Annotated in this window: 55 protein-coding genes and 2 tRNA genes (2 of these 57 running past the window's edge); 20 read left to right on the forward strand and 37 right to left on the reverse strand. The window is 58.8% G+C overall.

Features of this window, described 5'->3' with window-relative positions; translation table 11 throughout:
* The 4 genes from KGA83_RS26205 to rimO all read right to left on the reverse strand — a co-directional run.
* Window positions 1-317 carry the 5' portion of a DUF1456 family protein gene (locus KGA83_RS26205; RefSeq protein ID WP_108216691.1) on the reverse strand. 154 nt of this gene lie to the left of the window's left edge, so the window shows 317 of its 471 coding nt (coding positions 1-317); it begins with the start codon at window positions 315-317; its stop codon lies beyond the left edge, outside the window.
* Window positions 318-393: 76 nt separating this feature from the next.
* Window positions 394-1104, reverse strand: coding sequence for an rRNA pseudouridine synthase (locus tag KGA83_RS26210; RefSeq protein WP_007992725.1), 711 nt, complete (start codon window positions 1102-1104; stop codon window positions 394-396).
* Between the two features lie 155 nt (window positions 1105-1259).
* Window positions 1260-1733 (reverse strand): GNAT family N-acetyltransferase, encoded by a 474-nt coding sequence (locus tag KGA83_RS26215; RefSeq protein ID WP_108216692.1) that lies wholly within the window; start codon window positions 1731-1733, stop codon window positions 1260-1262.
* Window positions 1734-1844: 111 nt separating this feature from the next.
* Window positions 1845-3182, reverse strand: a complete 1338-nt coding sequence (gene rimO / locus KGA83_RS26220; protein WP_108216693.1) for a 30S ribosomal protein S12 methylthiotransferase RimO — start codon at window positions 3180-3182, stop codon at window positions 1845-1847.
* A gap of 293 nt (window positions 3183-3475) precedes the next feature.
* Between rimO and KGA83_RS26225 the strand changes: the two genes are divergently transcribed.
* Window positions 3476-5377, forward strand: coding sequence for a potassium transporter Kup (locus tag KGA83_RS26225; RefSeq protein WP_108216694.1), 1902 nt, complete (start codon window positions 3476-3478; stop codon window positions 5375-5377).
* Window positions 5378-5546: 169 nt separating this feature from the next.
* Here the strand turns inward: KGA83_RS26225 and KGA83_RS26235 are convergent, their stop codons facing one another.
* From KGA83_RS26235 to KGA83_RS26250, 4 genes are all read right to left on the reverse strand, one after another.
* Window positions 5547-6842: a virulence factor family protein gene (locus tag KGA83_RS26235; protein ID WP_115947760.1), complete on the reverse strand. Its 1296-nt coding sequence runs from the start codon at window positions 6840-6842 to the stop codon at window positions 5547-5549.
* On the reverse strand, window positions 6842-9484 hold the full coding sequence (gene mprF, locus KGA83_RS26240) for a bifunctional lysylphosphatidylglycerol flippase/synthetase MprF (RefSeq protein WP_108216696.1): 2643 nt from the start codon (window positions 9482-9484) through the stop codon (window positions 6842-6844). The genes KGA83_RS26235 and mprF overlap by 1 nt, the downstream gene beginning before the upstream one ends.
* Window positions 9485-9763: 279 nt before the next feature.
* Window positions 9764-9840 (reverse strand) — tRNA-Met (locus KGA83_RS26245).
* A gap of 232 nt (window positions 9841-10072) precedes the next feature.
* Window positions 10073-10149, reverse strand: a tRNA-Met gene (locus KGA83_RS26250).
* Window positions 10150-10449: 300 nt separating this feature from the next.
* Between KGA83_RS26250 and dinB the strand changes: the two genes are divergently transcribed.
* Window positions 10450-11511 (forward strand): DNA polymerase IV, encoded by a 1062-nt coding sequence (gene dinB / locus KGA83_RS26255; protein ID WP_108216697.1) that lies wholly within the window; start codon window positions 10450-10452, stop codon window positions 11509-11511.
* A 96-nt stretch (window positions 11512-11607) separates the two neighbouring features.
* Here the strand turns inward: dinB and KGA83_RS26260 are convergent, their stop codons facing one another.
* The 4 genes from KGA83_RS26260 to KGA83_RS26275 form a co-directional block, all read right to left on the reverse strand.
* Window positions 11608-12561, reverse strand: coding sequence for a hypothetical protein (locus KGA83_RS26260; protein WP_108216698.1), 954 nt, complete (start codon window positions 12559-12561; stop codon window positions 11608-11610).
* Window positions 12562-12580: 19 nt separating this feature from the next.
* The gene (locus KGA83_RS26265) at window positions 12581-14296 is read right to left on the reverse strand and encodes a proline--tRNA ligase (RefSeq protein ID WP_223531200.1); all 1716 of its coding nucleotides are present in this window, start codon (window positions 14294-14296) and stop codon (window positions 12581-12583) included.
* 143 nt (window positions 14297-14439) lie between these two features.
* Window positions 14440-15999 (reverse strand): AmpG family muropeptide MFS transporter, encoded by a 1560-nt coding sequence (locus KGA83_RS26270; protein WP_108216700.1) that lies wholly within the window; start codon window positions 15997-15999, stop codon window positions 14440-14442.
* Between the two features lie 44 nt (window positions 16000-16043).
* Complete coding sequence (locus KGA83_RS26275; RefSeq protein ID WP_223531201.1) at window positions 16044-16397, reverse strand: MGMT family protein; 354 nt, start codon at window positions 16395-16397, stop codon at window positions 16044-16046.
* A 163-nt stretch (window positions 16398-16560) separates the two neighbouring features.
* Here KGA83_RS26275 and KGA83_RS26280 point away from each other — a divergent pair, with 163 nt between their 5' ends.
* Window positions 16561-17568 carry a DUF481 domain-containing protein gene (locus tag KGA83_RS26280; protein ID WP_108216702.1) on the forward strand — a complete coding sequence of 336 codons (1008 nt, stop codon included), beginning with the start codon at window positions 16561-16563 and terminating at the stop codon, window positions 17566-17568.
* Between the two features lie 160 nt (window positions 17569-17728).
* Here KGA83_RS26280 and KGA83_RS26285 read toward each other — a convergent pair whose 3' ends face one another.
* Complete coding sequence (locus KGA83_RS26285; RefSeq protein WP_002554837.1) at window positions 17729-17938, reverse strand: cold-shock protein; 210 nt, start codon at window positions 17936-17938, stop codon at window positions 17729-17731.
* Between the two features lie 353 nt (window positions 17939-18291).
* Here KGA83_RS26285 and dcd point away from each other — a divergent pair, with 353 nt between their 5' ends.
* Together dcd and KGA83_RS26295 are read left to right on the forward strand one after the other, a co-directional pair.
* The gene (gene dcd, locus KGA83_RS26290; RefSeq protein ID WP_085724551.1) at window positions 18292-18858 is read left to right on the forward strand and encodes a dCTP deaminase; all 567 of its coding nucleotides are present in this window, start codon (window positions 18292-18294) and stop codon (window positions 18856-18858) included.
* Between the two features lie 107 nt (window positions 18859-18965).
* Window positions 18966-19175 (forward strand): hypothetical protein, encoded by a 210-nt coding sequence (locus tag KGA83_RS26295; RefSeq protein WP_108216703.1) that lies wholly within the window; start codon window positions 18966-18968, stop codon window positions 19173-19175.
* A 147-nt stretch (window positions 19176-19322) separates the two neighbouring features.
* On the opposite strand, the gene KGA83_RS26300 is transcribed toward KGA83_RS26295, so the two are convergent.
* The 8 genes from KGA83_RS26300 to KGA83_RS26335 all read right to left on the reverse strand — a co-directional run bounded on the left by KGA83_RS26300 (window position 19323) and on the right by KGA83_RS26335 (window position 29055).
* A complete protein-coding gene (locus tag KGA83_RS26300; RefSeq protein WP_115948235.1) occupies window positions 19323-20087 on the reverse strand; it encodes an ABC transporter ATP-binding protein in 765 nt (254 codons plus the stop codon).
* Window positions 20088-20100: 13 nt separating this feature from the next.
* The gene (locus KGA83_RS26305; RefSeq protein ID WP_108216705.1) at window positions 20101-21219 is read right to left on the reverse strand and encodes a succinylglutamate desuccinylase/aspartoacylase family protein; all 1119 of its coding nucleotides are present in this window, start codon (window positions 21217-21219) and stop codon (window positions 20101-20103) included.
* A gap of 27 nt (window positions 21220-21246) precedes the next feature.
* A complete protein-coding gene (locus KGA83_RS26310) occupies window positions 21247-21957 on the reverse strand; it encodes an ABC transporter permease (RefSeq protein WP_108216706.1) in 711 nt (236 codons plus the stop codon).
* Window positions 21954-22682 (reverse strand): ABC transporter permease, encoded by a 729-nt coding sequence (locus KGA83_RS26315; RefSeq protein WP_108216707.1) that lies wholly within the window; start codon window positions 22680-22682, stop codon window positions 21954-21956. Before KGA83_RS26315 ends, KGA83_RS26310 begins: the two co-directional genes overlap by 4 nt.
* Window positions 22683-22738: 56 nt before the next feature.
* Window positions 22739-23521 (reverse strand): transporter substrate-binding domain-containing protein, encoded by a 783-nt coding sequence (locus KGA83_RS26320; protein WP_007996874.1) that lies wholly within the window; start codon window positions 23519-23521, stop codon window positions 22739-22741.
* Window positions 23522-23746: 225 nt separating this feature from the next.
* A complete protein-coding gene (locus KGA83_RS26325) occupies window positions 23747-25417 on the reverse strand; it encodes an ATP-dependent DNA ligase (protein ID WP_223531202.1) in 1671 nt (556 codons plus the stop codon).
* Window positions 25414-26448, reverse strand: coding sequence for a ligase-associated DNA damage response exonuclease (locus tag KGA83_RS26330; protein ID WP_223531203.1), 1035 nt, complete (start codon window positions 26446-26448; stop codon window positions 25414-25416). Before KGA83_RS26330 ends, KGA83_RS26325 begins: the two co-directional genes overlap by 4 nt.
* Window positions 26449-26604: 156 nt before the next feature.
* Window positions 26605-29055, reverse strand: a complete 2451-nt coding sequence (locus KGA83_RS26335) for a penicillin acylase family protein (RefSeq protein ID WP_108216710.1) — start codon at window positions 29053-29055, stop codon at window positions 26605-26607.
* Window positions 29056-29309: 254 nt separating this feature from the next.
* On the opposite strand from KGA83_RS26335, the gene KGA83_RS26340 reads away from it, so the two are divergent.
* A complete protein-coding gene (locus KGA83_RS26340) occupies window positions 29310-29867 on the forward strand; it encodes a cysteine hydrolase family protein (RefSeq protein ID WP_108216711.1) in 558 nt (185 codons plus the stop codon).
* A 162-nt stretch (window positions 29868-30029) separates the two neighbouring features.
* Here the strand turns inward: KGA83_RS26340 and KGA83_RS26345 are convergent, their stop codons facing one another.
* The 4 genes from KGA83_RS26345 to KGA83_RS26360 all read right to left on the reverse strand — a co-directional run bounded on the left by KGA83_RS26345 (window position 30030) and on the right by KGA83_RS26360 (window position 31594).
* Window positions 30030-30242, reverse strand: coding sequence for an SEC-C metal-binding domain-containing protein (locus KGA83_RS26345; RefSeq protein WP_108216712.1), 213 nt, complete (start codon window positions 30240-30242; stop codon window positions 30030-30032).
* Window positions 30239-30733 carry an LEA type 2 family protein gene (locus KGA83_RS26350; RefSeq protein ID WP_108216713.1) on the reverse strand — a complete coding sequence of 165 codons (495 nt, stop codon included), beginning with the start codon at window positions 30731-30733 and terminating at the stop codon, window positions 30239-30241. Before KGA83_RS26350 ends, KGA83_RS26345 begins: the two co-directional genes overlap by 4 nt.
* A gap of 419 nt (window positions 30734-31152) precedes the next feature.
* The gene (locus KGA83_RS26355) at window positions 31153-31407 is read right to left on the reverse strand and encodes a DUF1652 domain-containing protein (RefSeq protein WP_223531204.1); all 255 of its coding nucleotides are present in this window, start codon (window positions 31405-31407) and stop codon (window positions 31153-31155) included.
* A 37-nt stretch (window positions 31408-31444) separates the two neighbouring features.
* A complete protein-coding gene (locus KGA83_RS26360) occupies window positions 31445-31594 on the reverse strand; it encodes a hypothetical protein (protein ID WP_223531205.1) in 150 nt (49 codons plus the stop codon).
* Window positions 31595-31650: 56 nt separating this feature from the next.
* Between KGA83_RS26360 and KGA83_RS26365 the strand changes: the two genes are divergently transcribed.
* A complete protein-coding gene (locus KGA83_RS26365) occupies window positions 31651-32106 on the forward strand; it encodes a hypothetical protein (RefSeq protein WP_223531206.1) in 456 nt (151 codons plus the stop codon).
* 98 nt (window positions 32107-32204) lie between these two features.
* A complete protein-coding gene (locus KGA83_RS26370; RefSeq protein ID WP_223531207.1) occupies window positions 32205-32744 on the forward strand; it encodes a hypothetical protein in 540 nt (179 codons plus the stop codon).
* 290 nt (window positions 32745-33034) lie between these two features.
* Here the strand turns inward: KGA83_RS26370 and KGA83_RS26375 are convergent, their stop codons facing one another.
* Window positions 33035-33655, reverse strand: a complete 621-nt coding sequence (locus tag KGA83_RS26375) for a recombinase family protein (RefSeq protein WP_223531208.1) — start codon at window positions 33653-33655, stop codon at window positions 33035-33037.
* A 113-nt stretch (window positions 33656-33768) separates the two neighbouring features.
* Complete coding sequence (locus KGA83_RS26380; protein ID WP_223531209.1) at window positions 33769-33996, reverse strand: hypothetical protein; 228 nt, start codon at window positions 33994-33996, stop codon at window positions 33769-33771.
* 379 nt (window positions 33997-34375) lie between these two features.
* Here KGA83_RS26380 and KGA83_RS26385 point away from each other — a divergent pair, with 379 nt between their 5' ends.
* Window positions 34376-34777, forward strand: coding sequence for a hypothetical protein (locus KGA83_RS26385; RefSeq protein ID WP_223531210.1), 402 nt, complete (start codon window positions 34376-34378; stop codon window positions 34775-34777).
* A 91-nt stretch (window positions 34778-34868) separates the two neighbouring features.
* On the opposite strand, the gene KGA83_RS26390 is transcribed toward KGA83_RS26385, so the two are convergent.
* The 6 genes from KGA83_RS26390 to KGA83_RS26415 form a co-directional block, all read right to left on the reverse strand.
* Complete coding sequence (locus KGA83_RS26390; protein ID WP_223531211.1) at window positions 34869-35084, reverse strand: hypothetical protein; 216 nt, start codon at window positions 35082-35084, stop codon at window positions 34869-34871.
* A gap of 923 nt (window positions 35085-36007) precedes the next feature.
* Window positions 36008-36637, reverse strand: a complete 630-nt coding sequence (locus KGA83_RS26395) for a hypothetical protein (protein ID WP_223531212.1) — start codon at window positions 36635-36637, stop codon at window positions 36008-36010.
* Between the two features lie 638 nt (window positions 36638-37275).
* Window positions 37276-37599, reverse strand: a complete 324-nt coding sequence (locus tag KGA83_RS26400) for a hypothetical protein (protein ID WP_223531213.1) — start codon at window positions 37597-37599, stop codon at window positions 37276-37278.
* A 552-nt stretch (window positions 37600-38151) separates the two neighbouring features.
* Window positions 38152-39852: a recombinase family protein gene (locus tag KGA83_RS26405; protein WP_223531214.1), complete on the reverse strand. Its 1701-nt coding sequence runs from the start codon at window positions 39850-39852 to the stop codon at window positions 38152-38154.
* 20 nt (window positions 39853-39872) lie between these two features.
* Window positions 39873-40346, reverse strand: coding sequence for a YchJ family protein (locus KGA83_RS26410; protein WP_223531215.1), 474 nt, complete (start codon window positions 40344-40346; stop codon window positions 39873-39875).
* A 4-nt stretch (window positions 40347-40350) separates the two neighbouring features.
* Window positions 40351-40848 (reverse strand): DUF6231 family protein, encoded by a 498-nt coding sequence (locus tag KGA83_RS26415; RefSeq protein ID WP_108216715.1) that lies wholly within the window; start codon window positions 40846-40848, stop codon window positions 40351-40353.
* Between the two features lie 189 nt (window positions 40849-41037).
* Here KGA83_RS26415 and KGA83_RS26420 point away from each other — a divergent pair, with 189 nt between their 5' ends.
* The 4 genes from KGA83_RS26420 to KGA83_RS26435 all read left to right on the forward strand — a co-directional run bounded on the left by KGA83_RS26420 (window position 41038) and on the right by KGA83_RS26435 (window position 43712).
* On the forward strand, window positions 41038-41733 hold the full coding sequence (locus tag KGA83_RS26420) for an OmpA family protein (RefSeq protein WP_108216716.1): 696 nt from the start codon (window positions 41038-41040) through the stop codon (window positions 41731-41733).
* Between the two features lie 90 nt (window positions 41734-41823).
* On the forward strand, window positions 41824-42534 hold the full coding sequence (locus KGA83_RS26425) for an OmpA family protein (protein ID WP_223531216.1): 711 nt from the start codon (window positions 41824-41826) through the stop codon (window positions 42532-42534).
* 148 nt (window positions 42535-42682) lie between these two features.
* On the forward strand, window positions 42683-42961 hold the full coding sequence (locus KGA83_RS26430) for a DUF1145 domain-containing protein (protein WP_108216718.1): 279 nt from the start codon (window positions 42683-42685) through the stop codon (window positions 42959-42961).
* Window positions 42954-43712, forward strand: a complete 759-nt coding sequence (locus KGA83_RS26435; protein ID WP_223531217.1) for a collagen-like protein — start codon at window positions 42954-42956, stop codon at window positions 43710-43712. The genes KGA83_RS26430 and KGA83_RS26435 overlap by 8 nt, the downstream gene beginning before the upstream one ends.
* Before the next feature lie 220 nt (window positions 43713-43932).
* Here the strand turns inward: KGA83_RS26435 and KGA83_RS26440 are convergent, their stop codons facing one another.
* Window positions 43933-44397, reverse strand: coding sequence for a CopD family protein (locus KGA83_RS26440; RefSeq protein WP_108216720.1), 465 nt, complete (start codon window positions 44395-44397; stop codon window positions 43933-43935).
* A 99-nt stretch (window positions 44398-44496) separates the two neighbouring features.
* Here KGA83_RS26440 and dinG point away from each other — a divergent pair, with 99 nt between their 5' ends.
* From dinG to pdxH, 5 genes are all read left to right on the forward strand, one after another.
* Entirely contained in the window at window positions 44497-46641 is a 2145-nt protein-coding gene (gene dinG / locus KGA83_RS26445; RefSeq protein ID WP_007992389.1) for an ATP-dependent DNA helicase DinG, read from the forward strand.
* Between the two features lie 95 nt (window positions 46642-46736).
* Complete coding sequence (locus KGA83_RS26450) at window positions 46737-49136, forward strand: beta-galactosidase (RefSeq protein WP_108216721.1); 2400 nt, start codon at window positions 46737-46739, stop codon at window positions 49134-49136.
* Between the two features lie 212 nt (window positions 49137-49348).
* Entirely contained in the window at window positions 49349-50494 is a 1146-nt protein-coding gene (locus KGA83_RS26455; RefSeq protein WP_108216722.1) for a serine hydrolase domain-containing protein, read from the forward strand.
* A gap of 113 nt (window positions 50495-50607) precedes the next feature.
* Window positions 50608-51615, forward strand: coding sequence for an OmpA family protein (locus KGA83_RS26460; protein ID WP_223531218.1), 1008 nt, complete (start codon window positions 50608-50610; stop codon window positions 51613-51615).
* A 24-nt stretch (window positions 51616-51639) separates the two neighbouring features.
* Entirely contained in the window at window positions 51640-52287 is a 648-nt protein-coding gene (pdxH, locus tag KGA83_RS26465) for a pyridoxamine 5'-phosphate oxidase (RefSeq protein WP_108216724.1), read from the forward strand.
* Between the two features lie 5 nt (window positions 52288-52292).
* On the opposite strand, the gene KGA83_RS26470 is transcribed toward pdxH, so the two are convergent.
* Window positions 52293-52529 carry a hypothetical protein gene (locus tag KGA83_RS26470; protein ID WP_108216725.1) on the reverse strand — a complete coding sequence of 79 codons (237 nt, stop codon included), beginning with the start codon at window positions 52527-52529 and terminating at the stop codon, window positions 52293-52295.
* A gap of 164 nt (window positions 52530-52693) precedes the next feature.
* Between KGA83_RS26470 and KGA83_RS26475 the strand changes: the two genes are divergently transcribed.
* Window positions 52694-53158: a glycine zipper 2TM domain-containing protein gene (locus KGA83_RS26475; RefSeq protein ID WP_108216726.1), complete on the forward strand. Its 465-nt coding sequence runs from the start codon at window positions 52694-52696 to the stop codon at window positions 53156-53158.
* A gap of 103 nt (window positions 53159-53261) precedes the next feature.
* On the opposite strand, the gene nhaA is transcribed toward KGA83_RS26475, so the two are convergent.
* Complete coding sequence (gene nhaA / locus KGA83_RS26480) at window positions 53262-54449, reverse strand: Na+/H+ antiporter NhaA (RefSeq protein WP_223531219.1); 1188 nt, start codon at window positions 54447-54449, stop codon at window positions 53262-53264.
* A gap of 247 nt (window positions 54450-54696) precedes the next feature.
* On the opposite strand from nhaA, the gene KGA83_RS26485 reads away from it, so the two are divergent.
* On the forward strand, window positions 54697-55794 hold the full coding sequence (locus tag KGA83_RS26485; protein ID WP_177413312.1) for a PLP-dependent cysteine synthase family protein: 1098 nt from the start codon (window positions 54697-54699) through the stop codon (window positions 55792-55794).
* 95 nt (window positions 55795-55889) lie between these two features.
* Here KGA83_RS26485 and KGA83_RS26490 read toward each other — a convergent pair whose 3' ends face one another.
* On the reverse strand, window positions 55890-56215 hold the final stretch of the coding sequence (locus tag KGA83_RS26490) for an NAD(P)/FAD-dependent oxidoreductase (RefSeq protein ID WP_108216729.1). The gene runs 1288 nt beyond the window's last position; 326 of the gene's 1614 nt are visible here — the last part of the coding sequence; the start codon falls outside the window, past its right edge — the gene reads right to left on this strand; its stop codon occupies window positions 55890-55892.

A 56215-nucleotide genomic window follows, 5' to 3' on the forward strand; every position in this document is an offset into this window, starting at 1 on the left:
ATGTCGTCTTCTTTCAGCTCGAACGCGACCCGCAGCTTTTTCAGGATGATGTTGTTGGTCACCGGCACTTCGATCGGCTGCGGCGGACGGCTTTCGTCCTTGCCGCGCTTGAAGATCACCAGGCCGTCGAGGAAGTGCGCCATGACTTCGTCCGGGCAGCGTACGAAACCTTCCTCGTCTTCTTCTTTCTTGTCGAGGTACGTCAGCAGGTCCGGCAGGGTCACGTTCATGCCGCCGAGCTTGATGATCTCGATGACTTTTTTGTCGCTGATGTCGAGCATGTAGCGCACGCTGCGCAGTACGTCGTTATGAATCATGTGTGCAGTCCTGATAATTCGGCTATGGGCGCCGCCGAAAACAGCAGCGCCGAAAGGTGTGGTGGCGCGGGGAGCCTTAGAACTTCTCTTTGCCGGACAGGTAGCGCCATTGCCCCACGGGCACTTTGCCGATGGACACGCCACCGATGCGGATGCGGCGGATGGCGACGACCTTCAGGCCGACGGCTTGGCACAGCTGGGCGATGATGCCCGGTTGCGGGTTCTTCATGGCAAAGCGCAGGCGGTTTTCGTTCTGCCAGCTGGCCTTGACCGCCGGCAGCTCCTTGCCCTTGTAGGTCAGGCCGTGGTTCAGACGGTTGAGGCCGTGAGCCACCATCTCGCCTTCAACCTCGACCACATACTCTTGCTCGATCTTGCTGGAGTCGGCGGTGAGTTTGCGCAGGATTTTCCAGTCCTGGGTGAACACCAGCAGACCGCTGGCGTTGGCCTGCAGGTCAGTGCTGGCGGTCAGGCGCAGGAAGTGCCCGCGCAACGGGCGCTTGCCGTAGCGGTGTTCTTCGCTCAGGGTTTCGGCGCCGAGGGTGGCCATGGCGGTGTCTGCGTCCATGCCGGCGGGCACATTGAGCAGCAGGGTCACCGGTTCCGGAGCGGTGGCCTTGGCCTCTGGATCAAGCTCGACTTTCTGGGTGTCGACCTTGAATTGCGGCTCGTCGATGACCACGCCGTCGACGGTGACCCAGCCGCCCTCGATGAACAGCTCAGCCTCCCGACGGGAACAGCCGACGAGTTCGATGAGGCGTTTGGAGAGACGAATCGGGTCAGTCATGTCAGGGCCGTAACAAAAAGGGGGTGGGCATTGTACCTGCCTGGCGCCGGTTAATCCCGGTTCCATTTGCAGGAGCTGCCGAAGGCTGCGATCTTTTGATCTTAAAAGCAAAGATCGCAGCCTTCGGCAGCTCCTACATCGGTATCGGTGTTGGCTCAGCCATGGCGTGAATATTGTTGATCCTGACGCAAACGCATGTGCAGCAACGGATACGGCTGCCCCATGCCATCGACTTCCGAGCGACCGATCACCTCGAAGCCCTGCTTGAAGTAAAAGCCCAGGGCTTGCGGGTTCTGTTCGTTGACGTCCAGTTCGTCGGCGTTCAGGTGTTCCAGGGCATAGCGCAACAATTTCTTGCCCAGGCCTTGGCCGCGATGGTCGGGGTCGATGAAGAGCATTTCGATCTTGCCGGCCGCGACGCCGGCGAACCCGGTGATGCGTTGGTTCGAATCTTTGGTGCAGATCAGCATCACCGAGTCGAGGTAGCGGGTCAGCACCAGGTTTTTCAGCAGTTTGATGTAGCTGTCCGGTAGAAAGTCGTGGGTAGCGCGTACCGAGGCCTCCCAGACCCGGGTCAGTTCTTCGTAGTCGCCGAGTTTCGGCGTGTGGATGACCGAATGCTGACGCATGCCTGTCTGCCCCTGATGCGTGAGTGATGTGAGTCCGTTCAATCTCAAACGATAGCCGTAAAAAAGCCCCGCATCTCGTCAAGAGTGCGGGGCTTTGTGTATTTTTTGCGTTTAGATCTGTTCAGCCCACAGATCGTATTCGTCGGCGTCGGTCACTTTGCACCAGACCTTGTCGCCCGGCTTGAGGTTGCTGCCGTTGTCGATGAATACGTTGCCGTCGATTTCCGGGGCGTCGAAGAAGCAGCGACCCACCGCACCTTGCTCGTCGACTTCATCGACCAGCACTTCGATCTCGCGGCCAATGCGCATTTGCAGGCGCGCCGAGCTGATGGCCTGCTGGTGCGCCATGAAGCGCTCCCAACGGTCCTGCTTGACGTCGTCCGGGACGACTTCCAGGTCCAGGTCATTGGCCGGTGCGCCTTCTACCGGCGAGTACTGGAAGCAGCCGACACGGTCGAGCTGGGCTTCGGTCAGCCAGTTCAGCAGGTACTGGAAGTCTTCTTCGGTTTCGCCCGGGAAGCCGACGATGAAGGTCGAACGAATGATCAGGTCCGGACAGATTTCGCGCCAGTTCTTGATCCGTGCCAGGGTCTTGTCTTCGAAGGCTGGGCGTTTCATTGACTTGAGCACTTTCGGGCTGGCGTGCTGGAACGGGATGTCCAGGTACGGCAGGATCTTGCCGGCGGCCATCAGCGGGATCAGCTCGTCAACGTGCGGGTACGGGTAAACGTAGTGCAGGCGCACCCAGACACCGAGGGTGCTGAGGGCTTCGCAGAGTTCGGTCATGCGGGTTTTCACCGGCGCGCCGTTCCAGAAACCGGTGCGGTATTTCACGTCGACGCCATAGGCGCTGGTGTCCTGGGAGATCACCAGCAGTTCCTTGACGCCGGACTTGACCAGGCGCTGAGCCTCGTCGAGCACGTCACCGACCGGACGGCTGACCAGCTTGCCGCGCATCGACGGGATGATGCAGAAGCTGCAGCTGTGGTTGCAGCCTTCGGAGATCTTCAGGTAGGCGTAGTGGCGCGGGGTCAGTTTGATGCCTTGCGGCGGCACCAGGTCGATCAGCGGGTTGTGGTCCTGGCGCGGCGGCACGACTTCGTGCACGGCGTTGACCACTTGCTCGTACTGCTGCGGACCGGTCACGGCCAGCACGCTCGGATGTACGTTGCGAATGTTGCCTTCATCGACGCCCATGCAGCCGGTCACGATAACCTTGCCGTTTTCCTTGATGGCTTCGCCAATCACTTCCAGGGACTCGGCCTTGGCCGAATCGATGAAGCCGCAAGTGTTGACTACCACGACGTCGGCGTCCTGGTAGGTGGACACCACGTCATAGCCTTCCATGCGCAGCTGGGTAAGGATGCGCTCGGAGTCGACCAGTGCTTTGGGGCAACCCAGGGATACGAAGCCAACCTTTGGATTGGCCGGCGCAGGAGTGGTGGACATGTCTAACCTCGGTATTTTGTGACGCCGCTTGCCGGGTAGGGCAAAACCGACGGACGGGCGCTTGAACGGCGCCTCTGATCAAAAAGTGCGCAATTCTAGCGATCAGTCGTTCACTTGACCAGCTTTATGCAGGGAAATACGACGAGTGCTGCGCTATGCTTCGCGCCGTTACGCTTTACTGATTTTTTACTGTCAACAAAACGTCTGTAACGTGAAGTAAAACAGCGCATGCTGCACGACAAAGCATAGTGCTTCTTTCAAAGAAGCCCGGGTCTGAGAAGTAGGAGTGGTGGATGGGGCAGGCAAGTAGTCAGGCTGCAGGTGCCGAACATTCGGCGGTGAAGCCGATCGGCATGCTGGTCGCGGCAGTCGGGGTGGTTTATGGCGATATCGGCACCAGTCCGTTGTACACCCTCAAAGAAGTGTTTTCCGGAGGCTATGGTGTGCCGGTCAACCATGACGGGGTGCTGGGGATTCTGGCACTCATTTTCTGGTCGCTGATCTGGGTCGTGTCGATCAAGTACATGATGTTTGTGCTGCGCGCCGACAACCAGGGCGAAGGCGGGATCATGGCCTTGACCGCACTGGCCCGGCGGGCGGCGGCGGGGCACGCGAAATTGCGCATGTTGCTGGTGGTCTGCGGGCTGATCGGCGCGGCGTTGTTTTATGGCGACAGCATGATTACCCCGGCGATCTCCGTGTTGTCGGCGATTGAAGGCCTGGGGCTGGCCTTCGAAGGCATCGACCATTGGGTGGTGCCGCTGTCGCTGGTAGTGCTGGTCGCGCTGTTTCTGATCCAGCGTCACGGTACGGCACGCATCGGCATTCTGTTCGGGCCGATCATGGTCACCTGGTTCCTCGTGCTGGGGGCACTCGGCGTCTATGGCATCAGCCAGCATCCGGAAGTCCTGCAAGCGATGAACCCGGTATGGGGCGTACGTTTCTTCGTGGTCCATCCGGGCATGGGCGTGTCGATTCTCGGTGCCGTGGTGCTCGCACTGACCGGTGCCGAAGCACTGTACGCGGACATGGGCCACTTCGGCCGCAAGCCGATCGCTCGTGCCTGGTTCATCCTCGTGCTGCCGGCGTTGGTACTGAACTATTTTGGTCAGGGTGCCTTGCTGCTAGGCGACCCGGAGGCGGCCCGCAACCCGTTCTACCTGCTGGCACCGAGTTGGGCATTGCTCCCGCTGGTCGGCCTGTCGACACTGGCCACGGTGATTGCCTCACAAGCGGTAATTTCCGGTGCGTTCTCCCTGACCCGTCAGGCGATCCAGCTCGGTTACATTCCGCGCATGCACATCCAGCACACCTCCAGTGCTGAACAGGGCCAGATCTACATCGGCGCGGTGAACTGGGCGCTGATGGTCGGCGTGGTGCTGTTGGTGCTGGGTTTCGAATCCTCCGGTGCCCTGGCCTCGGCCTACGGTGTGGCGGTGACCGGGACCATGCTGATGACCAGCATTCTGGTGTCCGCGGTAATCCTGTTGCTGTGGAAGTGGCCGCCGGTCCTTGTGGTGCCGATCCTGTTGGGTTTCCTGTTGGTAGACGGTGTGTACTTCGCCGCCAACGTGCCGAAAATCGTTCAGGGCGGTGCATTCCCGGTGATCGCCGGTTTCGCGCTGTTTGTGCTGATGACCACCTGGAAGCGCGGCAAGCAGTTGCTGGTCGAGCGTATCGATGAGGGTGGATTGCCGCTGCCGATCTTCATCAGCAGCATTGCCGTACAACCGCCCCATCGGGTTCAGGGCACCGCTGTGTTCCTGACGGCACGGCCGGATGCCGTGCCCCACGCGCTATTGCACAACCTGCTGCACAACCAGGTACTGCACGAGCGAGTGGTGTTGCTGACGGTGGTGTACGAAGACATCCCGCGGGTGCCGCCAACACGACGGTTCGAGGTCGATGCCTATGGCGAAGGTTTCTACCGGGTGATTCTGCACTTCGGTTTTACCGACGAGCCGGACGTACCGAAGGCGTTGAAACTGTGTCATCTCGAAGAACTGGACTTCAGCCCGATGCGCACCACCTACTTCCTCAGCCGCGAAACGGTCATTGCCTCCAAGCTCGAAGGCATGTCGCGCTGGCGTGAGGCGCTGTTTGCGTTCATGTTGCAGAACGCCAACGGCAATTTGCGCTTCTTCAATCTGCCGTTGAACCGGGTGATTGAGTTGGGGACGCAGGTGGAGATGTAGGAGCGAGCTTGCTCGCGATGAACCTGAGATCACCACTGGGTGTCAGGTGTTCAGCGTTATCGTTGAAGACCGTCGCGAGCAGGCTCGCTCCTACAGGGATTTGTGGCGTTGAATGAAAAAGCCCCCGCTATCGTGAGATGGCGGGGGCTTTTCTTCAGCGAGGCTCAGATCACTCTTGAGCTTCTGCTTCTTTGGCTTGCCGCTTCTCGATCACATCCACCAGACGCTGTGCCAGCGCCGGATAGTTCTCGTCGAAGTGATGGCCGCCAGGCAGCTTGATGGCTTCGCCCACCGCCGTCTTGTCGGTGCAGCCGCTTTCGTCGGTTTCTTCCTCACCGTAGATGCACACCACTTTGGCGGCTGGCAGTTTGGCCATTTCCGGACCGGTGGCGGCTTCCTTGCCGGCGTTGCCGAGCCAGCCTTCGACTTCGATCTCGAAGCTGCCGGTACGGGCGAAGGCCAGCAGGATGATCGCGTCGACGCGTTGCTGCTCCGACTCGGCCAGGCGGTTGTAGATCGCTGGCAGAACATCTGCGCCGAACGAGTAACCGGTCAGGATGAAGCGCTTGGTGCCCCATTTCTGTCGGTAGTGTTGCATCAGTTCCGCCAGGTCCAGTGCGCTTTGCTCCGGGCTCTTGTGCTGCCAGTAGTAGCGCAGGGTGTCGATGCCGACTACCGGATAGCCGATCTTGGCCATCTCGCCCGCCACGTCGCGGTCGAGGTCGCGCCAGCCGCCATCACCGGACAGGAACAGGGTGACGGTGTCCCTGGCCTGGCCTGCTGGCACTTCGACCACCGGGATCTGTAGGCCGCCAGCAGCCTTGTCACCACCGACGAGGATCTTGCGCAGCTCGTTGTTCAGCACTTGTGGCAGGTTGATGTCGTAGTCGCTGATGCTGGTTTCGGCGTTCGGTTGATCGCGCACGAAGCCGGCGCTGGTGTCGTCCGGGTTGTCGTTCCATGCCGCCAGCCAGTGGCCGTGGGCCGCGCTTTTCGGCAGCAGGTGCGTGCAGCCAGGTTTTTCCAGGGCCAGGTCGACCGAAACGGCCTGAGCCTTGTCGTTCTTCTGCTCGGACAACCAGCGCCAGGCCAGCACGGCACCCGGGCCGATACCGCTGACCAGGGTCGCAGGGCCTTTGAGCTCTCTCAGGCCCGATTGCAGGGCACGGCTTTGCAGCAGGCAGTCCTTGGGCAGGATCACCTGGACAATCTGCGCCGCGCCGCTACGGCTGAGGGTCATCAATTGCTTGTCGCTGAGTTTCTGGTCTTCGTTGACCGCTACCAGCACCTGGGCGCGTGGCGTGGTGCCGGGGATGACGCGGGTCATCGCCGCACCGTCGGCCGGGGTCAGCAATTGGAGGGTCGGTTCCGGTGCCGGGCGTTTCAGGTACCAGTAACCGCCACCGAGAACCAGGGCCACTATCACCAGTGTGCCCAATACATACCGCAAGGAGCGTTGAATCATCAGCGTTTCACCAATCCGGTCAAGCCGCCCGCGATCAGGGCGGCAGTGTCGGCCAGCGCAACCAGCGGATCGAGTCCGGCGGGCACGGCCATATAACGGGGTTCCCAATCAGGCTGGAACTTGTCTTTGAAACGGCGCAAGCCCTGGAAGTTGTACAGCTGCTCACCACGGCGGAATACCATCGAGCCCAGGCGCTGGGTCAATGGCGCGCCGCGACGGGGTTGCAACCCCGACAACGGCACCATGCCCAGGCTGAAACGCGCGTACCCATGGTTTTTATAATGTTGAATCAGGCCGACCATCATGAACTCCATGGTCAGCTTCGGGGCATCCGGGTGCGCACGCATCAGGTCGAGGCTGGCCAGGTCATGGCCGTAGGTCTCGAGCAGGTTGGCGAACGCTACCGGGCGTCCTTCGAAACGAATCACCGCGATGCGGAAATACTTGAGGTAGTCATCACTGAAGCGGCCGAGAGAGAAGCCTTTCTCGCGCACGTTCTTGCCGGTCAGCCAGGCATCGGATATCACCTTGAGCTCATCCATTGGCGCGTGGCCCGGTTCATGGATTTCCAGGGACAGACCATCGCGGGTGCCTCGGTTCCAGGTGTAGCGCAGGTCCTTCATCTCTTTGCCCTTGGCTTCGAGATCAAAGCGCTTGAGGTCGACCCGGGCTTCTTCGCCGAGCTTGATCGCGGTCAGGCCGATGTCCATGTAGTACGGCAGGTTCTCGGCGCGCACTTGATAGAACACGGGACGGGCGTGGTGGATGTCGCACAGGTCGCGGAACTGCCAGATCATTTCTGCCCGTTGCTGGCCCGGGCCGATCGGGTCATACAACGCTACCAGGCTGCGGCCACGGCGGGCGTACATCAGGAACGCCTCGTCGTTGGGGTGAAACAGCAGCGCCTTGTCACCGGTCAGGGCCAGGCCGCCATCCGGTTGGGCCGATGCCATGAGGATCTTGCTGGCGCGCTCCAGTTCGTCGGGCGTCGGCAGGTGGATCACCGGACGCGCGGTGCGCAGCAGCCAGGTCAGCGACACCACCATCAGCAGCACGGCAGCCCCGAGCAATGAACGCAGGCCGCGAGGGGCATCGGCGTCCAGAGTGAACTGCCACCAGAGCTGGTGGCTGTATGGAACGTCCTGATAGGCGAACAGCAGCAACCAGATCGACGCACCGAGCACGCACAGGCTGGCCACCAGGTACAGCGGCGAGAACGGTACTTCGGTCAGGCGGCTGGGGCGATAGAACGAGCGACGGAATACCCCGAGCAGGCTCGCCGTCAGCACCATCAGGCTGGCTTCCTCCCAGTCAAAGCCTTTGAGCAGTGAGAGCAGGGCGCCGACCAGCAACAGAATGGTGGTCAGCATCCATGCGGCCGACAGCCGGCGACGCAGCCCCTGGGCCAGCAACAGGCAAAGAACGCCGACCAGGCTGGCACCAAAGTGCGAAGCATCGACCAGTCGATGGGGGATCAGAAAACCGATGTGTTCCAGGCGGGTATCGATTTCCGGGGTGGCGCCGGAGAACAGCAGGACAACACCGGACAGGAATACCAGCACCGCCAGTATCGGAGCCGCCAGGCCTGAGGCCGCGCGCAATGTCTGGCGTGTCTGGAACAGGCGCTGACCTTCGTTGATCAGCAACAGCAGGCAGGCCACCAGCAAGGGCAGGACCACGTAGATCAAGCGATAGAGCAGCAGGGCGGCCGCCAGTGGCGCAGCACCGAGGGTATCGGAAAACGCCGCGAGCAAAATCGCCTCGAACACCCCGACACCACCCGGCACATGGCTGAGCACGCCGGCGGCCAGCGCCAGCAGGTAAACCAGCAGGAACGCACCGAAGGGCGGTGTTTCCGGCAGCAGCAGATAGAGCACGGTCGCGGCGGCTGCTACGTCCAGGGCTGTGATGATCAATTGCAGGAACGTCAGGCGACGCCCGGGCAGGCGCAAGGTGCGGCGCCCGACCTTGACCAGCAGGTTGTCCGGGTAAGGCTGTTCCGGCAGCCGCCGACGGTAGATACCGATAGCCAGCACCGAAAACAGTACGAGCACGGCACCTGCCACCACACCCAGCAACGTCTCGGAGAGTCCCAGGGCGGTGGACGCCGCCGGCAGGTCGCTGAGCGTCGCCAGGGCAGCCAGCGGCGGCAGGGCGCAACCCAGCGAGAGGCTGGCGAACAATGTCATGCGGGCGACTTCAGCCGCTCCCAGACCATGACGGGCATAGAGGCGATAGCGCACCGAACCGCCCGACAACATTGAAAGACCGATGGCGTTGCCAATGGCAAAGGCCGTGAAACCACCCAGCGCCAACTCGCGCGGTGCCAGGCTTACCCCGGCATAGCGGCTGGCCGACCATTCGTAGCCGAGCAGAATGATGAAGCCCACCACGGTTGCGCCCAGTGCGCCCAGCAAGGCAGGTTTCGGGACTTCGAGGATCGAATCGTGCAGCGCGTAAAGATCGAGTTCGCTCAACAGGTGGCGACAGGCAATCAGCGCGATCGCGAACAACAGCAGGGTGACCGCCAGGCCAATGGGTTGACGGTATTTGCTCAAACGATCGAGCAGGCGCAGACGCTCAGCCTTGATCGGTTGTGTCGCTGTGACAGTGTCTTGTGAGTCAGACGAGTTGGCGCGCATCAATCACCTCTTGGATTGTGCGCGACAGGATGGGGGTATCCAGCCAAGTTACCAATCCCTGCAGAAAAAAATAATCACAAATATTAACGCCTATCACCGGGCAACGGGGACGGCGCGTCATCAGTCGTGAAGGCTTCAGCCTGCGATAGAGCATAGTCTGAACCCGGCGCATGGGTGCTCCCCAAACGGCTTGCTTCACAGTGACAGGTCATTGTTGCGAAAGGACTTTTTCAACAGATACAAAAAAGGCCACTCTTTCGAGTAGCCTTTTTTGATGTTTGGTTGCGGGAGCCGGATTTGAACCGACGACCTTCGGGTTATGAGCCCGACGAGCTACCAGACTGCTCCATCCCGCGTCTGTGTGGCGGCATTCTATAGAGATACGCCGAGGTGTCAACCGTTAATCCTGAAGCAGGTCAAATAAATGTTGAATCGCGGCAAACGGTCGCAGCGATGGCCTAAGTTTCGGAATCAGAACGATTTCCGGTTTCGGTGTCGTTGAGTGTCCAGGCCTTGTTTCGGTGTTCGATGCTACAAAACGAGCACGCACAAAAAAGGCCACTCTTTCGAGTAGCCTTTTTTGATGTTTGGTTGCGGGAGCCGGATTTGAACCGACGACCTTCGGGTTATGAGCCCGACGAGCTACCAGACTGCTCCATCCCGCGTCTGTGTGGCTCATTCTATAGAGATGCGCTCGGGTGTCAACCTCCAATTCCGATAAAACCTCTTCCTGTTCAATCGGTTAGCGTTCAAAAGGGGAGGTCGACCGGTCTGTGAGGCAGGCAGGACAAGGCCTGCGCGTCTATTGAAAGTAATTTTTCGATTGAAAAAATAAATTCACAATCGACTCTTCCTACGATTGGAAAAGAACATTCAGACTACTGGTGCTATATACAGGTGTCGGTGAGATACTGTTTGTCCGGCACGCCATGACGCCTTTTCTTTGCCATGAACACGGCTTTGCTATGACTCAACGCAAGATCATCCACGTCGATTGTGACTGCTTCTATGCAGCCATCGAAATGCGCGACGACCCACGCCTGGCCGGTAAACCACTGGCGGTAGGTGGGGCGGCGGACCGGCGCGGGGTGATCGCCACCTGCAATTATGAGGCGCGAGCGTACGGGGTGCGTTCGGCGATGTCCTCCGGGCATGCCTTGAAACTGTGCCCGGACCTGACCATCGTCAAGCCACGCATGGACGCCTATAGAGAAGCTTCCAGGGAAATCCACACGATCTTTCGCGATTACACCGAGATCATCGAGCCGCTCTCGCTCGATGAGGCGTACCTCGATGTGTCGGACAGTGCGCATTTCGGTGGTAGCGCAACGCGCATCGCCCAGGACATCCGGCGCCGGGTCTCCAACCAGTTGCATATCACCGTGTCGGCGGGTGTGGCGCCGAACAAGTTTCTGGCCAAGATCGCCAGTGACTGGAAAAAGCCCAATGGCCTGTTCGTCATCACGCCGGACCAGGTCGAGGATTTTGTCAGTGGCTTGCCGGTGAGTAAATTGCACGGGGTCGGAAGAGTCACCGCCGACAAACTCGGCAAGCTGGGGATCACCGATTGCCTGCAATTGCGCGAGTGGGACAAGTTGGCGCTGGTGCGTGAATTCGGCAGCTTTGGCGAGCGACTCTGGAGCCTGGCCCGTGGGATCGATGACCGCGTGGTGCACAACGACAGTCGTCGTCAGTCGATCAGTGTCGAAAACACCTACGACGTCGATCTGCCAGATCTGAAGAGTTGCCTGGATAAATTGCCCGAGCTGCTGGAGACCCTGGCTGGCCGCATGGCGCGAATTGACAGCAGCTATCGTCCGGGCAAGCCATTCGTCAAAGTGAAGTTCCACGACTTCACCCAGACGACATTGGAGCAGGCCGGGGCAGGGCGGGATCTGGGCAGTTATCAGTTGATGCTGACCCAGGCCTTCAATCGCGGCGGTAAACCCGTGCGGTTGTTGGGCGTCGGCGTGCGGCTGGAGGACTTGCGGGGCGGGTTCGAGCAGATGGAGTTGTTTGAGCGGTAAATTCTGAAACACAAAAGATCGCAGCCTGCGGCAGCTCCTACAGAAGAACGCGATCTGTTGTAGGAGCTGCCGCAGGCTGCGATCTTTTTTTGGGGTTTAGTTCAGCCCCGGATTAGCCACCAGTCGCTCGCCATTGCGGGCCAGTGACTTGAGGAATTCGGTCTGCAATTCAGGATCATTGCGCGTCAGTTCGATCAGGCTCTGTTCCAGCTCACTGGCTTCCTCTTCAAGACCCAGCTCCGACAGGCGTTTGACCCGGTGGACCCATTGGCTGACTTCGTCACCTTCGAGGTCGTCATAAATCAACCCGTGGGCCTCATAGAGCTTGCTGCGCAAGTTGCTGCTGATGACCAGGGTGGAATCGTTGTGCACGTTGCCCTGGGCATCCTCAACACGGATCAGCAAGCGGCTCAGATGATTGATGTCATGTTCGGCGAACGGGTTGTCCAACAGATTCAGGCGTAACACGCCGTTTTTGTCGGTGGTCAGCTCGAAGGTTTCCTTGCCGGCCTTGACCTCGACCGGGCGCTCGCTCCAGGGCAGGCTTGAATATTCCGTACGCTTGTCGTGCTGGACTTCATCAATGCCGGCCAGGTTCTGCTGCGCGCGCCCGTGGGACTGCACGTTCATGAACGGGTTGAGCCCGGCGAAACCGTAGCTCAGCCAATCCTTGGTCACGCTGTCCGGCAGATTGCCGAGGGCGAACACATTGACCACGTTGGCACCGACACCCGCCACCACGGCCACCGCGCCCAGCGGGATTTCGTAAATCTCCCGCCAGGGTTGGTACGGCGTATAGCGGTCGTAGTGACGCGTGACTTCGTACTCGGTGACTTCGAAAGTCTTCTGCTCGTGAATTTTCACCCGCCGTTGCGGCAGCTCAAGCACCTTGGGCTCACCGACATCGATCTGCAGGCTGTGATCGAGCAGTTTGCGCTCGACACGTTCCTCTTGCTCGCTGCGTTGTGACATGTGGTTGGCACAGCCGCTGACCAGCAGGGTGCCGCACAAGGCGGCACCACCGAGGCCTAAGGTGTTTCGCTTGAACATGACGCCTCTATGTCTGGTATCAGCGGCGGATGCGGGCCTGAAGGAACGACAGTACGTCGTCGACCGGCAGCGCTTGCGCATCGGCCTCGGTGCGGCTCTTGTATTCCAGGTTGCCTTCGGCCAGGCCGCGGTCGCTGACCACGATCCGGTGTGGAATGCCGATCAGCTCCATGTCCGCGAACTTGATGCCCGGGCTGGTTTTCTTGTCGCGGTCGTCGAGCAGCACTTCGAAGCCGGCAGCGGTGAGTTGCGCGTACAGCTTGTCGGTGGCTTCACGAACCTGTTCGGTTTCGTAGCGCAGCGGCACCAGGGCGATCTGGAAGGGCGCGAGGGTGTCGCTCCAGATGATCCCGTTTTCGTCGTTGTTCTGCTCGATGGCAGCCGCTACCACGCGGGACACGCCGATGCCGTAGCAGCCCATTTCCAGGGTGACCGGCTTGCCGTTTTCGCCCAGCACTTCGCACTTCATCGCTTTGCTGTACTTGTTGCCCAGCTGGAAGATGTGCCCGACTTCGATGCCGCGCTTGATTTCCAGGGTGCCTTTGCCGTCCGGGCTCGGGTCGCCGGCCACAACGTTGCGCAGGTCGGCAACGGTCGGAACAGGCAAGTCGCGCTCCCAGTTCACGCCGAAGTAGTGTTTGTCGTCGATGTTGGCGCCGATGCCGAAGTCGCTCATCAGTTCGACCGAACGGTCGATGATGATCGGCAGCGGCAGGTTCAACGGACCCAGGGAACCGGCACCGGCGCCAATGGCGTCGCGCAGTTCGCTTTCCGAAGCCATGACCAGCGGGCTGGCAACGCCTGGCTGGTTGGCCGCCTTGATTTCGTTCAGCTCATGGTCGCCACGGATGATCAGGGCAATCAGCTTGCCTTTCTCTTCGGCGTGCACCACGAGGGTCTTGATGGTTTTCTCGATCGGCAGGTTGAAGCCTTCGACCAGTTGCGCAATGGTCTTGGCATTCGGCGTGTCGACCAGGCGCAGTTCTTCGCTCGGAGCGGCGCGCGAGGATTCCCGTGGCACAGCCTCGGCTTTCTCGATGTTCGCCGCGTAGTCGGAACCGTTACTGAAGACGATGTCGTCTTCGCCCGATTCGGCCAGAACGTGGAACTCGTGGGAGCCGGCGCCGCCGATGGAGCCGTTGTCGGCTTCAACAGGGCGGAATCTCAGGCCCAGACGGGTGAACACGTTGCAGTAAGCCTGGTGCATGCGGTCGTAGGTGACCTGCAGCGAAGGCTGGTCGGCGTGGAAGGAGTAGGCGTCCTTCATGATGAATTCGCGGCCACGCATCAAGCCGAAGCGTGGGCGGGTTTCGTCACGGAATTTGGTCTGGATCTGGTACAGGTTGATCGGCAGCTGCTTGTAGCTGCTCAATTCGTTGCGCATCAGATCGGTGATGACTTCTTCGTGGGTGGGACCTGCGCAGAAGTCGCGACCGTGGCGATCCTTGAAGCGCAGCAATTCAGGGCCGTACTCTTCCCAGCGCCCGGATTCCTGCCACAGCTCAGCCGGTTGCGTGCTCGGCATCAACACTTCGAGAGAGCCGGCGGCGTTCATTTCTTCACGAACGACAGCTTCGACCTTGCGCATTACCCGCAAGCCCATCGGCAGCCAGGTATACAGGCCCGAGGCGAGTTTGCGGATCATGCCGGCGCGCAGCATCAGCTGGTGGCTGATCACGACCGCGTCGGAAGGCGTTTCTTTTTGTGTGGCGAGCAAAAATTGACTGGTGCGCATGGTTGGCCGTTATCGATTGCTGATGACGAGAAGTGACGGAGCATTGTACGGGCGAGATCCGCTGGCGTACAGGCGCGCGGTCAGTGGTGTGGCAGGAGGGCACGATTCACTCGGCCCTCCGCGATTGTTCCTGAGTAAAGATCCTACGATTCTTCGGTGACCGGGGTCTGCACCGGTTCCGGTGTCGGTGTCGGACCTGCGCGGCGGTTCTCCTGGAACCAGTGCAAGGCGATCAACAGCAGGGTCGGGACGCCCAGCAGGGCGGTGATCAGAAAGAAATTGTGGTAACCGAATTTTTCCACCATGACCCCGGAATAGCCACCGATCAGGCGCGGCAGCAACAGCATGATCGAGCTGAGCAGGGCGTATTGGGTGGCGGAGAACTTGAGGTTGGTCAGGCTCGACAGGTAGGCGACGAACGCCGAGGTGGCCAGGCCTGAACTGAAGTTGTCCAGGGAGATGGTCAGCACCAGCATGTTCAGGTTGGGGCCCATATCGGCGAGTATCAGGAACAGGATGTTGGTCGCCGCGGATGCGACGCCGCCGATAAACAGGATCGGCAAGATGCCGAAACGCACGATCAGCAGGCCGCCCATGCCGGCACCCACCAGGGTCATGATCAGGCCGAAGATTTTGCTGACGCTGGCGATCTGGTCCTTGGTGAAGCCCTGGTCGATGTAGAACACGTTGGCCATCACGCCCATGACCGTATCGGACATCCGATAGGTGGCGATCAGGCCGAGTAGTAGCAACGCTTGCCAGCGGTATCGCAGGATGAAGTCGTTGATCGGAGTCAGCACGGGTGCCAGGCCGCGACGGCCCATGGCCGAGAGGCACAGGGCGGTGAGCGTGATATAGAGGATGGCCCGCAGGAACGCGCGGTCTTCGAGCAGCAGGTCGAGCACGCTCACGCCTTCGAACAGTACGCTGGCGAAGTCGGTGTAGTAGAGCTGGGTGAACATGGCCGGCACGGACACCAGCAAAATGATCAGCACGAACACCGAGGCCAGTTGATGCACGAAGCTGTAGCGACCGGCCTGCAGTTGCGTGCGCAACGGCACGGGTGGTTCGCGCATGAACGTGGAAGTCAGCAGTGCCGGGACCATCAGCACCCCGAACAGAATGTAAGTGCCGGCCCAGGCCGAATGCTTGTAGTTGAAGCCGGTGGAGCCAAAGCCTTCGGCGAAGTACAGCGCGCCTGCAGTCGCCAGCAGCGCGGCGACCCGGTAGCCGGACATGTAGCTGGCGGCCAGGGCGGCCTGACGATTGTCTTCGGCGATTTCCAGGCGATAGGCGTCTACCGCAATATCCTGCGTCGCTGATGCGAAAGCGACGACCACGGCAATGGCGATCAGCCAGGACAAATGCTTTTGCGGATCGCAGAAACCCATCCCGATCAGGCCAAGGATGACCAGTGCCTGGGACAGCACGAGCCAGGATCGTCGTCGACCGAGTTTGCCAAGCAATGGCAGTCGCCATTGGTCGAGCAACGGTGACCAGACCCATTTGAAGGCATATGCCAGGCCAATCAGGCTTGCATAGCCAATGGTTTCACGCGCCACGCCAGCCTCACGCAGCCAGACTGAAAGCGTTGAAAACACCAGCATGTAGGGCAGGCCGGCGGCGAAACCAAGCAGCAACAGCACGAGTGTCGAAGGGCTGGCATAAGCGGCGAGCGCGGCGCGCCAGGTTTTACGGGGCATGGGCTGGAGTCTGCCTCAAGAAATACGGAAACAAAGCGCGCACTCTAACCGCTGTGCTCTACCGGACGCCAGCCATGGCGCTGAATATCAACACGATTATTCAGGACACTGATGCCCTCCATGCGTAATCGTACGCGCTGCTCCTCGCCCGAAGGGCTGCCCGCCGGCAGGCTGATACGCCCGTTTGCACCCAGAACGCGATGCCAGGGTAATTTGCTGTCGCTCGGCAATTGGCTGAGGGTGCGGCCGACCCAGCGGGCGGCGCGACCCAGTCCTGCAAGCTCGGCCAATTGACCGTAGCTGACGACTTTGCCCTCGGGAACTTGCGCCAGTGTCAGATACAGCGCCGTGCGTCGGATTTGCGCCGCACTCTCGGGTTCATCGGTTGGATCGGTCACGTCCGTCATTCCTGAAGAAGTCTGCTTTACCATCTATAGAGTAAATCCTGTACAGGCGGTTGAGAAATGAACTCAACAGAAATAGTCGGGTCAGTCCTTGTCAGGACATTATTCCTACGGATAATGCCGACTTTTCTCGCAAGCCCGAGCCCGTATTTTGCTTATGTTGTCCAGATCCCTGCTGTACCTCGCTGTCCTCAGTGCTTCTACTCCCTTGTTAGCCGATACCGTGTGGTTGAAGAACGGTGACAAGCTGAGCGGCAAGATCACGCTGTTCGATGGCGGCAAGCTGCTGATCCAGACCGAGTACGCCGGTGCGGTGACGATCGACTGGAAACAGGTCAAGACTCTGGACAGCGATCAGCAATTGCTGGTCAAGCAGGATGCCTACAGTGGCGAGAAAGCCAAGTCGCTGAAAGCGGCGGACGCCGGTAAGGTCACGCTGGCCAATGGCGACGCACCGAGGACGGTCGAACTGGCGAGCATTCAGCAGATTCTCAAGCCAAAACCGGTGGTCGAGGATCTGGTGTGGAAAGGCAACGTCGATATCGCGCTGGATTATCAGCGGGCGGAAAACGACACCGATGACTACGACATCGATTTCAAGACCAGTGCGCGCCACGGTCGCTGGCGGCACACCGCCGAGGGTGAATACAACCGCGAGTTCCAGGATGACGTGGTGACCACCGACAACTGGCGGGCCGAGTACTCCATTGACCGATTCCTGACCGAGCAATGGTTCTGGCAGGGGCGTCTGGAGTACAAGCGCGACAAGGTCGAACACCTATCCCGTCAGCGCACCGTCGGTACCGGTCCCGGCTATCAGTTCTGGGATAACGAGCTCGGGGCGTTCTCCCTGGGCTCGCTGGTCAACCGCACGGACTATGAGTTCTCCGATGGCAGCAAGGACAATTTCTACGCACTGGCCATGACGTGGGATTACAACCGCTACCTGATCGGCAAGCATGTCGAGTTCTTCACCAGTGGTGAGGTCGGCAAGCCGCTGTCGGGTGTGGCCGACTACGCACTCGATGCCGAGATGGGGTTACGCTACAAGGTGACTGACTGGGCTTCGCTGAACCTGAAGGCGGAGCGGGACATCATCAGCGGCACCGATGATGCGGATCTGGACAAGACACGCTACACCGCAGGATTTGGCGTGACTTGGTAATACGCTAAAAGATCGCAGCCTGCGGCAGCTCCTACAGGGGGGTTATGTTCACCCTGTAGGAGCTGCCGCAGGCTGCGATCTTTTTTACCTGTGAAAAACACACAGGCACAAAAAAGCCCCGCTGTTGAGGGCGGGGCTTTTTTACTAAAGCAAGTACAAGTTAGATAACTTGAACTTCTTCAGCTTGCATGCCTTTCTGACCGCGGGTAGCGATGAAAGAAACCTGTTGGCCTTCTTTCAGGCTTTTGAAGCCGTCGGATTGGATAGCTTTGAAGTGAACGAACAGGTCGTCACCGGATTGTGGAGTGATGAAGCCGAAGCCTTTTTCATCGTTGAACCACTTAACGGTACCGGTTTGGCGATTAGACATGGTGTAACTCCTTGAACAAAGATAACTGCGACTCAGGAAGAACCCTGGCCGAGACTGAGTGCAAAGAGCAGGAAAAATTCTTGTAGATGGTTGGATCGAAATTCAACATATCGTGTAGAGATTCTCAGTGACACAAGCAGCACAGTGGCGCCACCTTAACCCTTTTTCCGGGACGTGCCAATGCTTCTTGCGAAGGTTTCTCTGATTTAAGGATCGGCGGTGCGACGGTTCGTCGCCAGCACAGGTAATTCCTGCCTGTTCGGCGAGAATTGCACCGCGGACTTTGAACCCGGCGGCGCGCCCGGTAAGATGCCGGACAGAATTTTTCGACCTCGCTATTCAGGACACCCGCCATGAGCATCAAATCGGACAAGTGGATTCGCCGCATGGCGCAGGAACACGGCATGATCGAGCCTTTCGTCGAGCGCCAGATGCGCGGCAGCGACGATAGCCGTGTGATCTCCTATGGCGTGTCGAGCTACGGCTACGATGTGCGTTGCACCAGTCATTTCAAGGTGTTCACCAACATCAATTCGGCCATCGTCGATCCGAAAAACTTCGATGCCGGCAGCTTCGTCGACATCCACAGCGACGTGTGCATCATTCCGCCTAATTCCTTCGCCCTGGCCAGCACCGTCGAATACTTCCGCATTCCGCGTAATGTCTTGACCATTTGCCTGGGTAAAAGCACCTACGCGCGCTGCGGCATCATCGTCAACGTCACGCCGCTCGAGCCTGAGTGGGAAGGTCACGTGACCCTTGAGTTCTCCAATACCACCAATTTGCCGGCGAAAATCTACGCGAACGAAGGCGTGGCGCAGATGCTGTTCCTCGAATCTGACGAAGAATGTGAAGTGTCCTACAAGGACCGTGGCGGCAAGTACCAGGGGCAGCGTGGCGTGACCCTGCCTCGCACCTGAGTCAACCGTCCGACAAGTGCCGGGAATTCCTGAGCGGGCGTACACTCTATGGGGTGTACTGTTCCGATCCGCGCAAGGCGGGTCGGGTCATCGCCCAGGAGTGCCGAATGAAGATCGATCCGCGAATCAGTGCTGAACTGGCAAGGCTGGAACCCAATCAGGTTGGCGTTCTGGCCTGGTCCTTGTTGGCACATCCGCCCGTCAGCATGGCAGGGGGTATCCCCGGCCAGCCTGATCCTGATACCCCGAACGAACAGCCTAACGAACCGGGCGAGCCTACGCTGCCGGATGAGCCGCCGCCTGCGCCTATGGTCTGACAGTTCAGACACTACAGATCAAAAAATGTGGGAGCGACGGTGCGGCGATCCGACCTGCTCGCGAAATCGGTGTGTCAGACAACACAAATGTTGAATGTCAGACCGCATTCGCGAGCAGGCTCGCTCCCACAGTTTTTTTGTCAGGCGTTACTTCAGGTTGCCGCTGAGGAACTGCTTCAACCGCTCGCTTTTCGGATTGCCCAGCACGTCGTCTGGCGCGCCTTCTTCCTCAACCAGGCCCTGGTGCAGAAACAGCACCTGGCTCGACACTTTGCGGGCGAAGCTCATTTCGTGGGTCACCATGATCATGGTCCGGCCTTCCTCGGCCAGGCCCTGGATCACCTTCAGCACTTCACCCACCAGTTCCGGGTCCAGCGCCGAGGTCGGTTCGTCGAACAGCATGACTTCCGGCTCCATGGCCAGTGCGCGGGCAATCGCTACCCGTTGTTGCTGACCGCCGGACAGGAAGGCCGGGTATTGGTCCGCCACACGGGAGGCCAGCCCCACCTTGTCGAGGTAGCGCCGGGCGCGGTCCTCGGCTTCTTTCCGGTCACACCCCAGCACCCGACGCGGGGCCATGGTGATGTTTTCCAGCACCGTCATGTGGCTCCACAGGTTGAAGTGCTGGAACACCATGGCCAGGCGGGTGCGAATGCGCTGCAGTTCATTGGCATCGGCCACGTGTATGCCGTGACGGTCCTTGATCATGCGGATGTTCTGCCCGTCGAGGCTCATGGCGCCGTCGTTGGGTTGTTCCAGGAAGTTGATGCAACGCAGAAAGGTGCTTTTGCCCGAGCCGCTGGCGCCGATCAGGCTGATGACGTCGCCGGTCCTGGCCTTGAGTGAAACACCTTTGAGGACTTCATGATCGCCATAACTCTTATGCAGGCCTTCGATGGTCAATTTGTACATGGGGCGTGCATCCTCAAGGCGAAAGTAGATAGCCGCTGCGATAGGCTTCGGTGCCTGCGACGTGGGCAATCACCATGCCGGCAGTGGCCATGCGGCGCAGCGAGCGGGCGTACATCAACCCGGCTGTGGCGCAATGAACGGGAGTGACCAGATCGTTGACGGGATCAATGATCTCGGCGATCAGTTGCCCGGCCTCAAGGTATTCCCCCGGCAATGCGGTGAACACCAGCAGCCCGCCCACCGGTGTGGCCACCGGCTCTACACCGGCCAGCGGTGTCGCCGGATAGGGCAGGTCGGGCAGGGGCGCGGGTTCGCCGGCGATCGCGCCGAAATGGATCAGATAGTCGATCAACGCCTGACAGTCGAGGCTCGCCAGCGGGTGATTGACATCGCCCTGGCCGCGCAATTCGACGGTCACCGAAAAACTGCCTGGTGGAATGTCGAAGTGTTCGCCGAAGCGTTCCTTCAACTGCCACCAGAGCAGGGTGAAGCATTCGTCGAACGACTGGCCCCCGGAATCGGTCGCCAACAGGCTGGCCTCGGCACCGATGTAGCGGGCCAGTGGCTCGACCTGTGGCCAAGCCTCCGGCGTGGTGTACAGGTGTGCGACCGCTTCGAAATCACAATGCAGGTCGAGCACCATGTCGGCATCGCAGGCCAGCCGTTGCAGGGTCAGGCGCTGGGATTGCAGCTGGGTGCTGGCGGTTTGCCGGGCCAGCGCATTGCGCAGGCTGTTACGAATCAATTCGAGGTTGTGCTGCGGGTCGTTGCCGAGTTGGCCTTCGATCTCGTTGCCGACTTCTTCACTCAGGTCGACGAACCAGCGATTGAAGTTCTGCCCGGTTTCCAGCTCGAAGCGGCCCAGCGGCACGTCCATCAGTACTTGTTCCAGGCCAATCGGGTTGGCGACCGGGACCAGGACGATTTCGCTGCGCAAACGGCCAGCGGCTTCCAGCTCCGCCAGGCGTTGCTTGAGGTGCCAGGCCACCAGCATGCCGGGCATTTCGTCGGCGTGCAGGGAGGCCTGGATGTAGATCTTGCCGTTGGCGGGTTGTGGGCCGAAGTGAAAACTGTGGATCTGTCGTGCAGTCCCCGGTAGCGGGGCCAGCAGGTCATGAGTCTGGTGGCGCATGGATTTTTGTTTCCTGAAAACGGAGTCCTAGTGGGTCGGCCCGAGGAAGGCCAGCCATCGGCGTTCGGCAAGGCGGAACAGGCCGACCAGCGCAAAAGTGACGGTCAGGTAGATCAGCGCGGCGATACCGAACGACTGGAAGGTCAGGAAGGTCGCCGAGTTGGCGTCCCGCGCGACTTTCAGGATGTCCGGGATAGTCGCGGTGAAGGCCACGGTGGTCGAATGCAGCATCAGGATCACTTCGTTGCTGTAATACGGCAACGAACGACGCAGGGCCGACGGCATGATCACGTAGGCGTACAGCTTCCAGCCGGTCAGTCCGTAAGCCTTGGCCGCTTCCACTTCACCGTGGGCCATGCTGCGGATTGCCCCGGCGAAAATCTCGGTGGTGTAGGCGCAGGTGTTCAGGGCAAAGGCCAGGATGGTGCAGTTCATCGCATCGCGGAAGAAGCTGTCGAGCAGCGGTTGTGCGCGCACGGCGGCCAGGCTGTAGATCCCGGTGTAGCAGATCAGAAGCTGGATATACAGCGGCGTGCCACGGAACAGGTAGGTGTAGAACTGCACCGGCCAGCGAATGTAGAGGCGCGGTGAAACCCGGGCGATAGACAGCGGAATCGAGACGATGAAACCGAAGAATATCGATGCGCTGAGCAACCACATGGTCATGGCCAGACCGGTGATGTTGTTGCCGTCGCTGTAAAGGAAGGGTTTCCAGTATTCCTGCAGGAGTTCGATCATCGTACGGCCTCCCGGGTACCGGCGGAGTAACGACGTTCGAGCCAGCGCAGAATGAAGTTGGACGCGCTGGTGATCACCAGATAGATCAGCGCGGCAAGTACCAGGAAGTAAAACAGCTGATAGCTGCTTTTGCCGGCGTCCTGGGCAGCCTTGACCAGATCGGCCAGGCCGATGATCGACACCAGGGCGGTGGCCTTGAGCATTACCATCCAGTTGTTACCGATACCTGGCAGGGCATAACGCATCATCTGTGGGAACACCACGATCCAGAAACGCTGGCCGCGTTTGAGGCCATAAGCAGTAGCCGCTTCGACCTGGCCCCGCGGAACCGCGAGAATCGCGCCACGGAAGGTTTCGGTGAAATACGCACCGTAGATGAAGCCCAGGGTAATGACCCCGGCGCTGAACGGGTTGATTTCGATGTATTCCCATTCCATGAAATCGGTAAACGAGGTCAGCCAGGTTTGCAGGCTGTAGAAAATCAGCAGCATCAGGACCAGGTCCGGAACGCCGCGAATAAGTGTGGTGTAAAGCTGGGCAGGCACGCGCATCAGTTTGACTTTTGACAACTTGGCACTGGCGCCAAGCAGCCCGAGCAACACGGCTACCAACAGCGATAACGCCGACAATTTGATCGTCATCCAGGTGCCTTGCATCAGCAGCGGACCGAAGCCCTTGAGGCTGAAGGCAGAGAGCCCCAGATTTTCCAGTAGGTTTTCAAACATAAATCAGCAGCCTGATCGGATGAAAAAAGCGCCCATCCAGAGATGGGCGCCGGGCATTATTTGCCGCTGTACAGATTCAGATCGCCAAAGTGTTTCTTCTGAATGGTGGCGTAGGTGCCATCATCGTGTAACGCTTTGATACCTTTATCCAAAAGTGCTTTCAGCTCGGTGTTACCTTTCTTAATACCGACCGCTGTTTTGGCCGGCAGCAGTTCATTGTCGACCGGCTTGCTGACTTCGTAGTCGGCACCCTGTGGCGACTTCAGGAAGCCCAGTTCGGCTTGCAGCATGTCCTGGATCCCTGCATCGAGACGACCGGAAGTCAAGTCAGCGTAGACCTGATCCTGGTTGGCGTAGGCCTGGGTTTTTACGCCGGCCTTGTCCAGAATGGCTTTGGCATAGGCTTCCTGAATGGTGCCTTGTTCGTAGCCGACGGTTTTGCCCTTGAGGGACGCGACGTCTGCGGTCACGCCGGAACCTTTCTTGGACACGTAAGCGGTTGGGCCGGAAAACAGCTCGCTGGAGAAGTCGATGACTTTTTCACGGGCCGGGGTTACGGTCATCGACGAGATCACACCGTCGAATTTATTGGCTTTGAGACCGGGAATCATGCCATCGAAGTCACTTTCGACCCACTTGCACTTGACCTTCAGTTCGGCGCAGATCGCGTTCCCCAGATCGATGTCGAAGCCTACCAGGCTGCCGTCGGCCGCTTTTGACTCGAACGGTGCGTAAGAAGGGTCAACGCCGAAACGCAGTTCTTTGTACTCCTTCGCCATGGCGGAGCCAGCGGCCATGCACAACGCCAGTGCAGAAAGGGTCAGCAATGCTTTTTTCATTATTCAATCCCTAAAACCAATATGAGCGCTTGTGGCGCAGAATTATTGTTACTGGAAAGCGTAAGACCTGTTGAAAGTAGCAATTTCCGAACCAGAGTGCCGAACAAGCGTTTTAAAAGGTGTCTGGAAATAGCCGGAGACAGATTTATGCACGAAAACGGGCGCAGGGAAATGGCCGCACCCGTTCGACTCAAAAAGAAAAAATCTTGAGGATAAAAAGAAGGCTCAGCCGAGCAGATTTTGCAGGGTCGTCAAACTGTCGGCTTCGTCGACCGACTTGTCCTTGCGCCAGCGCAAGATGCGCGGAAAACGCACGGCAATGCCACTTTCGTGACGGTGGGAGAGGGCGATCCCCTCGAAACCCAATTCAAACACCAGGCTCGGCTGGACGCTGCTCACTGGGCCGATTTTTTCCACCGTGGTCTTGCGCACGATGCTGTCGACCTGGCGGATTTCGTCATCGCTCAACCCTGAATGCGCTTTGGCGAACGGCACCAGGGAACGTTCGCTGGCGTCTGGCGGGCCGTCCCACACGGCGAACGTGTAATCGCTGTAGAGGCTGGCCCGGCGTCCTTGCCCCCGTTGCGCGTGGATCAGCACGGCGTCAACGCTGAAAGGGTCGACTTTCCATTTCCACCACGCACCCACGCCCTTGGTCCGGCCGACGCCGTACAGGGCATCGCGTGGCTTGAGCATCAGGCCTTCGACACCGAGGGCGCGGGATGTCTCGCGCTGGCGGGCGAGGTCGAGCCACGTGTCGCCGGTCACCAATGGCGAGAGGCGCAACCGCGGATTGGCACAGTCACTGGTCACCCGTTCCAGTTGCGCGCGTCGCTCGGCCTGACGCCGGTTGCGCCAGTCTTCACCCTGCCATTCGAGCAAATCGAAGGCGATTAACACGACTGGCACTTCTTCGAGGATTTTCCGGTCCAGGGTTTTGCGAACGATGCGTTGTTGCAGGAGGGCGAAAGGTTGCGCCGCGGGTTGAAACACCTTGTCGATGGCGGTTGCTGCAGATTTCCAGGCGACGATCTCGCCGTCGATCACCGTTCCGTCGGGAAGGCTCAGAAATAAGCTGTCCAGTTCAGGGAAGCGTTCGGTCACCAGCCCTTCACCCCGCGACCAGATCCACAGTCGCCCTTCGCGCTTGATCACCTGGGCGCGGATACCATCCCATTTCCATTCCGCTTGCCAGTGCTGGGCAGGGCCGAGCAGGGCTTCGAATTGCTCCACGGGTGGCGACAAGACGTGGGCGAGGAAAAACGGGTAGGGCTGGCCACCACGCTGGGCGCGTTCATCCCGGGATTCGGCGGCGATCAATTTTAAGTAGCGGGTGGCACTGGGGCGATGGGTCTGGTCGGTGTAACCCACCATGCGCTGGGCCACACGTTTGCAGTCCAGGTGAGCCATGGCTGCCAGGGCACGGGTCACCAATAACCTGGACACCACGACGCGCAAGCTGCCGGTGATCAGTTTGATGCAGACCATCAGGCTCGGACCGTCCAGTTGCGTCCACAGCGCCGGTAATCGTCGAGCGAGGGACTGCTCTGTTTCGCCGCGCAGTGGCAGCAATTTGTCCTCGATCCACGCGGCCAGCCCGTCGGTCGAATGATGCGACGCTTGCGGTACAACCAGCGAAATGGTTTCCGCGAGATCACCGACTGCCTGGTAACTCTCTTCGAACAGCCATTGCGGCAAACCGGAAAACGCCACGGCCAATTCGCGCAGGACCCGTACCGGCACCAATTGCCGGGGGCGTCCCCCTGACAGAAAGTACAACGCCCAGGCAGCATCTTCCGGCCTGGCCTGGGCGAAGTAGTTTTGCAATGCCGCCAGTCTGGCGTTGTTCGAGGTGCACGTGTCCAGTTCGGTATACAGTTCGGCGAACGCCTTCATGGCAGCATCTCGGCAGGCTCGGCTTCGGCGATGACCACATCCTCTTCGTGATCACCGTATTGGGTATTGAACGCCATGGCCTCGAGCCCCTGCTCGCGCAGATGGCGTACCAGTGCGCCGGCCGATCCATCGGTCACCATGATCCGCTCAGCGCCAGTCTGTTCGATGGCCCAGAGCAGGCCGGGCCAGTCGGCGTGGTCGGACAGCACGAAGCCACGGTCCACACCGCGCTGCCGACGCATGCCACGCAAGCGCATCCAGCCACTGGCGAAGCCATCGCTGTAATCGCCGAAGCGACGCATCCAGCTGCTGTTCGCCGTTGAAGGGGGGGCGAGCACCAGCGCCTTGCGCATCAGCGGGTCGCTCTTTTTTACGTCGGCGGCATGAGTCGTGGGCGGCAGATAAACCCCCGCTTCGCGGTAGATCTCGTTGATGGATTCGACGGCGCCATGCACCAGAATGGGACCGAGTCGTGCGTCGATGCCATGGAGAATGCGCTGGGCCTTGCCGAGGGAATAACAGAACAGCACGCTGGCTTTTTCGACAGCCGCATTGGCCTGCCACCATTGATCGATCTCGGCAAACACCTGTGCCTGGGGTTGCCAGCGGTAGATCGGCAGGCCAAAGGTCGACCCGGTGATGAAGGTGTCGCAGCGTACCGGTTCAAACGGCGCGCAAGTGCCGTCGGGCTCGATCTTGTAGTCCCCGGATGCGACCCAGACTTGTGCGCCGTATTCCAGGCGTACTTGCGCCGAGCCGAGCACATGGCCGGCGGGATGAAAACTGAGGCGCACGCCTCGATGCAGCAGGCGCTCGCCATAGCGCAGGGTCTGCAGGTTGATGTTCTGGCCCAGTCGCGTGCGCAGGATGGCCTCGCCGGGCGCTGCCGCCAGGTAATGCTGATTGCCGGCGCGGGCATGATCGTCGTGGGCGTGGGTGATCACGGCGCGTTCGACCGGCCGCCACGGGTCGATGTAGAAGTCGCCGGCGGGGCAGTACAAACCTTCGGGGCGCGAGATAACAAGGTCCATTTCGTTACCGGAGTGGAGGGGCTTGTCAGCTATGAGGTTGGCGTGTGGCGAGAAGTTCTATTTGTTTTTGGGGGGATTAATAACATCCCCTGTGGGAGAATCTATGGTTGAGGGAAAGCCCTCAACCATAGATTCTCCCACAGATAGGGGGCGTGGTTATTTGCCGGGCGTCAGCGTCAACCGTGCCTTGCCATAGGCGTTGTCGAAGTTCTGCGGCTGCATCGGCAGGCTCATGTACTGGCCCTTGAGCCACGGTTCGATGCCGTTGAGGTAGTTAGGGCTGACCGGGTTGCCGGATTGGCCGGTGCCGTTTTGCGCCATCAGCGGTTCGGACTGGCCGAAGTCGACGATAAACCGCATGGCTGGCGCCAGTGTAGTGTTGAAGTCCTGGCCCCAGGCGAAGGCGGCGGTGTTGAGCGTAGTGTGATCGCCACCGGCCGGCAGCGGTCCGCGTACGGTCTGGCCGCTGCTGTTCTTCCATTCATAGCGGTGCAGTTTGCCCCACTGCCAGGCTTTGTGATCACTGCCCAATTGGCTGTCGCCTGCGCTGATCGCCGCGGCGAGGCTGCGAGCGAGGATCACCGGTTTGTCTTCTTTCTGCGCGGTGCGCACGTCATCCCAGAACGGGCTGTCTTCACGCCCGAGCAAGTGATCGGCCTGGGCCGCGTAGGAAAGCTTGCCGTTGGCGACAAAGGCCTTCCATGCCGGGCTGCTTTCCGGGCCCAGTTCATCGAGGAAGATCTGCCGGGTGCTTTCCTGCAGGAACAGTTCGTAGATTGCCGCATCGGTGGAGGTCGGGCCGAGCTTGCCGTCGAACGCCATCAGGCGGCTGTAGGCCTCGTGTGCCTTGGCACGATCTGCCGCCGGCAAGGCGTCCATGGCTTGTTTGAGCGGCTGGGTCATGCCCGGCGCTTCAAACATTTTCTTCAGCTTGGCAGCGAAGGTAGTGGTCTGGTCGTATTGCATGGCGATCAGGCTGCGGCTGTCGTGTTTGCCTGCGCCGGCCAGTTCGGCCAGGCGCTCGCCGCGCTCCGGAGCGGCCCAGGAATTTGACAGCTGCATGCCGTAGCCATGGGGAATGACCCGCTGGTTGGCGGTGCCGAGCCAGCCCTGGGCAGGGTCCTGATCGTACGGGTGCAGCATCGGGTCGGCGTAACCGTCCCAATCGTATCGACCTTCCCAGCCCGGCGAGGGCAACAGGCCTTCGCCTTCGCGGCGGTTCGGGTAACGACCGGTGACTTGCCAGCCGATGTGGCTTGCGTCGGCAAACACCAGGTTCAGCGCGATGGCGCGGATTTCTCGGCTGGCATCCGAGGCTTTCTCGACGCTCTGGGCGCGGGACAGGTCAAAGAACGCGTCCAGGGTCTTGTCATCGGTGAAGTTCGGTGCCTGCAAGGCCAGGCCGAAACCATTGGCCAGCGTGGTGCCCTGGGCGCTATTGAGCAGCGGGCCATGGCGGGTTTCGTACACCGCTTCGCGAATCGACCGCTGGCCTTTGACGAAATAGGTTTCATTGCGCACGATCGCCGGCTGCCACTTCCCGGCGTTTTCGTAGGTGAGCCCGTTGCCCTGGCGTTTGATCTTCTCCAGGAACAGGTCCTGGTTGTCACCCGTCACGGACGTCACGCTCCACGCTACCTTGCCGTTGAAACCACCGAGCACCATTGGCAGACCGGCGATGGTCACGCCGGATGCCTGATATTTCGGCGCGCGAATCTGCACGTAACTGAACAGCGAAGGCACGCCCAGCGGGCCGTGACTGTCACTGGCCAGCAGGCTCTTGCCGCTGCGGCTGCGTTGCGGGGCGATGGCCCAGTTGTTCGACGAGGTGGCGCCGAGCAGGTTCAGGTCCGACAGTTGCCCGGTGGCCTTGCCGAGTTCGGCCAGCCCCGGCACTTGCCCGTTGAGTTTGATGCCTTGCAGTTTTTCGCTTTCGCCGACCGGCAGTTTTTCGTCGGGAGCTGACGGCGTCAGCCACGCCAGTTTGTCGGTGGTGACGGTCTGGGCCAGTACCAGTGTGGAAATTTCTTCCGGCAGGTTGGTCGACTGGCTGAAGTTCAACAGGCAGAAAATCAGCGCCGAATCTTCCGGTTGCCAGTATTCAGGCTGGTACCCGGAGGCCGCGAGGTCCGCCGGCAGTTTGTCGCGGTAGCGGAAAAGGTAGGCGTTGACGCCGCGCGCATAGACCTCGAAGAAGCGCTTGAGACGCGGCGAAGAGGCCTTGTACAACTCGCCAGCACTTTTCTTCAGGTTGACCGCCCGCATGTAACGGTCGGCATCCAGCAGGTCGGCGCCGTGCATCTCGGCCAAACGGCCCTGGGCCAGCAGGCGCAGGGTGACCATCTGCGTGATGCGGTCGCTGGCATGCACGTAGCCGAGGGTGAAGAGCGCGTCGTGGAAGCTGTTGCTTTCGATCAGCGGCATGCCCATGGCATTGCGGCGCACCGAAACGTTCTGCGCCAGGCCCTTGAGCGGTTGCACGCCGGAGGTCGGCGGGAGGGTGTCCTGGGCGTTGAAGTTCTGACAACCGGTCAGGCTCAAGGCACCGGCCACTGCTGCGGCAACGCCGAACCGGGGTAGAAAATGAGTAAGGGCTGGCGAGGCCATGGCAAAGCTCCTGCGGGGGTGGTGGCGCAATAAAGGCGCTACGTTAGTGAGCAGGTGATGGCCGCGCAAGCGGGGTAAGAGGTTATTTCAGGATTTGTCAAAGATCGCAGCCTTCGGCAGCTCCTGTAGAGATACGCCGATCTCGCGCAGGAGCTGCCGAAGGCTGCGATCTTTTGACACTCAACAGTGGCTTGCCAGCCGTAACTGGTGGTATTGAAGTGCGACACGCTCGACAATCCTGGAGAAAAGCCGGCATGGAGCTCAAGACAAACGCGGCACTGATCATCATTGATCAACAAAAAGGCATCCTGCATCCCAGACTCGGCCGCCGGAATAATCCTCAGGCTGAAGCGCGCATGCTGGAATTGCTCGACCATTGGCGGCGCACGGTTCGGCCGGTGATCCATGTGCAGCACCTGTCCCGCTCGGAGGACTCAGTGTTCTGGCCGCAGCAGTCGGGGGTGGAGTTTCAGGAGCGGTTTCAGCCCATGGCCGGTGAACGCTTGATCCAGAAACAGGTGCCTGATGCGTTTTGTTCGACGGGGCTGGAGACTGAGTTGCGCGAGGCGGGGATCGGGCAATTGATCATCGTGGGTGTCGCGACCCACAACTCGGTGGAATCCACGGCGCGTAGCGCAGGCAACCTGGGTTTTGATACCTGGGTGGCCGAGGATGCGTGCTTTACCTTCGACAAGGCTGACTTTTTCGGCCATGTCCATAGCGCCGAAGAGGTGCATGCGATGTCGCTGGGGAATTTGCAGGGGGAGTATGCGACGGTGGTCAGCACCGCATGTGTATTAAAGGCGGACTGAAAAACCTGTAGGAGCAGCCGGTCGACGCTCGATTGCTCGCGATGGTGTGTCAGCTACACAGATGTCGACTGACAGTCCATCGCGTGCAAGGGAACTGCATCCACAGCACAGGTCTGCTCGCGAAGGCGATTCAACAGGCGAAGCAAGCCTTCGCCCGAAGCATCAAGCGCCGTGGCACTTCTTGAATTTCTTGCCGTTGCCGCATGGGCACGGATCGTTGCGGCCGACGTCTTTCAGGGCATTGCGCGCCGGTTCCTGGTGAGCGTGGCCGCAGTTCGGACCGTGGACATGGCCGTGGTCGTGATCATGGTGGTGATGGTCATGATCATGATCGTGGTTGCAGTCAGGGCCGTGGACGTGGGGTTGCTGGGTCATCGGTGTTGCTCCGGAATTAAATCGGCGGCGATTATCACGCCATTGCGCGCCAGGTGCACGTAGTGGGCGATGAATATACCGGTTTCCAGTTCACCATCCAGACGATAGGGAATGGGTTGATCGGATTTTTTCAGCAGTTTGGCCAGATCACGGACCTTGGACCACAGGTTGGTGCGGATTGGCACCTTGAAGTAAGCGCTGTGCCTGGGGCCGATGGTGAACCAGTGTTCGTACTCGCCGTCGGCCAGCAGTATGTCACCCAGGTGAACGCGATACTCCAGACTGCGCACCGTCAGGTCGCTGTCGTTGGGGTTGTCGATGCGAAAGTGCAGGAGGAATTTCTGTTCCAGCAGTTTGGCGCTGACCACCTCGATCTTCACCAGATGGACCTCGGGGTCCGGCAAGTCGTCGTCGAACCACGATGTACAGCCGCCGAGTCCGAGTGTCAGGAACAACATCAGCAGATAGAGTGCGCCGTGGCGGATGATCATCGTGGTGTTTCTCCCTTGAGCCCCGGTCCAGACCCAAAAGATCGCAGCCTTCGGCAGCTCCTGCGGGGGTGAACAGACATTCCATGTCCTAACTGCTGAAATAGCCTGCGCAACACTTCTTCATTTGCTGCTACAAAAAACTACCATGTTGTTTCAGGCGTCTTCGATCACATCATAGCTGGCTGTTGCACAGACTGAGTTCGAAGCTACGCCAATCACACAGCACCTTCGCTGGAATGGCGAAGAATTCGTTGAGGATGATCACGATCCTGCACACTGAAAATGGCTGTAGCCCTTATGGAATAAGGCTTGCAGGCGGATCGGTGGGAGTAGAACCTCTCCTAAGAGCAGGGTTGGCGGCTGAATCGCACTCACGTTGGTTTTTGAAGATGCGATCATCCGAGGAGATACAACCTTTGCTATATCGCTAACACCACCGTGCCCGTCGCTTGGTGCGCTACCATTTCAGAGCGAAGCGCCCCAATCAAATTTTCAATGGATCGGCTGGACGTCAGTTGGCTTGTCGTGACTGCGGTGGCCAGGAGATCGACTCGGCCAGAGGTAGGATCGAACACCTTGATCGTCAGTGATCCATCCGGATTGACTGAGCAGGTGCACGAGAGCGGCTGAAATCCACATTCAATAATGTGGCGAAGCTCAAGCGTAGAGATCATGGCTCACGTCCAAAGGGACAGGAGAATGGAATCTAACCTAGTAATAATAGCTAATGATATTCAAAGTGGGGGGGGGGCGTGCGTCATCGCTCACTGGCGGCTTCATGCCCGCGTTCTGAATCAGGCCGTCAGCGTTCGCTGTGGTGAGAGTCAGGGCCAGGGCGAGCCCTGCAATCAGTTTTTTCATAAAATTACTCCTTGTGTGTAACATCGTGCCACCACGCACACACCAAGGAATTGATCATGAAGGCATGGATTGGAGCGGTTGCACTGTTGGCTCTGGCGGGGTGTGCCAATCACCCGATGGACTGTGCAACAGGGTTCATTGCGTGGGACGACTGCCTGCCCGGCACCAAGGGTTATGCCATCCGGCAGGAAAGCCTGAAGAACCTTGCCGTAGCTGAAGGGCATCAGGCGAACAACGATGATGCTGAATGCCAGTCATTCGGTGCTCAGCCGGGTACGGATGCATACGTGAACTGCCGTATCCAGTTGAAGAAGATTGCCGCTGACCAGCAAACGCAAAGCGCGGATCAGAAGCAGCGTGCGGCTCAAGCGTTCTTTCTGAACCTGCAAAACCAGCAGAGTCAACAACAGAAGGCGTATGTGATGCCAGTTCAGCAGCCGGCCACACTACCAAAGCAAACGCACTGCACTTCGACCGCTTATGGTCAGACAGTTGATACCAACTGTTACTGAGAGGACGTACACCAAGGAATTCATCATGAAGACAAGGATAGCGGCAGTGGTTGCACTATTGGCTCTGGCAGGATGTGCGAACCACAGCGGGGGGCGTTATGAGGCGAACTGAAGGTAATTGGGAAGAGACGGTCGCGAATGCAGTCAATTCGATGGCGGAAGAGATCAACGAGATCAAGAAGTTTCAGCAGGACTGCGAGCGCGACAAAGACATTGCAATGATGATGCAGATGGCTGAAAAGCAGATGATGCATGCCACCAACTACACAAACCTGATCATGGTGGCTGGTTACGCAGGATACTTTGCGTTCTGGTCCACACTGGTAACCAAGCTCCCAAACTGGTTGTACGCTCTCTGCGGCCTGCTTGCTCTCCTGTCCCTACTGCTTTTCATCTCTTGGGAAGTGATCAAAATGACGTGGGGCACAGTGCACCTCAACCGCATCAACAAAATGATTCTCAAGACAGTGCGTGGGCCGAATGTCTTGAAGATCATTGATGCCGCTTCATCCTCACACAATGTCAGGATCAACAAGCTGTGGTTGTGGTTCTTAGTGCCGACTCTCACATTTGGGATAGGTGCCGGACTGCTGCTTTTGGGGTACTTTGCTGTCGAGGTTTGGAAGACCGTTTTCTGATTCGAATCCCATCCCGCGCCAAATTTTTCAGCCTCATGTTTATGAAGCTGGAAAACCAAGCCAGAAAAGTAATAGGGACGGGGCATCTGGAAAGTAGGGTTTTCACCTGCATCACTTAACCCTGTGCAACCGGCCAAGCCAGAAAGCTGAGCTTTTCAAAAGTAACATTCCGAGTTGTTAAAGAGCGGTGTGGCAACGGTGTTGTGTGAACATCTTTCTTTCCCCGTGGATTGTTCGCACTGCGTTAACGGAATGTGTTTGTTGATTGCGTCCTTCTGACTGCTGACGCTCTAGGCTTTAGCTTGACCAAGAACGTATGTCCCTGTGGGTTTGCTCACCACCATCACTCTGTTCCAGTGACGCTTCACTGTGGCAATGCCAATGCCTAGCTTCTCTGCTGCCTCAGACTGACTGCACCCTTGCTCCTTGAGTTCGAGAACATCACGAGTGGTTGACTGAGCTTCCGGCCTACCAAGCTTCTTACCTTCCTTCTTGGCACGCTCCAGACCTGCTTGTGTACGCTCGATCAAAAGATCACGTTCGAACTCAGCCACAGCCCCAAGCACTTGCATGGTCATCTTCCCAGCTGCACTGGTGAGGTCTACACCACCAAGAGCCAGGCAGTGAACACGGATGCCATTCGAGGCCAGATGCTCAACCGTCTGACGCACATCCATGGCGTTACGACCCAATCGGTCAAGTTTGGTGACAATCAGCACATCTCCGCTCTCCATACGATCTAGCAGTTTCTGGAAGCCGGGGCGTTCCGTTGCTGAGATGCTGCCTGAAATCGTCTCCTCGACGACCCTGCTCGCCTGCACATCGAAACCAGCACTCTTCACTTCCTGCACTTGGTTCTCGGTGAACTGGCTGGCGGTGGAGCAACGTGCGTAAAGGAAAGTGCGGGACATGGTGGGCGGCTCCTTGCTGGTATCGGTTAAGGTGGGATCACGATACAGAGGGATCACCTTCATGTCAAGGCTAGTTTAATGATACCAATTCGAGGCGCTTTTGCTGGCATCGTTTAACGGTCGTTTGATGAGCCTTCTCCACGAAGCACCCGGATGGCACTGGCGATCCCTTCGGCATTGGAGTCGAGCACCTGCAATGCGGTCACGGCGTTGTCTGCAACATCCACAGAGCCCCGCTCAGCCACCCACTTGGCGAGTTCTTCAATGGCAGCACCAATGCCGTTCTGGCTGATCACCAGCAGCTCTAGGGCGTTGGCTATGGCTTCGTTCTGGTCTGACATGGCAATCATCCTTGATGGAGAGATTCACAGCCTAGCCCAGCTCAGAGCGTCTGCATGAATCTGGTGGGTCACATCAGATCGGAGAGAAGAACTGCCAACACACCGCATGAAATTGAGAGCTACGGACGAAACACGCCAATTTCGTGCAGAAAACTCAAATTGGAAGCAACATACGCATCTTGCTTGGCAATCCTTGACCACCAGCTCTTACGGAATGCGGTTTCAGCGGTGGCGGACCTTGTCGCTCCAGGTCAACCGGGTGATGGGCGTAGGGTTTCGGTAGGGTTTTACATACGTTTCCGCAAGGTTTCCACTAGCACTGTCTGGATTGGGTGCCATCATGGACAGTGGCTTGAACTACATGGACAAGGAGAACGGGATGAATGGTTGGCAACGGGTATGGGTACTTGCGTGTGTTGGACTGGGAATCGCAGTGTTTGTGATGACAATGGATGCTTGGCCCACTACCGCTAGGGATGAAGAGTCGCACAGGCTCAGTGTCAGATCGAATGAACTGCAATTACAGATAATGCAGACCGCCACCGACTACCCTGATTATTCTCCGGGCGTTATCAATGAGAACAATACGCTTGATAAAGCGATACTCGCCATCGCACAAGAAGATGAAGACTACAGACTGAAGCCTTCCACGCTTTTCTCAAGACAACTGGCACTAGGGCTAACCTCAACTTGCCTCTGGCTTCTTGCATGCGGGATGCTTTATGCAATCGGGTTGGTTTGCAGATGGGTAGGTCGGGGCTTCAGCCCCAAGACGATGTAACGCCTTAACGTCGCCATAGTTGTGAACTGCCGTTCACGGCCCCGGAACAGCCTTTGATTGTCAGTCATCGGCTGTACCCTGTTTGGGATGGTTAGGCGTGGGCGATCAAGTATTGACGACCAGCCTCAGTGATACGAACTTCGATGTACTCACCGATTTCATTATCATCGGCCCCAGCATCCGTACCTTCTGCCAATCCGAACAAGATCAACTGTTTTAGATCGATCACATCCTGATCCATTAGGCAGGTTTCACCACAGTTGATGCGAGCCAGCAGCGACCTATAAACAACATTCACGTCATACATGAAGTATTTCCTCAGAGACAAACAGAGTCGTGTAAACATTCAGTGAATCCGACTATTCGAATTCGGAAATAGTTTACCACACTGTAGGAACTCGCCTTTATGGTGGGATTAACACGAGTGCTTCGCCCTTGGAACTCCGCTCCCTCGCCCTTGTACTACTTCACGTAAAAGCTGACTCTCTTCAGATGGGCGGATAATTGATTATCATCAATCCGCCAGTTCCAAGAAAGGGACACCGTTGTGAACGTCGTTCACAGGAATACTGTTGTGAGCCTGGCTCACGGGAATATGCATACAGCTCCGCTGTGAGGGTAATCAACGCTCCTGCACCGTTGGTCCTCCCAGTAGCACCGGTAAGCGGAGCTTACGTCATGTCCACTTCGAGCGTCGCTCGCCGTTATTGCACAACCAAGCGTCAGCTTGAAATTCAATCATCCCAGTTAGTTGGCGGATATATTGATATATATCAATCCGCCCACACCCATGAACTGCCGTTCATTGCCGGGAACGCCATAGACCTTCCGGTCTTGCACATACACAACAAATCATAACCACAATCCAGCTTCGCTGTTGCTTTTGATCTCCTTTACTGTGCAAGACGAATGCGTGAGCATTCAGTGTAATTCCCTGTCAGCGACGCTGACGATAGTACCATTCAAGCGACAGCTTACATTTTCACTTGCTGGGGATACATACGTATCAATATTCCCAGCTACACCTTCAGGCTATCGTCTCTCTACAAGGTATACAGTCGTAAAGTCCCTTCACTGGAGTCCACTTGTAAGCTGTCGCTTACCGTGCAATTCCTTCGACGGTAGTCGCCGAAGAAACTCCTTTATATAATAGGAATTTCTCGACCCCCTTGTATTTCGGTGCTTCCAGACGAATTCTTGCGTAACTTTTTATAAAAACTTACGGGAGAACTACGCGACTATAGCGAAGTTGCCCGCTACACCAACTGGGCTAACCGCTTCAAGGTGCAGACTGCCAACTGGGCGATACCACTCTCGGATGTACCCTTCCCGCGTGTTGTCACTGCCTCTGAAGATCAACCGAGGGTTCACAACCAGCTTGATCTCGCCCTTACGGATGCTACCGTCTCGCGACGTGTAGACACTTAGCATGTTGGCATCCACCAAGACCCGCAACTTTTTCATCAGGTTCGATTCAACCGTTCCCAGCTTCGCCGCCAAGTCAGCCAGAAGCAAGATGATGACGTTTCGATAGAGAACAAGCCCATGCAGTTGCTCAAGCAGGCGTTGCTGAGGCACTGTGATCCGACAGTCAACGCCAGTACGACGCCATTCTCCAAGAGCACGGTCCACTTCGTCACGCAGTGGATGCAGGGTATGTGCAGGTAATTTGCGTCGATCAACAAACTTCAAGTGGCGTTCAAAGTCGTCCACGCTTCGGCAGTCGCGAAGATTCGGTTGATAGTCAGCTGGGGTGGAAAAGACCGATGGTTTAACAATTTCTCCCGTGAGCTTGTCTACTACAAAGCCATCAACGGTGATCAGGTTTTTCGAGGGGGTAGCGGGGGGCGTGTTACTCATAATGATTCTCCTGTTCAAATTCATTTCATTGGCGTTACCTCGGTATTGCCGACTCATTCATTTCAATATTTTTTGAGGGTGTGCTTTGCCTGATTTCGGCCATTACACCCCCGTATCCACTGGCTGAAACCCATGTAAAAACACCCAACCCATAGGGTAGGTAGGGGTAGGCTCTTTTACATGGATTTGCGTCAGTAAACAGTATCGTTAGCTACGAACCTGTAAGAGTTCCAAAAACGCAGGGCTCACGTTCGCTAACTCTCCGGCGTCTACCAGTGTGCCGTTTCTGGACTTCAACCTGGCCCGCTTATAGTACTTAGCCAAAATGGCTTCGGACACTCGTACCATTCGATACTTTGCAGTTTCTCTCAGCTTGATGCATGAGGTGATCACCTTGACGATCAGATTTGATTCTTTATCTATAACGATGTAGTTCGACACTTTGATATTTCTCCTGTGTTGTTTTGGGTTGGCGTTTACCTCTGGATATTGGTTTTGCCTTTGGCGTTATTGCCTGGGTGCGACGAATCACGCCCAGCGGAGTACTCGCTAGGCTGATCAGCGTTATAATGCTTTATTACTTCAAGCGTGCCTGTACGACTCGACAACTAAAGTCGATAGGCTTTTTCTGGGAATTGCTAGCGGTCAGCCAGTTGTTCCAAGGCATCGTATGCCAGAGCATAAAGAGCTCGAATAACAGCATCTGAGCGTTCTGACGTGACCATCTCGGGATGAGTCTTTAACGCGATCATATGCTGGCGAATGAATGCCAGCTCGTTTTCCATTTCGAAGACGGAGGGGCGCTCATCTGAGTGGTGATAACTTTGATCAGAGCAGAGCTCCAATGAGCCACTTTGAATGAGGAGATTATCGGCGATATCGTGATCGCCATTAGCACGGAAATGGTCGATCAGTTCAGCGGTGGTATTCACTTCAGGTGTAGCGACATTAAATACTTGCATGTTATTTCTCCTTGTTCAGTTCATTAAAAGGGCGTCCTCTCGGGTTGTGCCTGATTTGTTTGGTAAATCGCAGACATAAAAAATACCCAGTGCCAGTTCTCCATATTATTGCGGAGGGCAATGAGTGCTTACTGTCAGACTATCGCGGTCTTGATCATCAGCCCACCCGGGGCTAGACGTGTGGGATATCCCCCACCGGATGTTCTTGAGTTGCTTGCTCAAGAGAGTCGGCAATATACGGACTTATGGGTGCCGAGTCAACTAGTATTTCTGTCATCCTTTATTGACAAAACCAGTTTCGAGCGGGAGAGAAAGCGTCTTGCTTAGTCAAGACAGCTATGTAAGCCCGTAAACACTGGGCTGGACGGAAGTGGGTACTTGGAGTCTGACGAAATTGGTGCAGGTTTTACCGACGTTTTTGGGGCATTTGATGAGTTTTGAACACTGGTTAAACGATTGAGAAGTTCCCTATCCAGTTGCACGGTTAGCGTACGAGCTGACAACGAACTTCTTCATTTTTCATCCGATGAACGTGGTTTTTTGTCATAGCGATCATTCCTTCACACCATGACGCGCTTTCAATGCTGCAAGGATTTCTGAAGGCAGTTCATCCCAAGAGTCAGTTTTAGCAAGGATGGCACCTACCTCGGTTAGTTCACCTTGGACCACCTGAAGGTCAACATACTCGTCATACATCGCCTCAAAGCGGATGCTGGCGCCCTTGTGCATCAGGTAGAACAGGAGGTTTTCCGCTTCGTCACTGAATGGGGTGGGGATGGCGTTGCTCTTGCTAACCCAATACGTCTCATCCGTCCTGCCGTGCTTGCTAACAAAGATGTGCAAGCCCAGTCTCTTGATGAGGTTGTTCGCTGCTACACGACCTTCGAACGAAACGAGGTCAAGCTTCTCAAAGAAATTCTCCTTGCTCATCACCTTGTCCGCTGTCAGTTGCTCGGTCAGGGTTGTGCGTTCAGCCTCAAGCGTGGCAATGCTGCCTTCCAATTCGTGGAGAAGTTTTGCACTGATACGAGATGGATGCTCAATGTGCGAGGCTTCTGCTTCGTCCTGCTTGCTCTTGAGTTCTGCAATCCGACCTTCAAGAATCTGAAGCGATTTCTGCAAACTGCCTGAGCTGTCTTGCACCAACGACAGGCTATCGACCTTGGTTAAAATCTCTTTGAATACTGCTTCAGTGCGTGGGGCACTGATGATCCCTGCGCCACACATACCCTTCATTGACTTAGAGCATTTGTAGTATTTCCGCCCACGCTGCCCTTGAAGGTGCATGAGTGCCCCGCATTCGTAACAGTTGAGGATGCCAGCCAGCACGTTGAAGTTGGTGGTGGTCTTGGTGATGCTGTGGGTCTTACGGGACGATCTGGCAGCATGGGCCAGGTAGTATTCATCCTCGGTCACCACGGCGGGGAAGTAGTCCTTGATCGGCTCACCGTCTGGAGTTCTCTTGCCGTCGATGAAAATGTGGGGTTGATACTCGCCCAAAACTGCGCGGCTACCGAGGATGTGACGCACGGTGCTAAAGCCCCACAGGCCGCTGAAGTTCTTCCTGCCAGCACTGAACGAGGGGATGCCTTCTTGATTCAATGTTGCGGCAATGACACGAGAGCCGTGGCCCTTGGTGGACAGTTCGAAGATGCGGCGGACGATTGCAACGTTGGTGGGGTTCAGTACGTATTCCTTGCCGTCTTCTGTGAGGTCGAGCCATAACGGGCGAAGCTTCCCTAGGGGCTTGCCAGTGGTGCGGGCATCCTTCTGTTTATTGCGCCACGCTGAAGATACCCGACCGCCCTTGAGTGCCGATTCTTCATGAGCACGGGACATCGAGATAATCGAGATGATCAGATCAATCTCGTTGTAGTCCTTGGTGTACAGGCGCTTGTCCACACTGGTGTAGACGTTGATCCCCTTCGCCAGAAGATCAAGGAAGCGGGGAAGGGCGTCCCTCACCTTTTCACGTGAAAGGCGGTCCAGCGATTCGACGACAAGATAGCTGCCCGGTGGGATGGTCCCGTCTTCAACGAAGCTCAGGAACCGGGCCAACTCGCCAGTATCGTCAAGGTGCTTACCTTTGAATGCCGAACGGCCTGCATCAAAGAAAAGGTATTCACGAGGATCAGCTAACTCAAGGTTGTTTTCATCGCAAAACTTCTTAGCAGCTTTCACCTGCCTTGCGTAACTGTCGCCTGCTGACTGGCGTTCGCTGCTGAAGCGGATGTAGCTGAAGACCTTACCCATGATGCGACCTACCCGAAACTCTATGGTAGGTAATTATGGCAGCATTTCTTGAACTTCTGCCCACTCGCGCATGGGCAGGTGTCATTGCGTCCGGGCTTGAGCGGCACGGTGGGGTCGATGAAATACCAGCGCCCGGTGTTTTGCACAAATGACGAACGCTCGCGGTGGCTGTGCTCGCCATTACTGTCGTGCCAGCGTGCAGTGAAGGTCACGAAAGCGTGTTCAGGCTGGCCGCCCAGCACTTCGGAGCTTTCCACCTCAAGGCCCAGCCACGTACTTTGCGCGCTCCAGTCGCTGATCGATTGACGGTCCAGGCCGGCCTGTTGGGCGGGCAGGGTGGTGGCCACCAGATAGTCGACCAACCCCAGCACGTAGGCGCTGTAGCGCGAGCGCATCAAGGCTTCGGCGCACGGCGCCGGGTGCCCGGCATGGTAGTGACCGCAGCAGGCGTCGAGCAGGGTGCCGCTGCCGCAAGGGCAAATGGGTGTACTCATTGCATTACCACCAGTATTTCCCGAAGTTTTCCGGATTGGCCCAGAAGCGCGAATTGAGCCAGTCAGGGACTTGTTTGTATTCAAGCAGATCGTAGGTGAACAGGGTCAAGACCTGTTCGTCCCGTTGAAAGCGTTCGCTGGCTTGCAGGGCCAGGGAGAAAAAGTCGGTTTCCTGCCAACCACACGCTGACAGATCCGCCAACACGGCGATGCGGCTGGCGTTGAGGTTGCGAATGCCGCCCAGCAGATTCAGGCCGTTGCGCTTGGGCAAATGCTCCAGGCAATCGACCACCAGGGCCAGGTCGAATCGGCGGGCCGCCAACTCGTCGGGCAACGGCCCGGGGGCAGCGAAAGCGACGCTGCTGTCCGGGTGAGCGAGCTTGAAAGCCTCCAGCGCCGGGAACTCGCTGGCGCCGATCAACAACAGGCGCGCGGGGGCATATCGGTCAAGCAAAGCGGCCAGTGCCTGCTGCGGCGTGCGTGAAGAAATACCTGCAATCATCGAAGATCCTCAATCAGATCTGCCAAGACTAGCCTGACCGAACGTTCGGGCCTAGAGCGGCCGGGCGACAAAAGCATCAACCTGTCGTTAATACACGAATAAACAGCATGGCCTATTGCTGGCGGAGATTAAAACTCGGGTCTTTACTACCTGAATCGGTTTTAAGCCGATCCCTCAGGAGAAAACTAGATGAGCATAGTACGGACAGCATTACCCTTGGTTCTGCTAACCAGTGTCTTGACTGGTTGCGCAGGTTTGCAGAAAACCGACTGGCCGACCTGTGCGGCGGTCGGTGGTGTCGTGGGTGCGGGCCTCGGTGCGACCGAAAGCTCGGCATGGGCAGGGTATGGTGCTCTGCTCGTCGGCGGTACGGCGGCGGCTTATTGCTGGGTTCATGGTGATGGCGACGAAGACGGCGATGGTGTGCCAGACAGTCGCGACAAGTGCCCAGGCACGCCAAAAGGCGTTAAGGTCGATGCCAACGGTTGCCCACCACCTGCACCTGCACCTGTGGTCGAAGAAGTGGCTGTAGTCCAGGAAGAAACCATCGTCATCCGCGATGTTCACTTCCAGTTTAATAAAGCCACGCTTACCTCGTCCGATAAACAGGTACTCGACAAGATTGCCACTCGCTTGAAAGCCGAGGCCCCTACTGCTCAACTGACCGTAACCGGCCATACCGACAGCGTGGGCAGTGACACCTATAACCAGAAACTGTCGGATAAACGCGCCCACTCGGTGGTTGAATACCTCATCGGGCAAGGCGTACCTCGCAGCAACTTCGTGTCGGTTGTCGGTGCCGGTGAAAGCCAGCCAGTTGCGGACAACAAAACCGCTGACGGCCGTGCACAGAACCGTCGTACCGAAATCAAAATCCAGCGTTAAGCCCCCCCGGGTCCGCGCCTTGTGCAGTCGCGGATGCGGGTCTTTACTCCTGTGTGACCGGTATTGGCCGGTGACACAGGAGCTTTCAACATGATCGTTCTCACAAGGACCGTCTTGCCGGTTCTGCTACTTGGCAGCCTCTTGACCGGTTGCGCCACCCACAGCGATGGCAGTGCCCCCCTCAATCAACGCACCTGGCCAATTTGCAGCGTGATCGGTGGCCTGGTCGGTGGTGGCCTGGGCGCAATCGAGAGTGGCGCTTGGGCCGCGGGTGGGGCGGCGCTGGGTATCTTGTCTGGCGGCTTGATCTGCTATGCCCAGGATGGCGACGAAGACGGCGACGGCGTTTTCGACCGACGTGACCGTTGCGCTGATACTCCCGCCAATACCCCGGTCGACCATCGCGGTTGCCCGGCGCCGCAGTACCCGGACAGCGTCCAGGCCGAGCCTGCGCAATCCGAAGTCATCACCCTGAGCGATGACGTACTGTTTGCCTTCAATCAATCCGACCTGACCCCGACGGCGAAGAGTCAACTGGACGCGTTGATGAGCAAGTTCGAGGATGCCGATGTGGTCAGCATCAAAGTGGTCGGCCATACCGACAGCGTCGGTTCGGATGCCTATAACCAGACCTTGTCGGAGCGACGTGCCAGCAGCGTGGCGGAATACTTGTTAAGCCAGGGTGTGGCGCCGAACAAAGTCACCAGCGAAGGCAACGGCGCGAGCCAACCGATTGCCGACAACGAAACAGAAGAAGGCCGTGCGAAAAACCGTCGCGTGGATCTGCATATAAACCGCTGAGCCATGAGATAGAGCCGTCGGGCGACATTTGTGAGCGGTGCGACGGCCGTTCGGCGGCCTGCATGAAGATTTTTCCGTTGCCCTCTGGCTTATCCCGCGTGGAAGCCGTTACTGTTCGCGCAAACAATAATTCTCATTGGGGGCGCGTATGAAAGTCTTATGGGGACTGGGGCGGTTACTGACCTTACTGTTCTGGTCAGTAGTGCTGGTCAATCTGCTCACACCGTTCGTCTTTCCGCTGCACCCGTTGGTCAATCTGGCCGGCGGCCTGTTGGGGTTCATCCATCTTCTGGAAGCGTTGCTGTGCTATCGCAGCCTCCGGGGTCGCGCCCATCCCTGGCTTGACCGTCTGAAGATCGTCATTTTCGGCGTATTCCATCTGCAAACCATTCCAGCCCCCACCGCTTCGAAGGCTTCCCATGCGTAAACTCTGTCTGCTCGCCGCACTCATCAGCCCATTGGCCAGCGCACAGGTGGTGAGTGTCGAACCCAACTCGCTGATGCGCTTGCCCAACACCGCCAGCACTCTGCAACTGGAACGCCTGGAAGTGGCCGATTACGGCACCTTGCTGATTCCCTCGAACGTGACCGAAGTCACCGTGGGTGAATTGCATCTGGGGCGTGAAGCGCGCATTGCCATCGTGCCGGGGGAGCAGGCGCTGGCCCTGAAGGTCCGTCGCGCTGATTTGTCCGAAGGCAGTCAGATCACCGCCCGTGGCGCACCCGGAACCTATCAGAAGGCCGCCCGATCCGGACGCAATCTTGATTTGCAGATCAAGGCCCTGAACGCACCGCAATTGATCGTTGATGCTCGTGGTGGTGCGGGCGCACCGGGGTTTATTGGTCTCGATGGGGCCAACGGCCAGGAACCGGGCTGCACCTGGGGTCAAGCCGGTCGCGGTGCCGATGGCAGTGACGGCAGCAACGGCCAGCCAGGGGCTCCGGGGGCTCTGGTTAAACTGGCAGTGCCGCACGACTACCCGACAGACCGGATCAAGGTTCAGGTGGCCGGCGGTGCCGGTGGCCTGGCCGGCCCGGGCGGCAAGCCGGGCGCGGGTGGCAAGGCCAAGGGCTGCCTGATTTACAAGGCCGATGGCGGCAAGAGCGGTAAACCTGGCACCGATGGACAGCCGGGAGCTGAAGGTGCGGCGGGTTCGGTGACGGTGCAGCGGTTGTAAATCTCGCCAGGAAGTATGTGGCAATTGATTTCCAGTGGCGAGGGAGCTTGTCGGGTCGCCGCACCGTCCCGTTCGACTGCGAAGCAGTCGTAAAAACGGTCACCACTTATTTTCTGAAAAAACGTGGTCGCCAGTTTTAGGGTCGCTTCGCAACCCAGCGGGACGATGCGGCGCTCCGACAAGCTCCCTCGCCACAACCACCTCTCAGGCCAGAGTTACTTCAAAACATCGGCCGAGCCGCCGCTATCGCCACCACCGCCAACCCCACTAACAAATTGATACCCACCAAGCGGCGAATCCGTCCAAGTACACTGGCCCCCGCGGGCCAGTCCTGCCCGGTCACGGCGGTGCGCAGTTCCGGCAGCATCAGCGCCTGAATGCGGATAAACAACGCCGTCATCACCACATACAAACCCATCATCACCTGTACATAGCGCGGTGCGGTTTCAAAACCGTTGAAGTGCAAATTCAGCATGCCCACGCCGCTGACCGGCAACAGCACCACCGCCACCCAGACCCAGCGGAAAAAACCTTGAAACACTTCTACCCACAGCTTCAGCCGGGCAGGGCCCTCCAGCGCCGTGATCGCCGCGGGGCGCAGGACCATCCAGGCGAAAAACATGCCGCCGACCCAGACCAGGGCCGCCAGTACATGCAGGCTATAGATGAGGCTAAAAGGTGTCATTGGGTTACTCCGTTCTGCGCGGTATTCATTAGCGGGGTATGATAGCGACCAAACCGAACCACTGAAAATTTATCCAGCGTTTTTTGCGCCCGACAATCCATGATCAGCACCGAACTCAAAACCACGATCCAGGGCGCCTACTCGCGTTTTCTCGAAGCCAAGAGCCTCAAGCCGCGTTATGGCCAACGCCTGATGATCGCCGAAGTCGCCAAGGTCCTGGGTGACATCGACACCGACGACGAAGGCCGGCGCAGTGGCGACCCCGCGATTGTCGCGGTGGAAGCCGGCACCGGTACCGGCAAGACCGTGGCCTACAGCCTGGCGGCGATTCCCACGGCGAAGGCCGCCGGCAAGCGCCTGGTGATCGCCACGGCCACCGTGGCCCTGCAAGAGCAGATCGTCTACAAGGACTTGCCCGACCTGATGCGCAACAGCGGGCTGAACTTCAGCTTCGCCCTGGCCAAGGGGCGCGGGCGCTACATGTGCCTGTCCAAGCTCGACATGTTGCTTCAGGAAGGCCACGCGCAGACCGCCACGGCGCAGTTGTTCGAAGAAGAAGGTTTCAAGATCGAGGTCGACGAGGCCAGCCAGAAGCTGTTCACCAGCATGATCGAGAAGCTCGCCGGCAATAAATGGGACGGTGACCGCGACAGTTGGTCAACCGCCCTGGAAGACGCCGACTGGGCGCGCTTGACCACCGACCACAGCCAGTGCACCAACCGTCATTGCCCGAACTTCGGCCAGTGCGCCTTCTACAAGGCCCGCGAAGGCATGGGCAAGGTTGACGTGATCGTCACCAACCACGACATGGTTCTGGCCGACCTGGCCCTGGGCGGCGGCGCGGTGCTGCCTGACCCGCGCGACACCATCTACGTGTTCGACGAAGGCCATCACCTGCCGGACAAGGCCATCGGCCACTTCGCCCATTACACGCGCCTGCGCTCCACCGCCGACTGGCTGGAAACCACCGCCAAGAACCTCACCAAACTGTTGGCCCAGCACCCGTTGCCGGGCGACTTGGGCAAGTTGATCGAGCAGGTGCCGGAGCTGGCGCGGGAGATCAAGACCCAGCAGCAGTTCATGTTCACCGCCTGCGAGCAGATTGCCGATTTCAAACCCGGCGAAGACGTTGAAGGCCGCGAGCGCCCGCGTCACCGATTCGTCGGCGGTGTGATTCCCGAGCACATGCGCGAGATGGGCATTGAACTGAAGAAAGGCTTCGCGCGCCTGACGGACCTGTTCACCCGCCTGACCGAACTGCTCAAGGAAGGCATGGACGGCGAGGTCAACATTGGCATCGCCAGCAACCAGGCCGAAGAGTGGTATCCGCTGTTCGGCAGCCTGCTGTCGCGTTCTTCCGGCAACTGGGAGCTGTGGACCGCCTTCACCGTCGAAGACCCGGAAGACAACCCGCCCATGGCGCGCTGGCTGACTCTGGCCGAGAGCGGTTCGCTGTTCGATATCGAGGTCAACGCAAGTCCCATCCTCGCGGCGGAAATGCTCCGGCGCAATTTGTGGAATGTGGCGTATGGCTGTCTGGTCACCTCGGCGACCTTGACCGCACTCGGCACCTTCGACCGCTTCCGCATGCGCGCCGGCCTGCCGAAAAAAGCCGTGACGGCGGTGGTGCCAAGCCCGTTCCATCATGCCGACGCCGGTGTGTTGCGGGTGCCGAACCTGAACGCCGACCCCCGTGATGCAGCAGCGCATACCGCCGCGATCATTCGTGATCTGCCTGAATTGGTCGAAGGCTCGCGGGGCACGCTGGTGCTGTTTTCCTCGCGTAAACAGATGCAGGACGTGTTCGATGGCCTGGACCGCGACTGGCGCAAGCAAGTGTTCATCCAGGGCAACCTGTCGAAACAGGAAACCCTCAACAAGCACAAGGCGCGAGTCGATGGCGGCGACTCCAGCGTGCTGTTCGGCCTGGCGAGCTTCGCCGAAGGGGTCGACTTGCCCGGTGCCTATTGCGAGCACGTGGTCATTGCCAAGATTCCTTTCTCGGTACCCGATGATCCGGTCGAAGCGGCGCTGGCCGAGTGGATCGAAGCCCGGGGCGGCAATCCGTTCATGGAAATCTCCGTGCCGGACGCCTCGCTAAAACTGGTCCAGGCCTGTGGTCGCTTGCTGCGCACCGAAGAAGACCGCGGCACCATCACCTTGCTCGACCGGCGCCTGGTGACCCAGCGCTATGGCAAAGCCATCCTCAACGCGTTGCCGCCGTTCCGTCGAGAAATTTCCTGAAACACCGGTGGGCGGTTTTGCCCACCGCGTTGTCTATCTCTCTGCCATCGCTTTTCCACTGGCCCATCCGGGTCGTTAGGGAGATTTTCGTTCTCATGATTTGCCGTTCGCTGCGCCGTTCGTTACCTGCCGTTTTTGCCCTGCTGTTCGCAACACCTCTGCTGGCCGCTCCCGCCAGCCCGCAGACGCTGTTCAACTTTGTACGCCCCGCCGACGTGGTCCAGGTGGCGACTCAGGACGCCAGCCTGCCGCAATCCAACGGCGAGCAAACCCCCGAGGGCGAAGTGCTGCGCCGGGTGACGTTCAACCCGGCCGCCCGGCCGACATTGCGCCTGACCCCGCAAACCGGCGCTTGGGACTGGTCGCAGTCGGGCGTCATGAGTCTGCGGATCCAGAGCGCGATGAACTGGGCCCTGACCCTGTACGTGACCATCCAGAGCAACGACGGCAAGACGCTGGTCAGCCGCGTCGATTTGCCGGCGGGGCCTGCGCAAACCCTGTTGGTGCCTTTGCAAGCGACTTCACCACTGAGCCAGGGCATGAAGGCTGGCCCACCGATGCCTGTGACTGTCGAGGGTCAGCGTGTGTTGCTGGCCAGTAGCGCCGGTGACCTGGATCGCAGCCAAGTGGTGTCGGTGAGCTTGTCGATGGACCAGCCGAAGGTCGCGCAAAGCATCCTGCTGGAACGCTTTGGTGTGCAGGACGGCGAGTCGGTCACCCAAGCCGTGTATGGCGGATTGGTGGATGCATACGGCCAGTCGACCCGGGCTAAATGGCCGGAAAAAATCAGCAGCGACGAACAACTCAAGGGCGCTGCCGGCAAAGAGCAGCAGCAACTGAAAACCTGGCTGGCCGAGCGCGAAAAGTCCTCCCTGGACAAATTCGGTGGTTTGACCAAAGGCCCGTCCTTCAAGGCCAGCGGTTTTTTCCGCACAGAGAAGCATGACGGTCGCTGGTATCTGGTGACGCCTGAAGGCCACCCGTTCTATTCCCTCGGGGTCAATACCGTGGCTCCGGATGTCAACCAGACCTATGTTGCCGGTCGCGAGTGGATGTTCGAATCCCTGCCCAAGACCGACGAGGCGCTGGCCAACCACTATGGCGATGGCGACAACCGTAGCGGCAACGGGTCCGATCAAGGACGCGGCTATAATGCCGGACGCTGGTACGACTTCTACGCTGCCAACCTGCAGCGTCTGTATGGTGATCCTTGCGCGTTGGGCAGCGAAACCAAGGCCGGCGTCGCCGAAGCGAGGGTAGCGAAAGTGGCAGAGCCGAAATCTGTCGAACCGTGCAAGGCGCTGTTCGACGAGCAACGCTGGGCCAGTCACACTCTTGATCGCTTGCAGGCCTGGGGCTTCAACACCATTGGCAACTGGAGTGCTCCGGTACTGGGCAACGCTGATCGCGTGCCGTACACCTTACCGCTGTCGATCGTCGGCGACTACGCCAGCATCAGCACCGGTACCGACTGGTGGGGCGGCATGCCCGACCCGTTCGACCCGCGTTTCGCCATGGCCACCGAACGTGCCGTGGCCATCGCCGCCCGCGACCATCGTGACGATCCGTGGCTGATCGGTTACTACGCGGACAATGAACTGGCCTGGGCCGGTCCCGGCGATGACCCGAAAGCCCGTTATGCCCTGGCGTACGGCACCTTGAAAATGACCACCGACGTGCCGGCCAAGCGCGCGTTCCTCAAGCAACTGCGCGACAAGTACCGTAATCAGGCTGGCTTGTCGAAGGCCTGGGGCATTGATCTGCCGGCCTGGGAGCTGATGGAAGACCCGGGGTTCGTACCGCCACTGCCAAGCGCCGAGCACCCGGAAATCGAAGCTGACTTCAAATACTTCCAGAAGGTCCTTGCCGACACTTATTTCAAGACCCTCTCCGACTCCCTCAAGTGGCACGCGCCGAACCAGCTGCTGCTCGGCGGCCGTTTCGCCATCAGCACGCCGGAGGCCGTGGAGTCCTGCGCCCAGTATTGCGACGTGTTGAGTTTCAACATGTATACCTTGCAACCTCAGGATGGTTACGACTTCGCCAAACTGCGCAGTCTCGACAAACCCGTGCTGATCACCGAGTTCAATTTTGGCTCGACCGATCGTGGCCCGTTCTGGGGCGGCGTCACGCCGTTGGCGAAGGAGGAGGACCGCGGCGCGGCGTATGCCAACTTCCTCAAGCAGGCCTTGAGCGAGCCGTCGATTGTTGGTGTGCATTGGTTTCAGTACCTCGATCAACCGGTCACCGGGCGCCTGCTTGACGGTGAAAACGGTCACTTCGGGTTGGTGGGCATTACTGATCTGCCGTTCCAGGGCTTTGTCGACAGCGTGCGCAAGAGCAACCTGACGACGGTCGAGCAATTGGGCAAGGAGGCCGAGAAGTCTGCGGCCGCCGCCGACAAAGCCAGTCACGACGCCGAGGGCGGCCGCAAGGCCGAGGCCGGCAAGGGGCCGGGGAAGGGCGCTGGCGGGCATTCCGGCAAAGGTCACTAAGACCCGAAACCCTGTGGCGAGGGGGCTTGCCCCTGTTGGGTTGCGTAGCAACCCTAAAATCTCGGCAACGGCTGAATAATTTGGGAGCGCTGCGCGCTCCAACGGGGGCAAGCCCCCTCGCCACAACCATCCAGCCCAACCCTGTTCCCAAAACCCTCAAGGGCTGGAACAATGCCGACCACTTTGTAGAGCGTTAATCCGGGGAGTTGCGGGTGCAGATTCAGGGTCATTACGAGCTTAAGTTCGAAGCGGTGCGAGAGGCGTTCGCGGCGCTGTTCGACGATCCTCAGGAGCGTGGCGCAGCGTTGTGCATCCAGGTCGGTGGCGAAACCGTCCTCGATCTGTGGGCCGGCACTGCGGACAAGGACGGGGCCGAGGCTTGGCACAGCGACACCATCGCCAACCTGTTCTCCTGCACCAAGACCTTTACCGCCGTCACCGCGCTGCAATTGGTGGCCGAAGGCAAGCTGCAACTGGATGCCCCGGTTGCGCGCTACTGGCCCGAATTTGCCGCTGCCGGCAAAGAGTCCGTTACCCTGCGTCAACTGCTTTGCCATCAGGCCGGCCTGCCGGCATTGCGCGAGTTACTGGCCCCCGAAGCCCTTTACGACTGGCAAACCATGGTCGACGCCCTGGCCGCCGAAGCGCCGTGGTGGACGCCGGGCGAGGGTCACGGTTACGCGGCGATCACCTATGGCTGGCTGGTCGGTGAATTGCTGCGCCGTGCCGACGGTCGTGGACCGGGGGAATCCATCGTCGCGCGGGTCGCCAAACCGTTGGGCCTGGACTTTCATGTCGGCCTGGCCGACGAAGAGTTCTATCGTGTGGCCCACATTGCGCGGGGCAAGGGCAATGTCGGCGATGCCGCCGCCCAGCGCCTGCTGCAAGTGACCATGCGTGAGCCAACGGCCATGACGACCCGGGCGTTCACCAACCCGCCGTCGATCATGACCAGCACCAACAAATCCGAGTGGCGACGCATGCAGCAACCGGCCGCCAATGGCCACGGCAATGCCCGCAGCCTGGCCGGCTTCTATGCAGGCCTACTCGACGGCAGCCTGCTGGAAAGCGAAATGCTCGATGAACTGACCCGCGAGCACAGTCTCGGCGAGGACAAGACTTTACTGACCCGGACCCGTTTCGGCCTGGGTTGCATGCTCGATCAACCGGATGTTGCCAACGCCACCTTCGGCCTTGGTCCGCGGGCGTTTGGTCATCCCGGCGCCGGCGGTTCCGTTGGCTTTGCTGACCCGGAGCACGATGTGGCCTTCGGATTTGTGACAAATACCCTGGGGCCGTACGTCTTGATGGATCCGCGCGCGCAAAAGCTGGTGCGGGTTCTGGCCACTTGTCTGTAAAAGCGGTCATCGGGTTCCAGTGCTGGAACCCGATTGCCTTTCCAGTTTCAAAGCGTCTGTTTATACGGGCCGATGTGGCCTGATTTTTTTGACTTCATTTTTGTGGATATCCAATGTCATCCAATAAAACCCTCGCCTTGGCCCTGTGCTTCGCTATTACCGGTTGCGCACAGACTCCACAGAAAGACGCGGCGGCCCCCGTTGCCAAGACTGAAAGCAGCAGCCACTGGTACTGGCCATTCGGTTCGGACGACAGCGCCGACAAGCCCGCGGTCAAGCCGCAGGTAAAACCTGAAGTCAAACCCGTTGCGGTGGCCAAGGCCGAAACCGCTAGCGGCAGCAAGTGGTACTGGCCGTTCGGCGGCAGCGAGCAGAGCACCGCCAAGGCTGTGCCGATGCCCGACCCGAAAGTCACCCAGGCCTGGCTTGACGACTACGAACCGCGCCTGCGCGAGGCGGTCAAGGGCAGCAACATGCAACTCGAACGCCGCGAAAACGTGCTGGTGGTGACTGCGCCGGTCGAAGGCTCGTTCAATCCTGATCGTCCGGCCATGCTGCTGCCGGTCACACTCGGTCCGTTTACCCGGGTTGCGAAAATCCTTGAAGCCGATCCAAAGACCTCTGTCTTGATCCTCGGCCACAGCGATACGTCCGGCGCTGCGCCTTCCAACGTCAAACTGAGCCAGGAGCGCGCCCAGTCCGTTGCGGCGATTTTCCGTCTCAGTGGTTTGCAGCGTGATCGCTTGATGCTGCGTGGCCTGGGCGGTGATGCGCCGCGTGCCGCCAACGACAGCGTGCAAGGGCGTGCGTTGAACCGCCGCGTGGAATTGCTGGTGACTCCGCAAAACACCATGGTCGCGCTGCTGAGCAAGTACAACATGCCGGCGCCAGCCCCGGTGACCATGGTCGCTGCCGCTGACGTCAAACCGGTTGCCAAGCCTGTGACACCGGCCCCAGCGACTAAAAAGGCTGCTGTTCCAGCGACGAAAAAAGCCCCGGCGAAAAAAGCGTCGGCCAAGAAAACACCTGCGAAAACCGCAACGCCGGCAAAAAAGACCACGCCAGCCAAAGCCTCGACGGCTGACAAGAAAGTCGCCACCACCGATACTGCAAAGCAGTGATAGGTTAACCAAAAGGAATGCGCCATGACCCAGGGCCTGGCTGATATGCGTCGTGACTACACCCGTGATGGCCTGACCGAGGCACAAGCCCCGGCCGAGCCGTTTGCGCTGTTCCACCAGTGGTTCGCCGACGCGGTGAAAACCGAACAGGCGCCGGTGGAAGCCAATGCCATGACCCTGGCCACCGTCGACCAGGACGGTCGACCGCACTGTCGCATACTGTTGCTCAAGGGCCTGGACGAGCAGGGCTTCACCTTTTTCACCAACTACGAAAGCGCCAAGGGCCAACACCTGGCCACGAATCCGTTCGCGGCCATGACGTTTTTCTGGCCGGCGCTGGAGCGCCAGGTGCGCATCGAAGGGCGGGTGGTGAAGGTCACGCCTGAAGAGTCCGATGCCTATTATCAGGTCCGTCCACTGGGCAGTCGCCTGGGGGCCTGGGCATCGCCGCAGAGCCGCGTGATCGCCGGTCGTGGCGAGTTGGAAGCGCTGCTCAAGGACACCGAGCAACGTTTCAGCGACACCCAGCCGCATTGCCCGGAACACTGGGGTGGTTATCGCCTGCTGCCGGAGCGCATCGAATTCTGGCAGGGCCGCCCAAGCCGCCTGCACGACCGCCTCAATTACCGCCAGCAGGGCGCCGACTGGATTCTTGAACGTCTGGCCCCCTGAGCAGTTTACCCACCGGGATAGTCTGCCGCAGCGGCCTCCAGCCACTTCGGCAGGTCTCGACGCTTGATCTTCTGCGCCTGAGCACTCGCCAACCGTTCGAGCATGAAGGCTTTTTTCTGCTCATCCTTGCCCGCCAGCGCTAGTGCCAGGTCGCGGTCCATCCAGCGTTTGATCCGCACGTACAGCCACCAATGGAAGTACAAACCGGCAACAGTCGTGACGACGATGATAAAATAGTCCATGAGAGTCCTTGGCCAGTGGGCAGTTTTCCGATTTTGCCGCTACTGTGTGAGTTCGCGGAGGCGCCTTAACGGAGCCTGAATCAAACCAATTTTATCCGGGCGGTGCCGTGACAGGCGTCAAGCTGCGGAGTTTAATGAATATCTGTTTCTTTGGAGTTGATGCTATGCGTAAGTCTGTTCTACTGGTTGCTTCCTTTTCCACGATGGCAATGTTGCTCACTGGTTGCCAATCGAGCCTGACCGGTGACTCCTACTCCCGTGACGAAGCACGTCGCGTGCAGACCGTTCGCATGGGCACCATCGAAGCATTGCGTCCGGTGAAAATCGAAGGCACCAAAACCCCGATCGGCGGCGCTGCAGGCGCAGTGGTCGGCGGCGTTGGTGGCAGCTCGATCGGTGGTGGTAAAGGTAGTGTTGTTGCTGCGGTCATCGGCGCAGTCGCTGGCGGCCTGATCGGCTCGGCCGCTGAAGAAGGCTTGACCCGCACCCAGGGCGTGGAAATCACCGTGCGCGAAGATGATGGCAGCATGCGCGCCTACGTTCAGGAAGTTCAGCCAAACGAAGTGTTCCGTGTTGGTGAGCGTGTGCGTATCGCCAGTGTGGGTGGCACCAGCCGCGTTTCGCACTAAGCGTAAACACCGGATAAACAAAAAACCCGATCAGGTGACTGATCGGGTTTTTTGTTTTTGGCTGAGGCGAGTCTTGATTGGCACCAGGCGTTATCGCGGTTTATCAGGATGCCAGGCTGGAACCCTTGCGACTCGCCATGGCCGTCACCCCATAACCGATCAGCGCGGCCAGAATCGAACCGGTCAGGATTCCCATGCGATCCATCCCGGCGAAATCACTCACCCCCGGCTCAAAGGCCAGCGAACCGACAAACAGGCTCATCGTAAAACCTATGCCGCAGAGAATCGCCACACCTAGTATCTGGCCCCAATTGGCGCCTTGGGGCAGGGCGGCGATACCGGTTTTCACGGCCAGCCAGGTCAGGCCGAAGACACCGACGGTCTTGCCCAGCAACAACCCGATGGCGATGCCCATGGGGACGTGGTGAGTGAAGCTTTCGACGGTGACACCGCTCAGGGACAGGCCGGCATTGGCAAACGCGAACAGCGGCAGAATGCCGTAGGCGACCCACGGGTGCAGGGCGTGTTCCAGGGTCAGCAATGGCGAGGGCTCGGCATTTTTCGTGCGCAGCGGAATGCAGAAAGCCAGGGTCACACCGGCCAGCGTGGCGTGGACACCGCTCTTGAGCACGCAAACCCAGAGTATCAAGCCAATGATCATGTAGGGCCCGAGCTTGACCACGCCGAGCCGGTTCATCCCGATCAGCGCTGCAATACAGGCCGCGGCCAGCGCCAGGGACAGGGTCGACAGGGCGCCGGAATAGAAGATTGCGATAATGATGATCGCGCCGAGGTCGTCGATGATCGCCAGGGTCATCAGGAACAGTTTCAGCGAGACTGGAACGCGTTTGCCCAGCAGCGCCAGCACGCCAAGGGCGAAGGCGATGTCGGTAGCGGTCGGGATTGCCCAGCCGTTGAGGGCCGGTGGCGTGTCGCGATTGAGGTACCAGTAGATCAGCGCCGGCACCACCATGCCACCAATCGCCGCCGCGCCAGGCAGGACGATTTGCGACGGTTTGGACAACTGGCCGTCGAGGACTTCGCGCTTCACTTCCAGGCCGATCAGCAGGAAAAACAGCGCCATCAGGCCGTCGTTGATCCACAGCAGCAACGGCTTGGCGATTTTAAGCGCGCCGATCTGCGCCACCACGGGGGTGTCCAGCAGGCCGTTGTACAACCACGCCAGCGGCGAGTTGTTGATGATTAGAGCCAGAACGGCAGCGGCGATCAGTAACAGACCGCTGGCAGCTTCCAACTGAAAGAAACGCGTGAAAGTGCTACGCAGAGGCAAGGTCGCTCTCCATCCGTGAGTTCAAAAGGTGTTACACCCTAACAAGTACTGTTAGTTGTTAAAACAAAAGTTATATTCTTTTTTGTTATATGCCGTTACAGAGTGAGCCGCTAGTACCAAGCTGAGCCTAGCAGTTGTCGGGCGTATTGGACCTCAGCTGTATCTGTGCTGGATGTAGGTTTTTTCCTAAGCTTGTTGGATGAGCCTTGATAAAAGGCCGACTCCTGCCCGATTCAACGAGAAATCCATCATGAGCGACAACCGACAGTGGTCCCGCGAAGCGATCCGGATCATCGAAGCCGATTTCCAGCGCAGCGCCGACACCCACCTGATCCCCTTGCCGCTGCCGGGTTTTCCAGGCATCGAGTTGTACTTCAAGGATGAATCCAGCCACCCCACGGGCAGTCTCAAGCACCGACTGGCCCGTTCGCTGTTCCTGTACGCGCTGTGTAATGGCTGGCTCAAGCCAGGGGCGCCGGTCATTGAGGCTTCCAGCGGTTCCACGGCGATTTCCGAAGCGTACTTCGCGCGTATGCTGGGCTTGCCATTCATTGCGGTGATGCCGGCGACTACCTCGAAAGAAAAGATCGCGCAAATCGCCTTCTATGGCGGCCAAAGCCACCTGGTGGACGATCCGACCCAGATCTATGCAGAGTCCGAGCGCCTGGCCCGCGAGCACGACGGGCACTTCATTGACCAGTTCACCTACGCCGAGCGCGCCACCGACTGGCGGGCGAACAACAACATTGCCGAGTCGATCTTTCATCAGATGCGTTTCGAGCAGCACCCCGAGCCGAGCTGGCTGATTTCCAGCCCCGGTACCGGGGGCACCACGGCCACCCTGGGCCGATACGTGCGTTATCGCCAGCATTGCACCCGCGTGCTGTGTGCCGATGCCGAGCGTTCGGTGTTCTTCGATTACTACCAGACCGGCGATGCCAGCCTGCGACTGGACCACGGCTCGCGGATCGAAGGTATCGGTCGGCCGCGTGTGGAGGCGTCGTTTTTGCCCAAGGTGATCGACGCGATGGTCAAGGTGCCGGATGCCCTGTCACTGGCGGCCATGCACTACCTGGCGGAGCGTTTGGGACGCCATGTGGGCGGGTCGAGCGGGACCAACCTGATCGGCGCACTGATGGCCGCTCAACACATGAAGGCGCAGGGGGAGACGGGGTCGATGGTGGCGATTCTGTGCGACAGTGGCGAGCGCTACGCCACGACCTATTACGATCAGGACTGGCTCAAGGCTCAGGGGTATGAATTGAGTGGTTTGATGGCTGCAGTGGCAGCGACGGTGGAGCGGGGTGAGGCACTGCCGGCTAGCGTGTTGCGCGCCAATATCTGACACAAATGAAAAGATCGCAGCCTTCGGTAGCTCCTACAGGGAATGGTGTAAATCCTGTAGGAGCTGCCGAAGGCTGCGATCTTTTGCTTTAAGGCTTAAGCCTCGAGGCCGAGGATATCCCGAGCCACAGCCTCGGCAATGCGAATCCCGTCAACACCCGCCGACAGAATCCCGCCTGCATAACCGGCACCCTCACCGGCCGGGAACAGACCTTTCACGTTCAGGCTCTGCAACGACTCGTTGCGGGTAATGCGCAGCGGTGAGGAGGTACGGGTCTCGATGCCGGTCAACACCGCATCGTGCAGCGAGTAACCACGAATCTGCTTTTCGAACGCCGGCAAGGCTTCGCGAATCGCTTCGATGGCGAACGCCGGCAGTGCCAACGCCAGATCACCCAGGGCAATACCCGGCTTGTAGGACG

Origin of the sequence: Pseudomonas sp. GL-R-19 (assembly GCF_019956375.1) — a bacterium.
GTDB lineage: Bacteria > Pseudomonadota > Gammaproteobacteria > Pseudomonadales > Pseudomonadaceae > Aquipseudomonas.

Excerpts from the sequence above, each read along its gene's own strand:
- KGA83_RS26315 (WP_108216707.1), bottom strand. The coding sequence starts at position 22,682 with ATGTTTGAAAACCTACTGGAAAATCTGGGGCTCTCTGCCTTCAGCCTC.
- KGA83_RS26295 (WP_108216703.1), top strand. The coding sequence starts at position 18,966 with ATGAAGATCGATCCGCGAATCAGTGCTGAACTGGCAAGGCTGGAACCC.
- KGA83_RS26440 (WP_108216720.1), bottom strand. The coding sequence starts at position 44,397 with ATGACACCTTTTAGCCTCATCTATAGCCTGCATGTACTGGCGGCCCTG.
- mprF (WP_108216696.1), bottom strand. The coding sequence starts at position 9,484 with ATGCGCGCCAACTCGTCTGACTCACAAGACACTGTCACAGCGACACAA.
- KGA83_RS26225 (WP_108216694.1), top strand. The coding sequence starts at position 3,476 with ATGGGGCAGGCAAGTAGTCAGGCTGCAGGTGCCGAACATTCGGCGGTG.
- pdxH (WP_108216724.1), top strand. The coding sequence starts at position 51,640 with ATGACCCAGGGCCTGGCTGATATGCGTCGTGACTACACCCGTGATGGC.
- KGA83_RS26335 (WP_108216710.1), bottom strand. The coding sequence starts at position 29,055 with ATGGCCTCGCCAGCCCTTACTCATTTTCTACCCCGGTTCGGCGTTGCC.
- KGA83_RS26370 (WP_223531207.1), top strand. The coding sequence starts at position 32,205 with ATGAGGCGAACTGAAGGTAATTGGGAAGAGACGGTCGCGAATGCAGTC.
- KGA83_RS26460 (WP_223531218.1), top strand. The coding sequence starts at position 50,608 with ATGTCATCCAATAAAACCCTCGCCTTGGCCCTGTGCTTCGCTATTACC.
- dinB (WP_108216697.1), top strand. The coding sequence starts at position 10,450 with ATGACTCAACGCAAGATCATCCACGTCGATTGTGACTGCTTCTATGCA.
- KGA83_RS26375 (WP_223531208.1), bottom strand. The coding sequence starts at position 33,655 with ATGTCCCGCACTTTCCTTTACGCACGTTGCTCCACCGCCAGCCAGTTC.
- KGA83_RS26265 (WP_223531200.1), bottom strand. The coding sequence starts at position 14,296 with ATGCGCACCAGTCAATTTTTGCTCGCCACACAAAAAGAAACGCCTTCC.
- KGA83_RS26350 (WP_108216713.1), bottom strand. The coding sequence starts at position 30,733 with ATGATCATCCGCCACGGCGCACTCTATCTGCTGATGTTGTTCCTGACA.
- KGA83_RS26395 (WP_223531212.1), bottom strand. The coding sequence starts at position 36,637 with ATGAGTAACACGCCCCCCGCTACCCCCTCGAAAAACCTGATCACCGTT.
- KGA83_RS26385 (WP_223531210.1), top strand. The coding sequence starts at position 34,376 with ATGAATGGTTGGCAACGGGTATGGGTACTTGCGTGTGTTGGACTGGGA.
- KGA83_RS26450 (WP_108216721.1), top strand. The coding sequence starts at position 46,737 with ATGATTTGCCGTTCGCTGCGCCGTTCGTTACCTGCCGTTTTTGCCCTG.
- KGA83_RS26260 (WP_108216698.1), bottom strand. The coding sequence starts at position 12,561 with ATGTTCAAGCGAAACACCTTAGGCCTCGGTGGTGCCGCCTTGTGCGGC.
- KGA83_RS26365 (WP_223531206.1), top strand. The coding sequence starts at position 31,651 with ATGAAGGCATGGATTGGAGCGGTTGCACTGTTGGCTCTGGCGGGGTGT.
- KGA83_RS26340 (WP_108216711.1), top strand. The coding sequence starts at position 29,310 with ATGGAGCTCAAGACAAACGCGGCACTGATCATCATTGATCAACAAAAA.
- KGA83_RS26475 (WP_108216726.1), top strand. The coding sequence starts at position 52,694 with ATGCGTAAGTCTGTTCTACTGGTTGCTTCCTTTTCCACGATGGCAATG.
- KGA83_RS26325 (WP_223531202.1), bottom strand. The coding sequence starts at position 25,417 with ATGAAGGCGTTCGCCGAACTGTATACCGAACTGGACACGTGCACCTCG.
- KGA83_RS26215 (WP_108216692.1), bottom strand. The coding sequence starts at position 1,733 with ATGCGTCAGCATTCGGTCATCCACACGCCGAAACTCGGCGACTACGAA.
- KGA83_RS26415 (WP_108216715.1), bottom strand. The coding sequence starts at position 40,848 with ATGATTGCAGGTATTTCTTCACGCACGCCGCAGCAGGCACTGGCCGCT.
- KGA83_RS26270 (WP_108216700.1), bottom strand. The coding sequence starts at position 15,999 with ATGCCCCGTAAAACCTGGCGCGCCGCGCTCGCCGCTTATGCCAGCCCT.
- KGA83_RS26425 (WP_223531216.1), top strand. The coding sequence starts at position 41,824 with ATGATCGTTCTCACAAGGACCGTCTTGCCGGTTCTGCTACTTGGCAGC.
- KGA83_RS26300 (WP_115948235.1), bottom strand. The coding sequence starts at position 20,087 with ATGTACAAATTGACCATCGAAGGCCTGCATAAGAGTTATGGCGATCAT.
- KGA83_RS26210 (WP_007992725.1), bottom strand. The coding sequence starts at position 1,104 with ATGACTGACCCGATTCGTCTCTCCAAACGCCTCATCGAACTCGTCGGC.
- KGA83_RS26285 (WP_002554837.1), bottom strand. The coding sequence starts at position 17,938 with ATGTCTAATCGCCAAACCGGTACCGTTAAGTGGTTCAACGATGAAAAA.
- KGA83_RS26390 (WP_223531211.1), bottom strand. The coding sequence starts at position 35,084 with ATGTATGACGTGAATGTTGTTTATAGGTCGCTGCTGGCTCGCATCAAC.
- dinG (WP_007992389.1), top strand. The coding sequence starts at position 44,497 with ATGATCAGCACCGAACTCAAAACCACGATCCAGGGCGCCTACTCGCGT.
- rimO (WP_108216693.1), bottom strand. The coding sequence starts at position 3,182 with ATGTCCACCACTCCTGCGCCGGCCAATCCAAAGGTTGGCTTCGTATCC.
- KGA83_RS26470 (WP_108216725.1), bottom strand. The coding sequence starts at position 52,529 with ATGGACTATTTTATCATCGTCGTCACGACTGTTGCCGGTTTGTACTTC.
- KGA83_RS26235 (WP_115947760.1), bottom strand. The coding sequence starts at position 6,842 with ATGATTCAACGCTCCTTGCGGTATGTATTGGGCACACTGGTGATAGTG.
- KGA83_RS26430 (WP_108216718.1), top strand. The coding sequence starts at position 42,683 with ATGAAAGTCTTATGGGGACTGGGGCGGTTACTGACCTTACTGTTCTGG.
- KGA83_RS26345 (WP_108216712.1), bottom strand. The coding sequence starts at position 30,242 with ATGACCCAGCAACCCCACGTCCACGGCCCTGACTGCAACCACGATCAT.
- KGA83_RS26400 (WP_223531213.1), bottom strand. The coding sequence starts at position 37,599 with ATGCAAGTATTTAATGTCGCTACACCTGAAGTGAATACCACCGCTGAA.
- KGA83_RS26410 (WP_223531215.1), bottom strand. The coding sequence starts at position 40,346 with ATGAGTACACCCATTTGCCCTTGCGGCAGCGGCACCCTGCTCGACGCC.
- KGA83_RS26330 (WP_223531203.1), bottom strand. The coding sequence starts at position 26,448 with ATGGACCTTGTTATCTCGCGCCCCGAAGGTTTGTACTGCCCCGCCGGC.
- KGA83_RS26435 (WP_223531217.1), top strand. The coding sequence starts at position 42,954 with ATGCGTAAACTCTGTCTGCTCGCCGCACTCATCAGCCCATTGGCCAGC.
- KGA83_RS26380 (WP_223531209.1), bottom strand. The coding sequence starts at position 33,996 with ATGTCAGACCAGAACGAAGCCATAGCCAACGCCCTAGAGCTGCTGGTG.
- KGA83_RS26320 (WP_007996874.1), bottom strand. The coding sequence starts at position 23,521 with ATGAAAAAAGCATTGCTGACCCTTTCTGCACTGGCGTTGTGCATGGCC.
- KGA83_RS26355 (WP_223531204.1), bottom strand. The coding sequence starts at position 31,407 with ATGATCTCTACGCTTGAGCTTCGCCACATTATTGAATGTGGATTTCAG.
- KGA83_RS26310 (WP_108216706.1), bottom strand. The coding sequence starts at position 21,957 with ATGATCGAACTCCTGCAGGAATACTGGAAACCCTTCCTTTACAGCGAC.
- dcd (WP_085724551.1), top strand. The coding sequence starts at position 18,292 with ATGAGCATCAAATCGGACAAGTGGATTCGCCGCATGGCGCAGGAACAC.
- KGA83_RS26405 (WP_223531214.1), bottom strand. The coding sequence starts at position 39,852 with ATGGGTAAGGTCTTCAGCTACATCCGCTTCAGCAGCGAACGCCAGTCA.
- KGA83_RS26360 (WP_223531205.1), bottom strand. The coding sequence starts at position 31,594 with ATGAAAAAACTGATTGCAGGGCTCGCCCTGGCCCTGACTCTCACCACA.
- KGA83_RS26280 (WP_108216702.1), top strand. The coding sequence starts at position 16,561 with ATGTTGTCCAGATCCCTGCTGTACCTCGCTGTCCTCAGTGCTTCTACT.
- KGA83_RS26305 (WP_108216705.1), bottom strand. The coding sequence starts at position 21,219 with ATGCGCCACCAGACTCATGACCTGCTGGCCCCGCTACCGGGGACTGCA.
- KGA83_RS26420 (WP_108216716.1), top strand. The coding sequence starts at position 41,038 with ATGAGCATAGTACGGACAGCATTACCCTTGGTTCTGCTAACCAGTGTC.